This is a genomic window from Streptomyces maremycinicus, from assembly GCF_001184025.1.
Lineage (GTDB): Bacteria > Actinomycetota > Actinomycetes > Streptomycetales > Streptomycetaceae > Streptomyces > Streptomyces maremycinicus.
Map to the genome: position 1 here is coordinate 338,321 of NZ_BBYG01000015.1, position 56,046 is coordinate 394,366.

Sequence of the window (56,046 nt, forward strand, 5' to 3'; positions counted from 1 at the left end):
GAACCCCCGCACGGCCTCACCGGGATCGAGGACGGCGCCGGACGGATCGAAGCCTCGCAGGTTGACGTAGAGCTGCCCGTCGGGGAACCGGTCGGCGACCCGGTGGGCCCAGTGCACCGCGAGGGTGGTCTTGCCGACGCCCGCCATACCGCCGATGGCGCTGATCACCACGGCCCCCGGCCGCGACCCGTCCGCGCCGGACAGCGCGAACGCCTCGTCCAGCTCCGTGTCCCGACCGGTGAACGTCACGATGTCGTGCGGCAGTTGGGCAGGCACCGGCAGGGAGGGCGGAGCAGCCGACGACCGATCCGGTGCGGCTGCGCCCGCCCCGGCGGCCGGCGGCCGCACCTCGAAGGACACCCCCGGACGACCGCCCGAACCCGCTCCCTCGAGAACACCGCCCGAGCCCGCTCCCCCGGGGACACGGTCCGCGCCCGACTCCCCGGGCCCCCTGGCCGAGCCCACTCCCCCGAACACACCACCGGGGCCCGCGCCCCCTGTCACACCATGCGAGCCCGCACCCCCGCAGACACCGCCCGAGGCCGAGCCCTCCGACCCTCCGTCCGAGCCGGCACTCTCGGACACACCGCCCGAGCCCACTCCCCCGAACACACCACCGGGGCCCGCGCCCCCGCAGACACCGTCCGGCCCCGCGGACGCCTGCTCTCCCGCCGCCCTCAGCCCGTGCAGTACCGCGTCGTGTGCGGCGCGCAGTTCCGCGCCGGGGTCGATCCCCAGCTCCTCGGCGAGCCTCGTCCGTACGGCCTCGTAGGCGGCCAGGGCCTCCGCGCGGTGGCCGGATGCCGCCAGCCCGAGGAGCAGTCCCGCCTGGAGGGGTTCGTCCAGCGGGTGCCGTGCGGCAGCCTGCCGCAGCTCGGGCAGGACCGCGTCCGGCCGCCCGGCGCGCAGCGCGGCGTCCGCCGCCTGCCGCACGGCGGCCGTCCGCTCGCGGTCCACCGCGTCGAAGGCCGGGTGCGCCCGGGCCTGCGCGGGAATGCCGACGGCGAGCGGCCCGCGCCACAACGACAGTGCCTCGGTGAGGAGTTCCAGCGCCCGCGCGGGTGACCGGTCCGCGATCCGCCGCGCTTCCTCGCGCAGTGCGCGAAACGTCAGCAGGTCGGAGGAGTCACCGTCGGTCAGCAGTCGGTATCCACCGGCGTCCCGCACCAGCCAGCGCCCCTCGGCGCGGGCGGCGAGGCCCGGCTCCAGCAGCCGGCGCAGCGAACCCACATGGCGTCGGACGACATTGACCGCGCTGCGCGGCGGAGCCGCTCCCCACAGCGTGTCGACGATCTCGCCCATGGCGACCGGCCGCCCCGCTCCGACCAACAGCAGGGCCAGGAAGGCACGTTCCTGCGGCCCTCCGGGTTCGAGCTCCGTGTCCCCCCGGAACACCCGGACGGCACCCAGGACGGCGAACCGCACCGGGTCCAGCGGCACGCCATCCCCCTCTCGCCGATCTTCCTCCCCCGCTTCGACTGTACGACAGGAGCGAGGTTACCCAGAGTTACGCATGGCGCGTTCCGGCTGTCCGAGCGGCACCCCGAACAGAAACCTAGTTGAGCCAGGTGAAAACCTAGGCATACTAGGAAGTCGACGGAGGGCGCGAGGCCCCGCCCTACGGACGACGACCCGGACGACCCGGACGACCTACTGGAGCGAGCCTTGAACGCGATCCGGACCGGCACCCTGGCGGTGCCCGGCGCCACCCTCCACTACGAGACGCTCGGCAGCGGGCCGGTCCTGCTGCTCATCCCCGGCGGCGCCGGGGACGCCGGACTGTACGCGGGCCTGGCACCGGAGCTGGCGACCCGCCACACGGTGGTCTCCTACGACCCGCGCGGCCTGTCCCGCAGTCCCCTGGACGGCCCGCCGGACGCTCCCCGCGCCGACGAACGGGTGGCGGTCTGGAGCGACGACGCCCGTCGGCTGCTGGACCTGCTCTCCCCCGACGAGGAGGCGGACGTGCTCGGGTGCAGCTCGGGCGCCGTCGTCGCGGTGGAGCTGCTCGCCCGGCATCCGGAGCGGCTGCGCCGGGTGGTCGCGCACGAACCGCCGCTGCTGGAGCTTCTGGAGGATCCCGCCCCGCACCGGGCGCTGTTCGCCGGCGTCCGCGAGACCTTCCGCACCGAGGGCGTCGAAGCCGCCATGGCCCGGCTCGGCGAGGGGCTGGCCGACGGAGCGGTACGGCAGGCGCCCGCGCGGCCGACGGAACTGCCTCCCGGGATCCAGGAGATGGCCGGCCGGATGCACGCCAACCTGCCCGTCTTCCTGGGCCGGGTCCTCGGCCCGTTCTCCTCGGCCGTGCCCGACCTCGCCGCGCTCCGGCCCGTGGCCCACAAGCTGGTGCCGGCCGCCGGGCGGGACTCCCGCCGCCAACTCCCCTTGTACGGACCGGCCGCACGCCTCGCGGAGCTGCTGGGATCCCGTCTGGCCGAGTTCCCGGGCGGCCACCTCGGAGCCGTCGAGTCCCCGCAGGAGTTCGCCGCCCGCCTGCTCGCGGTCCTGGACCGGGCGGAGAACGGGCCCGGGGCCCGGGAAGAAGGCTCCCCGGAGCCCGCGGGCCGAGGAGTGAGCGGCGGGTGAGCGACCGCCCGCCGGCAGGTGCGGCCGGCGCGGTGGGCGCGATGGGCGCGCCCCGGACCTTGGCAGCGGAGCCCAGCCATGACGTGCGGGGACCGACCCACCGCGGGTCGTCGGCCGCCCGTGCCAACAGCCCAGGTCCGCCGAGGGCCCAGGCCGCCGAGAGCCCCTGGGCCCGCATCAGGATCGGGGGCGCCCTTCGGAGAGGGGCGGACGACGGGCCCCGTTCACCCGGCGAATCGTCTCACCCCTGCTCCGTCCGAGTGATCAACCGCGGCAGGGTGACCGGGCGGGGCGGAGTCCCCGGGATGGCGGGCCGTTTCACCCGGGTGAGCGCCTTGAGTGGTGGAGCGGGCCGCCCTGACTGACGGTGGATCACGTCAGGCCGGGTCGTGTCAGCTGACGATGTGTCGGCTGCCCGGTCGTGACGGAAGGACACCATCAGATGCGTTCTGCTCGCATGATCCTGGCCACCGCGGCGGCTTCGGCCGCCCTCGCCATCGGCGCCCCGGGCGCCTACGCCGCCGGTGACACGGACCACGACTCCTCCTGGAGCAAGGAGGACAGCTCCTCGTACAGCAAGGAGGACCACGACAAGGAGGACTCCTCGTACAGCAAGGAGGACAAGGAGGACTCCTCGTACGGCAAGGAGCACGGCAAGGAGGAGCACGGCAAGGAGGACCACGACTCCCCGCACGGTGGCATGCACACCGGCGGCGGCGCCCTCGCCATGCTGAACGACACCGACGGTGGCGCGGCCAAGGACCCGAAGTACGACCCCGAGACGTACAAGGACAAGGACGAGAACGGCGGTGAGCACGGCAAGGGCTCCTGGAACGGCGGCAAGGAGGAGGAGTCCGGCGGCTGGAGCAAGGAGCACGACAAGCCCAGCGGCGGCATGCACACCGGTGGCGGCGGACTCGCCACCCCCTCGGCCACCGCGGCCGGACTCGGCGTCCTCGCCGTCGCCGGCACCGGCCTCTACGCCCTGCGCCGCAAGAAGACGGTGGGGGGTGTGGCCTGACCCATGCCTGACGCGATAGCGAAGCCGCGGCCGCCACACATGCCCCCTGTGGCGGCCCGGCCTGCTGTCCGCCCACCCGTCCCGACCGAGCCCGGTCACTGCTCGCCGGCCCGCTCCGGCCGGGTCACTGCTCCTCCGGCCCGCCCCGGCCGGCCCGCCCCGGCCGAGCTGCGCGCGGCCGGGATCGTACGCAGGAACCACAACGCCCCTGTCGGCCCGTCCCCTTCGCCCGTAGACTGACAAATCGTAGACGTGCGGGCGCAGTTGACCGGGGGGAGCCGCCATGTCGGGGGACCAGTACGGCAGACACAACGACACCGACCACCAGACCTTCTACTACGTCCCGCCCATGCCCGCGGCCCCGCCGCCGGCGCCGGCGGACGGTGCTCGGGCGGTCGCGGTGGCCGTGCTCAACCTCAGCGGCCTGGGACTGGGCTACGCGCTGGTGCGCCGCTGGGCCCTGATGGTGCTGTGCTGGGTCGCCACGGCGGTCCTGCTGTTCGTGGCGCTGCCGGCCGACCCGGACGGTGTCCCGGGCTTCGCCCTCGTGCTGTACGTCCTGTTCCTCGTCGCGGTGGCGGCGGACGGCGCGCGCGTCGGTCTGCGCACACGGCTGTCCGGACTCCGGCAGGCGCCACTCGCGCTCGGGCTCGGACTGCTCCTGCTCGTCGTGCCGGCCGGGGGCGTCGTGCTGTACGACGACGCCCGGGACGAGGCGACCCAGCAGATGCTGCTGGACCGGCTCGACGAGGCCGACCGGCTGGTGCGGGCCGCCGCCGACAAGCCGTTCGGATCGGCCCGGGCCGACTACCGCGAGGCGCTGGACGTCTACGCGGACCTCAGGTCCGACCACGCCGGTTCACGGGCGGCCGAGCGCGTGCCCGCACGGATGAAGGCCTACTACACGACGGTCGGGGCCGCGTACGCGCAGGGCGACTACTGCGAGGCGGTGGAACCGCTCAAGTACCTGCGCACGGTCCCGAAGAGCCTGCCCGGGACGGACCTCGGGGCGCTGAGGACCTGGCCCGACGACCGGCTCGCCACCTCGCTGTACGAGTGCGCGTCGACCGCGCTCACGGCGGGCGAGGCCAACTGGCCCTCGCACTACGGGGAACTGCTGACCACGTTCCCCGACTCGGAGCAGGCCGCGAAGGTGGAACCCGCCGTGGCCGCCGCGGTCGTGCGCACCGAGAAGGACCTGCACGGGGCCGAACCCTGCTCCGCGGTCCAGCGGCTGCGGACGCTCGGCACCCAGATCGACACGCTGGAGTCCGACCAGGCGGACATCGGCGCCGCGCTCGACAAGGACAGCCGGCGGGCCACGGGCAGCGCCGACACCGGCACGTACACCTGCGGTGTGGACCAGTACCGGGACGGCGACTTCGAGTCGGCGCAGACGACCATGACCGAGTACGCCTCCGCCCACAAGACCGCCAAGAACGCCGGCCTGGCGAAGAAGATCGCCATAGCGGCGGAGATCGCCCAGACCGTGCCGGCCGCGGGCAAGAAGCTGCCGACGACCCGTACCGGCGGCAGCATCTCGGTCACCGTGCAGAACGACAGCCCCGACGCGGTCACGGTCCTCTTCACGGGTCCGGTCACCGGCAGCTTCACCCTCAAGGCCTGCGGCAGCTGCAAGGCGTACTCCTTCGGCAGCACCATCAACCCGTCGTTCGAGCCGTGCAACGACAGCGGCAAGAACTATCCGCAGCGCACCATCAGCCTGCCGGTCGGCACCACGTACTTCCTGCACAAGCCGAACGGCGACAGCACCGCCACGCCCGCCTCGGACACCGCCAAGCTCGAGTCGGGCTACATCTACACGGAGTGCGCCTACACGACGGAGAGCTTGGGGTCGGGCCTCTGAATTCCGGGTGAATACCCGGAGGATTTCCGCCCGCTGAAAGGCCGTCGACCACTCACTTCGGACCCGGTGAGTCATATGTGACGGGTGATAAGGTGCGCCGGAATTCTCTCGCGCAGCGCCCCCACACGAAAGCCTTGAGATACTCCATGAACGACATGCTGGCGGAATCAGGCGCGCATTCCCTTGTGCCGGGCGGTCGACGCCGGCATCGCAAGGCCCGGCAGAGCGGTACCGGCGTCCGGCGGGCGATCGTGCTCGCCCTGGCCCTGCCCGTCACCTCGGCCGCCCTGGCCGCCCCCTCGGCGTTCGCCGCCGAGAAGGGCATCGGCGCCACGGCCGAGGGGGTGACGGCGGGCCGGACGCCCGGCGCGGACGACCAGCGAATGATCGCCGACCTCGAGGCCCGTGTCCTCGACCCGCGGCTGGGCCCCCAGGTCAGCGGTGTGGTCCTCGACTCCGCGTCGGACACCACACTGTGGGACCACAACGGGGCGACCGCGCTGATGCCGGCGTCCAACACCAAGCTCGCCACCGCCACCGCCGCCCTGACCGTGCTCGGCGCGGACCACAGGTTCACCACGAAGGCCGTCTACGGCGACGGCACCCTGACCCTGGTCGGCGGCGGCGACCGCACGCTGACCGGCGCCGACCTCGCCGCACTGGCGAAGACCGCGGTCGCCGGGCTGGAGGCGGCCGGGGTGACCTCGGTGAAGGTCGCCGTCGACGACAGCCTCTTCGCCGAACCGGCCCTGGCCGACGGCTGGAACACCGGCTACTACCCCGACTCCGTGGCCCCGGTGCGCGCGCTGGTCGTCGACGGGCACGCGGTCCAGGACACCGCCATCGACGCCGGGCAGGCCTTCGGGCGGGAGCTCGCGGCGGCGGGCGTCACCGTCGCTGGCACCGTCACCCGCGCACAGGCGCGCCCCGGCGACGTCCCGGTGGCACGGCACCGGTCGGCACCGTTGTCGGAGATCGTCCACAAGATGATCAAGGTCAGCGACAACGACATCGCCGAGACCCTGCTGCGGATGACCGCGCTCGGCGCGGGCCGCCCGGCCACCTTCGAGGGCGGCACGGAAGTCGTCCGTCAGGTGCTCAGGTATCGGTACGGCGTCTCGCTCGACCACTTCGAGATCCACGACGGAAGCGGCCTTTCCCGGGCCAATCGCATTCCCGCCGCGACCCTCGCGGAAATCCTCGAACTGCTGACGGAATCCAGGTACTCCGCCACGCTGGGCTCCCTTCTCGACGGGCTGCCCGTCTCCGGTGAGGCCGGGAGCACGCTCGGCCCGGAATGGGGCCGCTTCGACGACGTGAACTCCTCGTGCGCGGTCGGCAAGGTGCGCGCGAAGACCGGCACCCTCACCGGAGCCATCGCCCTGAGCGGTCTGACGCAGGGCAAGGACGGCAGGTGGAAGGTCTTCTCCTTCGTGGAGAACAACTCCACGGCCGCCCCGAACGACATCAAGGACGCCATGGACGGCCTCGCGGCCACGGTGAACGGCTGCTGGGCGTAGCGGGAAGCCCTGCCCGACGGGAGGGCCGGCACCCCCGGGCCGGCCTTTCCGGCACGGCGGGGGCCGGCCTTTCCGGCACGGCGGGGGCCGGCCTTTCCGGCACGGCGGGGGCCGGCCTTTCCGGTACGGCGGGGGGGTCGTCCGTCCCGATGTCGGGCCCCGTCGGATGTGACCCACACCACGAGAAAACGCTACCGTTTCGATGAGATCGCGGGCTAGTCTGGCAAGCAAGTGAACGAAACAGTTTCGTTCATGAGGCGTATGCCCCCACTCGCCTGGAGAACACAGCCATGGCCTCCGTACTCGTCGTCAACGACCAGCCCCTCCAACGCGTCGGCCTGCGCATGCTGCTGACCGCCGAGCCCGATCTGACCGTCGTGGGCGACACGGCGAGCGGGGCCGAAGCCGTCCGGATGAGCGCGGCGCTCCGCCCCGACGTCGTCCTGCTCGGCGGCCACCGGCCCGAGACGGACGGCATCGAGACCATCCGCCGCATCGCCCACCCGCAGCACCTCACCGCGCTCCCCCGCCCCGCCGGAGCGGGCGGGCAGCCGCCGCGGATCCTGGTGCTGACCTCCACAGGTCACGAGGAACACGCCTACGCCGCCCTGCGCGCGGGCGCCGGCGGATTCCTGCTCAAGGACGCCACCGCGCACGAACTGACCGCGGCCGTCCGGGTCGTGGCGGCCGGCGACGCCGTCATCACCCCCGAACTGACCCGCGCGCTCATCGACACCGTCCGCCACGAGCGCGCCCCGCGCCCGGGCGGACGGACGGTGGGGCCCGACAGCTTCACCGAGCGCGAGCGCGACGTCCTCGTCGCCGTCGCCTCCGGCTGGTCCAACGCGGAGATCGCCGCCCGGCTGTCCATCGCCCCGACCACCGTGAAATCCCACGTCAGCCATATCCTCGCCAAGATCGGCGCCCGCGCCCGGGTCCAGGCGGTCGCCTTCGCCTACGAATACGGCCTGGTCCACCCGGCGGCCTGACGACCGCCCCGCCCCCCCCACCCGGCGGCCCCGTACTCGCCTTCCGGTACGGGACCGCCGGGTGTGCCCGCTCCTAGCCCCTGTCGCGCTGGTGCACGCGGGCCAGGAGCAGGTTGGGGTCGCTCCGGGTGAAGTACGCGGCGCTCGGTACGTAGACCGAGCGGCCGCGTACGGCCACCGAGGTGGGGTTGGACAGGCCGTCCTTCCGGGTCAGGACGATCCGGTGGGTGCCGTCCGGGCGGACCTGGGCGAGTTCACTGCCGCCGGTCAGGGCGGCGAGCACCGTGTCGCGGTGCCGGTCGACGAAGGCGAAGTCGTCGATCGCGAAGAGGCCCTTGGCCCGGGTCTCGATCGTGCCGGCGCAGCCGCTCTCGCGGACGGGGATGCGCAGCAGCGTCCCGGCGTTGGTGTTGGACACCCACACGGCGTCGCGGTGGATCTTGAGGCCGTTGACCCCGACGCGGGCCGCCGGCGGTGCGTTGAGGGGCTTGAGCAGGTCACCCCCGGCCCACGCCGTGGGCTTGCCGCCCGTGCGCGGGACGCGCCACACGGTGCCCAGCACGGAGTCCGCCACGTAGAGCACGCCGCGCCGCTCGTCGAGGGCGAGGCCGTTGGGGAAGCCGTTCGTCGGCAGCTGCGCGATCTGCCGGGGCTCGCCGCCGCCGGCCGGGATGCGCCAGACCCCGGTGGCGCGGGTGCCGGTGGCGTAGTTGACGTACAGGGTGCCGTCCTGTGCGCGGGCGATGCCGAGGACGACGGCCCTGCCGACGACGGGTGTCAGCGGCTTCGCCACGGCGGGCAGTGTCGCGAGGATCCGCGTCCGGCCCTGCCGGGTGACGTTCGCGACCTGCCGGGCGGTGGAGAACGTCAGGTCGGCGGAGCCGTCGGGTTCGAGGGCGATGTTCTCGGGTGAGCGGCCCTTGGCGACATCGAAGTGGGCGATGACGCGCGGGGCGGAGACGGCCGGTACGTCACCGGTCGCGGGAGCCGTGGCGAGCAGGCCCAGGGCGAGGGCGGCGGTGATCACGCCCGCCGAACGGGGGACTCGGGGCATGGGACCTTCCTAGGGGGGAAGTCGAGAGTGCCGCCGTGCGGCGGCCAGACGACCATGGCGGGGGCGGGGCGCCCGCCGTAGCCGTCGCGGCCGGGGAATCGCCCGCGTGGCCCAGGGCAAGGACCCTCCTGCCGCTCACCCGGGTGACAGGGCGATGCAGCAGACTGTGCGGTGCGGACACCGGTTCGGACAGCGTCCCGGCCACGGGCCGACCGGGCGGACACTCACCCAGAAGGAAGCACAGCGTGATCATCTTCGGCACCAAGGGATACCTCTACCAGCTGGCGATACTGACGCTCGTCTGCGGCCGCTGCGGCAATCCCGCCGCGCACACGCTGCGCAAGCGGGTCACCAAGTTCACCCTGTTCTTCGTGCCGCTGTTCCCGGTCTCGACGTCGTACGCGACGCAGTGCACCTTCTGCGGCGCGGAGCAGAGGCTGACCAAGGAGCAGGCGGAGCAGCTGACGGCGCAGGCCGCGGGCGGCGCAGGCCAGGCCTACGGGCAGCCGCACCAGCAGCCGTACCAGCACTGACGGCCGCCCGGCGGCTCACGGGGTGAGTCCCGCCCGGACGCAGGCGGCCCGCAGCTCACGGGTGCAGATCTGGTCCTCGGTGTACAGGCCGCCCTTGATCAGGATCCGTTCGATGCCGGCGGCCGTCACCGCGCGCGGCTGGAGCAGGACGGCCGGGACGCGTGGCGTGGTGGGGCTGTCCACGGTCGTGGTGGCGCTGTCCCGGGGGTCCTCGCCCCGCCCGACGGCGACGGCCATGGCGGCGACGGCGGCGGCCTCCTTGGCGAAGGGCTTGTACACCGTCATGTACTGCTCGCCCTTGACCACGCGACGCACGGCGTCCAGGTCGGCGTCCTGACCGGTGACGGGCGGCAGGTGGGCGACCCCGGCTCTCTTGAGCGCGGCGACGACGCCCGCGGCGATGTTGTCGTTGGCCGCGATCACCGCGTCGATCCGGTCGGGGCCGAGGGCCGCGATGGCGGCGGACATGTTGGCGTGGGCGTTCTGGGTGTTCCAGTCCGGGGTGTCGTAGGACCGGGCGATCCGCACCCGGCCGGTGAGGACGTCCAGCGCTCCCTTGCGGTACGCGTCCGCGTTCGGGCTGGTCCGGTCGCCGTTCATCATGACGATGTCGGAGTTCCGGGCCCGCTCCCCCAGGGCCTTCAGGAGCGCCTCGCCCTGGAGTCTGCCGACCTGGAGGCCGTCGAAGCCGACGTAGCCGGTGATCGGGCCCTCGGCGAGACGGTCGTAGGCGATCACCGGGACACCCGCCCGGTCCGCCTCCTCGATGGAGGAGCGCAGCGCCCGGGTGTCGGCGGCGTCGAGGATCAGGACCCTGGCCCCCTTGGTGACCATCGAGATCATCTGCTGGCGCTGGCGGGTGACGTCGCTCTCGGCGTTGGCGTACTCCGTGCGGCAGCCGGGGCAGAGCTTCTCGACCTGGGCCTGGATCAGCGGGCGGTCCGCGTGTTCCCAGCGCGGGACCGCGCGGCTCGGCAGCAGCAGGCCGACGGTGAAGCCCTCGCCCGCCGCCTTGTCGTCTCCACCGCAGGCGGCCAGGGGCGCTGTCAGGAGCGCCGCGGCGAGCACCGCGGCCAGGGCCCCGCGACGCGTCCTCACGGCGCTCCCCCCGGCACGGTGATCTCGCTCCACACCTGTTTGCCGCCGGCCACCGGGACCGAGCCGAAGGCGTCCGACATCGCCTCGACCAGCAGCAGACCCCGGCCGCCGGTGGCCTCCCAGTCGACGATCACCGGTTTGGCGGGCGCGCGCGGCGAGGAGTCGCTCACGCAGACGCGCACCCGGTCCCCACGCAGCACCAGGTCGAGGCGGACCGGCCCCTGGGTGTGCACCAGGGCGTTGGTGACGAGTTCGGAGACGACCAGGAGGACGGCGTCCGCGGCCTCCTGGACCTGCCAGCGGCGCAGGGTGCGCGCGGTGAAGCGGCGGGCGTGCATGACGGCGTCGGGCAGCCGCCACACCATCCAGCCGGCCCGGATCGGCCGGGTCTTCATGGCGTCGTAGCGCAGCAGCAGCAGCGCCACGTCGTCCTCCCGGCGGCCCGCGTCGCCGAGGAGCGCGTCGGCCATCTTCCCCGGGTCGGCGGGGTCGGCGGCGGCGAGCGCGACGCGGGTCCGGCGCATGCCCTCGTCCAGCGGCAGGTCGGCGGCCTCGACCAGACCGTCGGTGACCAGGGCGAGGACCGTGCCGGGGGCCAGTTCGACGGACGTCATGGGGAACTCCGCCTCCGCCAGGATGCCGAGCGGAGGGCCGCCCGCCACCTCGACCTCCTCGGTGGTGCCGTCGGGAAGGCGCAGCAGGGGGGCGAGGTGGCCGGCCCGGACGAAGAGGACGTTGCCCTCCTCCATGTCGAGTTCGGCGTAGCAGCAGGTGGCGAACAGGTCGGTCTCCATGCCGACGAGAAGCCGGTTGGCGTGCGAGACGACCACGTCGGGCGGGTGGCCCTCGGTGGCGTAGGCCCGGACGGCGGTGCGCATCTGGCCCATGATCGTCGCGGCTCCCGCGCTGTGTCCCTGGACGTCCCCGATGACCAGGGCCACCCGGTCCTGGGAGAGGGCGATGACGTCGTACCAGTCGCCGCCCACCTGAAGCCCGCGCCGCGCGGGCAGATAACGGGCGACGGCGATCCCGCCGGGCAGTTCGGGCAGGCGCCGGGGCAGCAGGCTGCGCTGGAGCATCGTGGCGAGTTCCTGCTCGGCGTCGTGCGCGTGGGCGCGCTTGAGGGCCTGGCCGACCAGCGAGGCGGTGGCGGTGAGCAGGGACCGCTCCTCGGGGACGAACTCGTGCGGCCGGTCCCAGCCGACCAGGCAGACCCCGGCGACCTGGCCCTTGGCGGGGAGCGGCAGGACGGCCAGCCCTCCGGCGCCGACGCCGGCCAGGCCGGCTTCGAGGGGGGTGCCGGAGGGCAGGAGGTCCATCCGGCCGTCCCGCAGGGCCGCCTGGACGGTGGGCAGGGCGCGCAGCGGCGCCTCGGGCCATTCCGTGCGCCACTCGGTGCGCCACACCTGCGGCCAGGCGCTGGGCTGGGGCGGGTCGAGGGCGGTGACCATGACCCGGTCGTCCTGGACGGCGGCGAGGGCCACGTGGTCGGCGGCCAGCGGCTCGCGCAGCGCGGCGACCACCACGCGGCCGACGTCGCGGACGGTCGCGGCGTCGTCGAGGGCCGCCGTCAGCCACTGGATCCGGGAGACGTCGTCGCCGCCGCGGCGCAGCACCGGGGTCGCCGTCACCACGCCCAGGACCTGGGGCGGCCCGTCGGCGGGGACCGGCTCGGCGCGGCAGCTCAGGCTCAGCCAGCGCATCTCCCCGGTGGGCCCGCGGACCCGGAACTCCAGGTCCCGCCGGCCGAACGCGTCGGTGGTCGGCTCCAGGACGGACATCAGGGCGTGCATGTCCTCCGGGAGGGCGTGCGCGAGGAGGGTGTCGACCTTGCCGTCGAAGTCGCCGGGGGTGATGCCGACCAGTTCGAGGAGGGTGTCGTCGGCCTCGATCAGCCCGGTGTCCGGGGAGAGGACGAAGGAACCCACGTGCAGGCTGCGCAGGGCGGGGGCCAGCAGCGGTGTCGGTGTGGGCGGGTCCGCGCCCGGCGGGAGGAGGGCGGCGACCGCGTCGGCGTAGCGCTCCAGGAAGCGGCGCTGCTCGGCCTCGAAGCCGTCCGCCGAGGCGCCCAGGACGAGCAGGCAGCCCAGCCGGCTGCCCCGGATGCCGAGGGGCAGCGCGCCGAGCGCCGTGTCGGCGGTCAGCCAGAGGGGGTGGTCGGTGCGGAAGGCGCGCACCGCGGGCGAGTCACCGGACAGCGGCAGGCGCTCCGGCGGGGCCGAGCCGGAAGAGTCGCTCCCGGACGTGTCCACCAGCCGCAGTTCGTGTGTGCCGGCCCCGGGCGCGTAGACCGCTGCCAGTGACGCTCCGGCGAAGCTCAGAGCCCGGTCGAGGCATGTCCGCAACGTACCTCCCATCCTGCCGCAGGTGCCGACAGGTTGAGATCGGGGCACCCACCCACCAGAATCGCATATGAGGATCAACCGAACATATCAACCGCCACCCACCCTATTGTCGTCGACGGCGGGTACCACTCATGAAGGCCTGCATCAGGGACTCGGCCGCCACGGTGACCGCGGTCTGCATCGCGGTCGTCCTCGTCCTCGCGGCCTGCGGGGCGAGCACCGAAGGAGAACCCGGTGCGACGGACGGGCCGCGCATCGGTCTGCTGCTGCCGGACGTCACCACGCCCCGCTGGGAGACCCAGGACAGGCCGCTGCTGGAGGAGGAGATCGAGGAGGCGTGCGCCGACTGCGCGGTCGAACACGCCAACGCCAAGGGCGATGTGGCTCTCCAGCAGGAACAGATGGACTCGATGATCACCAAGGGGGTCGACGCCATCGTGCTCGTGGCCGTGGACGCCCGCTCGCTCGGCCCGGCGGTCACGGAGGCCCGCGAGGCGGGCATCCCCGTCATCGCCTACGACCGGCTCTCCGACGGCCCCATCTCGGGTTACGTCTCCTTCGACGGTGAGGAGGTCGGCAGGCTCCAGGGCCGGGCGCTGCTGACGGCGATGGGCGACAAGGTGCCCGGCGCCGAGATCGTCATGATGAACGGCGATCCGAGCGATCCGAACACGAAGTCGTTCGAGGACGGCGCCCTCTCCGTGCTCGACGGGCAGGTGAAGATCGGCAAGGCCTACGACACCCTCCAGTGGCGCAGGGAGACCGCGCACATGAACATGTCCGGGGCCATCGCGGCCCTCGGCGTCGAGGCCATCGACGGGGTCTACGCGGCCAACGACGGACTCGCCGCCGGGAGCATCTCCGCCCTCAAGGCGAACAAGGTCGATCCGCTGCCCCCGGTCACCGGGCAGGACGCCGAACTCTCCGCCCTGCGGCGCATCGTCGCCGGCGAGCAGTACATGACCGTCTTCAAGCCGTTCGGACCCGAGGCCGCCGCGGGCGGCGCCATGGCCGTGGCCGCGGCCCGCGGGGAGAGCCTCGCCCGGGTGGCGAAGGACCGGGTGCCGACGCGGGGCGGGGACCCGGTCGCCGCCGTGCTGCTCACCCCGGTGTCGGTGACCGCCGACAACATCGAGGACACCGTCGTGAAGGACGGACTGCACACCGTCCGGCAGATCTGCACGCCCCGGCTCCGGGCCGACTGCGAACGGGCCGGGCTGACCTGACCCGCGCCGGACGGACACCGTGCCGATCTCGACACGCGCCGGACGGACGCCGCCGTACCTGACACCCCTCGGGAAGGAGATGGTTTCCGTGCCGGAGAGCCGCTCCGGGCCGGCCGTGCGGGAGGCGAGGTGGTGAGCCGACTGCGGGCCGCCGCCCGTGCCGTGCGGAGCGGGCCGGCGGTCGTCCGGCGCAGGCTGAGCGCCGGCGAGCTGGGTGCACTGCCCGTCGTGCTCGTCCTCGCCGTCGTCTGGATCACCTTCCAGTCCCTCAACGAGAACTTCCTCTCGCCCCGGAACCTGTCCAATCTCAGCGTGGACATCGTCGGAACCGGGATGATCGCGGTCGGCATCGTCTTCGTGCTGCTGCTCGGCGAGCTCGATCTGTCCGTCGGCTCGATCAGCGGGCTCGCGGCGGCCGTCTTCGCCGTGCTGAACGTGAACAACGGGGTGCCGGAGTGGCTCGCGCTGATCGTCGCGGTGCTCGCGGGCACCACGGCGGGAACCGTCCAGGGCTACTCCATCGCCAGGACCCGGGTGCCGGCCTTCGTGATCACCCTCGCCGGGCTGCTCACCTGGAACGGGCTGATGCTGTCCGTCCTCGGCGACAGCGGCACCGTCAACCTCGACGAGAACGGTCTGGTCGCCAAGCTGACCAGCTACTACTTCACCGACGACGCCGTCGCCTACGGCCTGGCGGCGGTCGCCGCGGGCGCGTTCTTCCTCGTCGCGGACCGCGACCGGCGCCGCCGCCGGGCCATCGGTATGCCGCACCGCTCGCTGCACGCCGTCGTGCGGCGCACCGCGGCGCTGGCCGTCATCGCGTTCGGCGTCGCCTACCTGCTCAACCGGTTCCAGGGGCTGCCGCTCGCCCTGCTGGTCTTCCTCGTGGTGGTGGCGGGTCTCGACGTCGTGCTGCGCCGCACCCGCTACGGACGGCAGGTGTACGCGCTCGGCGGCAGCCTCGAGGCGGCCCGCCGCGCCAGCCTCGGCGTGACGTGGGTACAGACCGCCGTGCTCGCGGCCTCGGGCACGATGGCCGCCGTCGGGGGGCTCTTCCTGGCCTCGCGCATCACCTCGGTGAGCCAGAGCTCGGGGTCGGGCGTGCTGCTGATCAACGCCATCGCGGCGGCCGTCATCGGCGGCACCAGCCTGTTCGGCGGGCGCGGTTCCACCTGGTCGGCGGTGCTCGGCATGCTGGTCATCCAGTCGATCGCCTCGGGAATGGCGATCACGGACACTCCCCCGGCCGTGCAGTTCGTCATCACGGGCGGGGTGCTCTTCGCCGCGGTGGTCATCGACTCGTTGTCGCGGCCCGCTCGGGCGGCCCGCCGAGGCGGGTGAGGCGCGAGGGCCGCCCCGGAGCCCGCCCCTGCGCCCGGAGCACCGGGCGACCCCGGTTCGTGGAACGGCCCCGGCGACCGTCCCACGAACCGGGGTCACGGGGTCTGGTCGTCCTCGACGAACGCGCTGATCAAGCCGTGGGGCGCGAGGTCGCCGAACATGAGCTCGTGCAGCCGGGTGCCGTCGGTGGCGGCCTCGGCGCTGCGGGGGAACATGGCCCGCTCGTACACGGCGAGCGCCGTCTCGGCGTCGTCGGGGTGCGCGGCCAGCGCCTTGCCGAGCTCGGCCCCGTCGTACATGGCCAGGTTGGCGCCCTCGCCGTTCGGGACCGAGAGGTGGGCGGCGTCGCCGAGCAGGGTCACCCCCGGCACCCGGTCCCACCGGTGCCCGACCGGCAGCGCGTGGAGGGGCCGCAGGACCGGCTCGGTGTCGGCCTCGGTGATCAGCGCGGTGAGTTCCGGCGCCCAGCCCTCGTACGCCCGGGCGATCCGCTCGGCGGCCCCGGCGGCGTCGGTGAGGTCGACGGCGGCGAACCAGTCCCGCGGCTCGGCGAGCATCGCGTAGACGTGCAGGGTGTCGCCCTTCTCCCGGTGCGCCACGATTCCCCGGCCCGGGGCGAGCGCGAGCAGGGACCCACCGCCGACCGTCTTCGCCCGGTCGGGGTGGCGGGTGTCGCCGTCGAGCAGGTACGTCTCGACGACCGACATGCCGGTGTAGTCGGGCGAGGCGGCACTGAGCAGCGGCCGGACCCGCGACCACGCGCCGTCCGCGCCGACGAGCAGGTCCGTGGCGACGGTGGCGCCGTCGGCGAAGGTCACCTCGTGCCGTCCCTCGCCGAGGGCACGGACCCCGCCGACCTTGCGGCCCCACCGGACGGTGCCGGCCGGGAGCGAGTCGAGCAGCATCCGCCGCAGCTCCCCGCGCTGGACCTCGGGGCGGCCGCCGGTGCCGTCGTCGAGGTCCTCGAACAGGACGGTCCCGTCCCGGTCGACGATCCGCGTCGCCTGGCGGCCCTCCAGCACGAGGCCGCGGAACTCGTCCAGCAGGCCCGCCGCCCGCAGCGCGGGCTGTCCGTCGTCCTCGTGGATGTCCAGCATCCCGCCCTGGGCGCGGGCCGTCGGTGAGGCCTCCGCCTCGTAGACCGTGGCGGTGATGCCGTGGACGTGGAGGACCCGGGCGAGCGTCAGTCCGCCGAGTCCGGCCCCGATGATCGTGACGTCAGTGGTCATGGTGATTCCCTTGCGTGTCGCGCGGCTGCCGGACGGGCACCCGGCAGGATCTTCCGCAAGGTTCCGGCCGCAGGCCGACAAGCCGCCGACATCGCACCGACAGCCCTGGCGGGACCCGACAGACGACCGACGCGGCGCCGCGCGGCCCGCGCCCACCCTTCGCTCACCGCCCGCCACCGGTCGCCTGTCGTCCGGTTCGACCCCCGTGCGCCTGTCGCCCGGTGCGACGACCCCCGTGCGCCTGTCGTCCGGTTCGCCCCCCCGTGGAAACCCGCGGCCGGCACGGCCCTCAGCACTGACGCGCGGGCGGCGGAAATCGGGTTGACCCGGCCGGGGGCCGACGCTGCACTGTGGCGTGGCATCACGCGTGGTGGTGCCGGTATCCCGAGAGGCAGGCTGCGGCAGCGATGGAGATCCGCCCCACGACCGACCAGGACCTCGGCGTCTTCGTCGACACGCTCCACGGCGCGTTCGGGCGCTTCCCGGAGACCCCGGCCGAGGGCGGCGGCGGGGTCTGGTGGGCGGCGCTGGAGATGGACCGCAACCTGCTCGCCGTGACGGCGGACGGACAGCCCGTCGGCACCGCGGGCGCGTACTCCTTCGAGCTCACGCTGCCCGGCGCGATCCCCGTCCCGGCCGCCGGGGTGACCGCCGTGGGCGTCCTGCCCTCGCACCGGCGCCGGGGCGTGCTCGGCGCGATGATGCGACATCAGCTCACCGAATTGCGGGCCCGCGGGGAGTTCCTCTCCGTACTGCTGGCCTCCGAGGCCCTGATCTACCGAAGGTTCGGCTACGGCCCGGCGACCTACACCCGGCGACTGACGGTGCCGCGCCACAGGGGAGACCTCGCCCTCCCCCGGGCGCGCGCCACGGCCGACGCTCCGGCGTCCGGCCCGGAGACCGGCACGGAGACCGGCACGGAGACCGGCACGGAGACCGGCACGATCGAGCTGCTGCGACGTGCCGAGTGCGGCGAGATCCTGGAAGAGGTCTACGACCGGTACCGCCGTGCGCAGCCCGGTGCGCTGTCCCGGCCGCACCGCTGGTGGGCCGTGCGCGCGGGGCAGCCCCCGATCGCTCCGGCGGCGCGCTACGTCGCCGTCCACCGGGACGCCGACGGGGCCGCGGACGGCTACGCCTGCTACTCCCTCGGCGAGCGTGACACCCTGACCGTCGACGAGACCATCGCCGTCGACGACGCCGTCTTCACGGCCCTGGCCCGGTTCGTGCTCGGACACGACCTGGTCGGCGAGGTCGTCTTCCGGCACTTCCCGCCCGAGCACCCGCTGCGCTGGCAGTTCGCGGACTTCCGGGCCGGTCAGGTGAGCGACGACACCGACTGGCTCTGGGTCCGGCTGCTGGACGTCCCGCGCGCGCTCACCGCGCGCGGCTGGTCCACGGACGGCGAGCTGGTCCTCGACGTCGACGACCCGTTCCTCGGCGAGCGCGGCCGCTACCTGCTGACCGTCGAGGACGGTGAGGCCGACTGCGTGCCGACGGACCGGGAGCCCGACCTCTCACTGGACGTGAGCGACCTGGGCTCGGTCTACCTCGGCGGCACCGCCCCGAGCACGCTCGTCCGGGCCGGACACATCCGCGCCCACCGCCCGGGCGCCGCCGTCCTCGCCGACGCCCTCTTCCGCGCCGAGCGTGCCCCGCACTGTCTGCACTGGTTCTGACCACGCCCGACCGCCCCGCACCGGTCTTGACCGGCCCCGATCGCCCGCCCCCGCCGGAGTGTGCGCGAGTGACGTCCCGACCGAAGGCGCACCACTGCGGCGGTCAGTCCCGCGGGGCGGTGTCCGAGGGAGCGTCCGGCCATCCGTCGGCGGCCAGTTGCCGGAGGCGGTCCATGACGGTCCGCGTCGCCGGGGTGATCCAGCGGCCACGGTGCCACATCATCTGGACGGGGACCGGAGGAAAGTTCTGGGCGGCGCACAGCCGGCCGGAGGCCAGATCGGCCCGGACGCCGACCTCGGGCAGCAGGGCCAGGCCGAGGCCGGCCTCGACACAGGCGCGAGCCGCTTCGATGCTGCCGAAGCGTGTCACGCGCGGGGACTCTCCTGGCAGCGCGAGCAGGTCCCGGGCGAACGCGTCGCTGTACGAGCAGCCCTCCTCGAGCAGGAAGACCGTGTGTCCTGCCAGCCCGCGCAGCGGCGTCCCGGTGTGGGCGAGCGGGTGCCCGGGGGCGGCGACCAGCACCAGGGGCTCGGCGCCGATGGCCTGCGACTCCAGCTGCGGCACCTCGATGCGCGGCTCGAGGAGCAGCGCGAAATCCGTACGCCCCGCAGCCAGTTGGTCCGCCGCCTCGGCGGGGGTCGCCACCGCGCGCATATGGATGTCGACGCCGGGCAGGCCGCGGTTCAGCCCGGCCACCGCGAGCGGGAGGCGGTAGGCGCACAGGGACTCGCTCGCGCCGATGGTGACGCTGCCCTCGACCGGGGCGGTGCCGTGCGCCTCGTGGCGCAGCCGGTCCTCGGCGTCCAGCACGTGTCGCGCCCGTTCGAGGAGGCGCGCACCCGTCTCGGTGAGGACGGTTCCCGAGGGCAGGCGGTCGAAGAGCCGCACGCGCAGCTCCCGCTCCAGGGCGCGGATCTGCACGGTGACGGTCGACTGGGCCAGGTGGAGCTCCGCGGCGGCGGCGGTGAAGCTGCCGGTGCGGGCCAGGGCGGCGAAGGTCCGCAGCACGCGTGTGTCCACAGCGGGTCGCCCTCCCTCCGATGCCATAGAAGAAATCGATGGCGTGCTTCAAGTCTAATCATTGGACGACATAGCCCACGTTCGAGGAGGCTTGAGGGCATGGACATCCTGCGGTACAGCGCCTTCACCGACCGGCCCGACGGAGGCAACCCGGCCGGCGTCGTCCTCGACGCCCGGGGACTCGACGACGCGGACATGCTCCGGGTGGCCGCGGAAGTGGGCTTCTCCGAGACGGCGTTCGTCCTCCCCGCGGAGGGCCCCGGCCACACCCACCGGGTCCGCTACTTCAGCCCCCGCGCGGAGGTCGACTTCTGCGGCCACGCGACGGTCGCCACCGCCGTCGCCCTCGCCGAGCGCTCCGCCCCCGGCACCCTGGTGTTCCGGACCAACGCCGGGCTGATCGACGTGGCGACGGCGGCGGAGGGAGCGACGCTGCGGGCGACCCTCACCAGTGTCCCCACGTCCTCACGGCCGGTCGCCCGCCCCCACCTGGAGTCCGCGCTGAAGGCGCTCCGCTGGTCCGAGGCCGACCTGGATCCCGCCTTCCCCGCCCATGTGGCCTTCGCCGGCAACCACCACCTCATGCTGGCGGCGGCGTCGCGGGAGCGCCTGGCCGACCTCGACTACGACTTCGAGGCGCTGCACGCACTCTCACGCGCCCAGGACTGGACCACCGTCCATCTCTTCCACCGGCACAGCGACACCGTCTTCCACGCACGCGACCCCTTCCCGCTCGGCGGCGTCGTCGAGGACCCGGCGACCGGCGCCGCGGCCGCCGCCTTCGGCGGCTATCTGCGTGCCCTCGGGCGGGCGACCCACCCCGCCCCGGTCACCGTGCTCCAGGGCGACGACATGGGCCGCCCGAGCCGGCTCACCGTCACCACCGCCGCGTCGGACCCCCGGGTGAGCGTGAGCGGCCAGGCCGTCCCGCTGCCCTGAGGGGCTCCCCGCGTACGGGCGTCCCGCCACCGAGCCCCCCGCCCGCCCCATCTCCCGGCCCGCCGAACCTCCCGTGCGTGCCGAACCACCAGACCCGCCGAACCTCCCGGGCGTGCCGAACCCCCCGGCCCGCACAGCGGATTGTCGGCCAATACCTCCCGGGGTCGCCGCGGGCGCGGAAGCCGGCGACGGGGCGCTCCGGGCCGGACCGGCGCCGTCCGGCGGCGGCGTCCGCCGCCGTCCGCGTTCGGCTGCGCAATCGTTGCCCGGGTCCCGGACGCGTGGGGTGCCGCGGCCCGCACGCGGCGCACACGGACCTGTGCCGGGTCATGAGCGCGAGCTCCGGGGCACCGCGGGAGGTCCGCTCCGCGCCGCCGTCGATATGCGGATGTGAAGCGGAACCTTTCGCGCCGCGGGGGCGCCGGACCGGCCGCCCCGTCCGCCACGGGTACACGTGCGCGTGTTCATGACCAGTCGGTGCTGAGCCATATATCCCCGCATCGGACGACGATTGCGCACTGAGCGGCACTTGTCGCTGACGTTCCGTCATGGCTAGGCTCCCGCCCACTTTCACAGTTCACACACTTTCGGCACATGGAGGCCGGCCGCCGGCGCGGCCTCCCGGTCGTACGGGGGGTGGGGAACGTCGGCACGTCACCGATCCGCCGGCCTTCCGGCCCGGCGCACGAGGAGAGACCCGTCACCGACGGGGAGCCGCGCCGCGCGAAGCGAACGGACCCGTCGGCCCCGGCGGACGGGGTGACCCGGACGGACCGCCCGGGCGCACACCACGCCCGGCCCGCCCGGGCATCGCGGGACCTCAGGATCCTGTGGTGGGTCAACGCGGCCGACGGGCTCGGCAGTCAGGCCTCCGGCCTGGTCCTCCCGCTCCTGCTCCTCGATCTCGGTCACAGCCCCGGTACCGCGGGATCGCTGGCCGGCGTCGCCGCGCTCACCGGGGTCGTCCTCGGGCCGCTCGTCGCGGTACCGGCGGACCGGGGACGGCGGCGCCGCCTCATGACGGGTTCGGCGGCCCTCGCGGCCCTGGCCACGGGGGTACTGGCGCTGACCTGTCTGGGCCGGCCCGCGTTATGGGTCGTGGTGTCGCTGGCCCTCGCGGAGCGGCTGTGCGCCGTGGCCTACGAGGCCGCGTCGCGCGGAGCCATCGTCCGTCTGGCGACCGTCGACGAGCTGCCCCGGGCGGCGGCCGGTATGCAGACGGGCGACCAGGCCGCACTCGTCCTGGGTCCGGTGCTCGGCGGGGCCCTGTTCCAACTCGCCCGGCCGCTGCCCTTCCTGGCCGACGCCCTCTCCTACGCGATCGCCGCGCTGGGTGTCCGGGCCGTGCGCACCCCCCTCGACACACCCGCGCCGACCCCTCCGTCCGGCACCGGCGCCCGCCTGCGAGGGACCTGGCCCGAGCGGTTCGCCGCCGCGCGAGCCGGCGTCGTCACGGTGGCCGGGTCCCCGGTGCTGCGCCTGGTGCTGGTCTGGACCTCGGCCGCCGGGGGCGCGCTGACCCTGCTCTTCTACGCGGCGCTGTTCCGGCTGGGCGCGGACGACCGGAGCACGGCGGCCGGTGTGGTCCTCGCCGCGGCCGGGGCGAGCGGCCTGCTGGGCTCGCTGGTCGCGGCCCCCGCCGTACGACGGCTCGGCGCCGCCCGCCTGCTGACGGTGGCCGCCTGGCTGCTGCCGCTGCCGTGCGGCGCGCTGATGTGGGTGGACGGCGCGACCGGCTGGGGAGTGGCGTTCGCCGGGCTGTCCCTGCTGGTGCCGCTGATCACCGTGGTGCTGGCCGGCGCCGCCGTCGCGTGCACACCGGTGGAGCTCCAGTCCCGCACCGCGAGTGTGCTCGGCTCGGTGTCCGCGCTGGCCGCGGCCGGAGCGCCGGCGCTCGCCGCCGCCCTCGTCACCGTCTGGAGCTCCCGCGCGCCCGCACTGCTGGTCACCGCGCTCTTCGCGGCACTGGCCGGGTACACCCAGCTGCGGGCCGCCGCCGTACTGCGCGCGGGTGCCGCGGCCGCCGCCGGGGTGGGGGACGGCCGTGGCTGACGACTTCCGGGTCTTCCTCGGTGCCCTGCCCCAGGTGTGTCCGCGTGACGCGCGGCGCATGGTGCTGACGGCCGACGCCGACGGCCGTTGCGAGGTGTTCACCTGGGACGCGGCCACCAGGAGCACGCGGCAGGTCACGGACCGGCCCCGGGGGACGGTGCACTGCGCCATCGACGCCGACGCGTACGTGTGGTGGTTCGACGAGGACGCAGAGGGCCGCGGGCACTGGTGGTTCCAGCCGTTCGACGGAGGCTGCCGGGTGCCCGGTCTGCCCGGTGCCCCGGCCGCGCTGCCGCGCGGTCTGGCGGTGACGGACGACGGGACGGTCGCCGCGGCACTCGCGTCCCGGCACGGCGGCACGAGGGTGTTCGTCGGACGGCGTGGCCGGGCGCCGCGCGAGATCCTCCGCATCGCCGGGGAGGGACGGCTGGGCGGTGTCACCCCGGAAGGCGATCTGGTGGCTCTGGCCACGGTGTCCGACGGTGACACGAGCGTCGTGGTCGTCACCCCGGCGGGCCGGGTCGTCGCCCGCCTGCCCGAGACCGGCGGCCCGGCCGGCAGGTTCTGGTGCCGGGGCTTCTCGCCGCGGCCCGGCCGGTCCGCACTGCTGCTGGTGCACGAGCTGACGGACGAATACCGGTTGGCCACATGGACACCGGCCGGCGGTCTGGTCACGCACTCCTGGTGCCGTTTCGACACCGAGATCACCGCCGGCTGGTACCCCGACACGGACGAGGTGCTGGTGCGTCAGGAGCGGCACGGGCGCTCGCTGCTGCACCGGGTCCGTCTGCGCGACCGTACCCGCCGGGTCCTGCCCACTCCCGCCGGGAGCCTGCTGGACGCCGCCCCGCGGCCGGGCGGGGGGCTGCACTACCTGTGGACGGACACCGCCCACCCGCCCGTCCCGCACGCCACCGACGGGGTCGCCCTGCCGGCGCCCGGTCCACCGCCCCCCGTGCCCGGGCGGCACACCGAGGTGTGGACCCGGACGCCCGGCGGCCCGGTCCACACGCTGCTCAGCCTGCCGCGCCCCGACGGCAGCCGGTCCGGCGGGGCGGGTGCCGACGGCGACGCGGCACCGCCACCGGCCGTGTTCCTGGTGCACGGCGGACCCGCCGACCACGACCGGGACGCCTACGACGCCACGGTGCACTCGCTGGTGGCCTCCGGCTATGCCGTGGCGCGCGTCAACTACCGCGGGTCGACCGGCTACGGTCCGCGCTGGCGGCGGGCCCTCGGGCCGGATGTCGGCCATCCCCAGGTGGACGACCTGGCCGCGGTGCGCGCGGATCTCGTCCGTCGCGGGCTGGTGGACGACCGGGCTACGGCTCTGTGGGGAGTGTCCTGGGGGGCCTATCTGGTACTGCTGGCGCTCGGTACGCGCCCGGGGCTGTGGCAGGCCGGTGTCGCGGTCAAGCCCGTCGCCGACTGGGTGACCGCCCACCGGCTGACCACGCCCGCGCTGCGCGCCCTGGACGTCCGCTGGTTCGGCGGCACCCCGGAGCAGGTGCCCCGGCGCTACGCCCACAGCTCGCCGCTCAGCTTCGCGGCGAAGGTGCGGGCACCGCTGCTCGTGGTCGGTGCCGACAACGACGTCAAGTGCCCGCCGGAACAGATCCGCAGCTACCTGGGCGCGCTGACCGCGGCGGGCGTGACGCATGAGCAGATGTGGCTCGACACCGGCCACGACGGCTACGACGGCGCGGCACACGTCGCGGTCCTGCGCCGCTCACTGACCTTCCTGCGCGCGCGGCTGCCCGCACCGGCGCCCCCCTCGCGTCCCCCGGCTCGCCCGGGAGGACCCCGGCCCCGCTGAGGACACAGCGGGACCGGGTCGTGCACAGCACCACCCGCCCGAAGAACACGTCATGAACCCGAGAAGGAGGACGACTGTGCAGAAGGACATCATCCACAACGACCCGCTGGCGGGCGACGAGGAGAACCGGAAGCCGGGCATCGGCATCACCATCACCATCCCGTTCCGCAACGCCGCCGAGAGCGACGACGAGGAGTGAGCGACGGCCCGGCCGGCCCGGCTCCGACCAGGGCCGGCCGGGCTCCCTCCCGCACTTCCCGCACTCCCCCGCCCCTCACCGCGCTTCCCGCACCTCTCGTCCCGTCGGCCGCCCGTGCGCAAGGAGCCCATCGTGCGCGTTCTTCTCGTCAACATGCCCTGGTCCCCGATAGACCTGCCCTCGCTGGCCCTCGGCATCCTCAAACGCAGCGTCGACGACCACGTCCAGGACGCCACCTGCGAGGTGCTGCACGCCAATCTGGAGTTCACCGACTGGATCACCGCCCGCTCCGAGTTCACGGCCGAGGACTACGAGTACTACGCCCTCTCCTCCTACTTCCTCGGCTGCGGTGACTGGGTGTTCTCCTCGGCGCTCTACGACGACCCGACGTGGCGGGACGCGGAGTTCGTCGATGCGATGTCGTCGAAGCTGCGCCGGTCCCGGATGCGTATGACCCGCGAACTGCACCGCCTCGTGCCGGAGTTCGTCGACGAGGTGGCCCGCCGTGTGGTGGCTCTCGAACCCGACGTGGTCGGGTTCACCTCCACCTTCCAGCAGAACACCGCCGCGCTGGCGGCGGCCCGGCACATCAAGCGGCTCGCCCCGCACGTCGTGACCGTGATGGGCGGGGCCAACTGCGACGCCGAACAGGGCGCGGCCGTCCACCGCAACTTCCCCTTCGTGGACTACGTGGTGCGCGGCGAGGGCGAGGACGCCTTCCCCCGGCTGCTGACCGCGCTGCGCGACGGCGACCCGTCCGCCGCGGAGGCGGTGCCGGGCCTGTGCCACCGCACCCCGCACTCCGGGCACACCGCCAACCCCATGCCGACCGGGCCGCTGCCGCCCAGCGCGATCCTGCCCCCCGACTACAGCGGCTACTTCGAACGTCTCGCCGCGTCCGTGGCACGCAACTGGGTGGAGCCGAAACTGGTCGTCGAGGGCGCGCGCGGCTGCTGGTGGGGAGAGAAGCACCACTGCACCTTCTGCGGCCTGAACGGCTCGTTCATGGAGTTCCGCAGCAAGAGCCCCGACGTCTTCTACCAGGAGATCATGGACCTGGCGGAGCGGCACCGGGTGCTCGACATGTACGTGGTCGACAACATCCTGGACATGCGCTACCTGTCGACCGTGCTGCCGCGCATCGTCGACAGCGGCTACGACCTGCGCATGCACATCGAGATCAAGGCCAACATGCGGCGCCCCCAGCTGAAGGTGCTGGCGGACGCCGGGCTCATCTACGTCCAGCCGGGCATCGAGAGCCTCAACAGCCGCGTCCTCGACCTGATGGACAAGGGCGTCAGCGGCTGCCAGAACGTCCGTATGCTGCGCGACGCGGCGGAGACCGGGCTGTCGGTGTCGTGGAACTACCTGCACGGCTTTCCCGGAGAGACCGCCGACGACTACGAACCCGTCATCCGCCAGCTCCCCGCCCTGGAACACCTCAACCCGCCGGTCGACCTGTCCGCCCGGATCGCCATCGAGCGTTTCAGCCCCTACTTCAAGCGGCCCGAGCTGGGCTTCACCGGGCTGCGGCCCGAGGAGCACTACCTGTTCACCTACGACCTGCCCGAGGCGGAACTGCACGACCTGGCCTACGTCTTCCAGGCGCCCGAACGCGGTATCACCGAGCCGACCGTCGGTCTCCTCAACGACGGCATCGCCGCGTGGAAGAAGCACCACGCCGACGCCCGTCTCACCCACACCGACCTGGGTGACCGGATCGTGCTGGTCAGCAGGCGGCCGTCCTTCGCCTGGCGGACCATGCAGCTCACCGATCCGTTCGAGACCGCGGTCTTCCGGCTCCTGGACCAGCCGCACACCGTGGTGGCGCTGCACCGCAAGCTGACGTCGGCCGCCGTCTCCGCCGGGGACGCGCCGCGCACGGCACGGGAGGTCGAGGCCCTCCTGGCCGAGTGGGTCGCGCACGGCGTGGTGTTCACCGACGCGGGCCAGTACGTGCACCTCGCCCCCGCCGCCGTGAACCAGGACCTGCTGCGTCTGGACTACATGCGTCACGCCCACACGCGCGGCGAGGCCACGGCGTCGGCCGCGACCGAGCCCGTGCCCGCGCCCGTGCCCTCCTGAGCCCCGGCCGCCGTACCTCCCCCACCGCCCCGCTCCACCGAACCGGAGGAAGGACCGCCCATGACAGCCACCGCACCGGACCTCGCGATACGTGCCTGGCGCGATCTCGACCCGCAGGCCCGTCACCTGCCGGGCATGTCGCTGGGTTCCCTCCCGGTGACCGCGCGGGACCGGGAGGCCGACCGCCTCTGGGACCTGGGCGTGCGCCACGCCGAGCTCGACGCGCCCGTGGACCTGTCCGCCGACGATCGGGCGGTCCATCGCCGGACCGTCGACCGGCTGTGTCTCGTCCGCGATCTCACCGCGCGCGCGGTCTCCGTCGACTGGGACCTGCGGCTCTCGCCCCGGGACTCCGCCCACCAGTGGAAGGTGCTGTCCCACCTCCAGCCGCCCCGCACCCTCACGGGTCTCGACGACGCCGAGGAGGCCCTGCACGCCTGGCGGACCCGTCACTACCTGTGCAAGCTGGTATGGCGTCAGGGGCCGGGTTTCGTCCAGATCCGGGACCGCCGCTGGGGGGACCTGCGCCGCTTCACCGCCGTCGAACCCCACTACCGGGAGGCCATCGCCCTGCTCGGTCCCGGCGTGCACCACACCGAGGTACCCGCCGACGTGCTGGAGGAGTTCGCGGCCGAGCATCTGCTCCTGCGCGTCGGCGAGCTGGCGTGGTGGCTGCCCTACCGGGTCTCCCGCTGGCTCCAGGAGGCCATGGCCGTGTGAGTCCGCGTGCCCGCTCGCCCGGCGTCCGGGGAGGACACGCCGCCGGATGGCCCATCCCGGCCTTTTCCGGCCTCCCGGTCATAACGTACACAATATGAAGAAATGCCATATCGCGTACCTGGCCTGTACGGCGGCGCTGATCGGGACGGGGATCGGCGCCGCTCCGCCGGTCGCCCACCACACGGTCCATGTCGTCCACCCCGGAGAATCGATCCAGAAGGCGGTGGACGCCGCCGAGCCGGGCGACACCGTGCTGCTGACCCGCGGCACCTATCACGAGAGCGTCGACGTGAGCACGCCCGGGCTCACCCTGCGCGGCGTGGGCCGCGGCACGGTGCTTGAGCCGGCGAAGGCCGCCGGCACCACCGCCCCGACCACCGGATCGGGCACCGCGAAGGACCCGAAGGGCTCGAAGGACTCCAAGGGCTCGAAGGGTTCCAAGGGAACGAAGGCCGCGACCGGTTGTGCCGCGAGCGGCAACGGCATCTGTGTCGTGGGCACGAAGGACCACCACGTCGACGACGTCACCGTCGCCTCCCTGACGGTGCGGGGCTTCGCCAAGACCGGCCTCTACGCCACCGAGGCCGACGGGCTGACCGTGCGGCACGTCACCGCCGACAGGAACGGCGTGTGGGGCATCGCCACCGAGCACTCGGTGCACGGCCTGTTCCGCCACAACACCGCCCGGGACAACGGTGACGCGGGCCTCTTCCTCGCCAACACGGTCAAGGAGGAACTCGGCGCCACGGACACCGAGGGAACCGTGGTCGAGCGCAACCGGCTGGAGGGCAACCGGATCGGCGTCACCGTCCGCCGGCTGCGCAACCTGACCGTCGCGGGCAACCAGATCACGGGCAACTGCGCGGGCGTGTTCGTCGTCGGCGACGAGAACAAGCCGAAGGCCGGCTTCGTGACGGTGCGCGACAACCGCATCGAGCGCAACAACAAGTCCTGCCCGAAGACCGCCCGGCTGGACGCCCTCCAGGGCACCGGCATCGTGCTCACCGGCGCCGAGGACAGCCTGGTCACCCACAACGTGATCAAGGACAACGTCGGCAAGTCCCCGCTGTCCGGCGGCATCGTCCTGTTCAAGAGTTTCGTGGGCACGACCAGCGAGCGGAACCGGATCAGCGACAACCTGCTGCGCGGCAACTCCCCCGACCTGGTCAACACGGACACCGGCAAGGGCAACACCTTCGAGGGCAACTCCTGCCGCTCGTCGAAGCCCGCCGGTCTGTGCTGAACCCGTAGGAACCCCACACTCCAAGAAGGAAGGAAGGCGGCACATGACGACCGCTCAGTCTGCCCCTCCGCCGTCGATGCGGCTGCGGGAACTCGCCTTCGGGGCGGCCTGTGCCGCCGCCCTCCGCGCGGCCGCCCGGCTCGGCGTCGCCGACGCCCTCGGCGACAGCCCCATGGCCGTGGAGGACCTCGCGGCCGCGGTGAAGACCGAACCCCGTCCGCTGCGACGGCTCCTGCGGGCCCTGTCCTGCTACGGCGTCTTCACCGAGGGCCCGGACGGCGCGTTCGCGCACACCGACGTCTCCCGGCTGCTGCGCGAGGACGACCCCAACAGCCTGCGCGCCATCACGCTGTGGTGCACCGAGCCGTGGACCTGGGACGCCTGGCCGATGCTCGACGAGGCGGTGCGCACCGGCCACAACGTGGTGGAGGACCTGTACGGCAAGGAGTTCTTCCCCTACCTCAACGAGGACGCCCCGGAGTCCGCCGACATCTTCAACCGCGCCATGACGACCTCCAGCGTGCAGTCGGCGCGGGACGTCGCGGAGTTCCTCGACCTGACGGGGAGTTCGTCGGTCGCCGACATCGGCGGCGGCCAGGGGCACGTGGTGGCGAGCCTGCTGGACAAGTACCCCGCGATGCACGGGACTCTGCTCGACCTCCCGCGGGTGGTGGAGAACGCCGTGCCGCGCCTGCTCTCCGGGGGCGACCTCGCGGGCCGTGCGCGCGTGGTGCCCGGCGACGTCCGTACGGCCGTTCCGGTCGAGGCGGACGTCTACGTCATCAAGAACATCCTGGAGTGGGACGACGAGAGCACGGCCCGGCTGCTGCGCAACGTCCGGGAGGCGGGCGGCCCCGGCGCCCGGGTCGTGGTCATTGAGAACCTCGTCGACGACACGCCCTCGATGCGCTTCAGCACCGCGATGGACCTGCTGCTGCTCCTCAACGTCGGCGGGGCGAAGCACACCACGCAGAGCATGGTGGACCGGCTGACCGAGGCGGGTCTCGTCATCGACGACATCAGCCCGGTCAACCCCTACCTGCACGCGTTCGACTGCCACGTCGGCTGAGACCACCGGTCGCCGGGCCCGCGACGCTGCGGGCCCGGCGACCGGTGATGGCCGGCTCGGGTCAGCCGGCCGGCTCGCGCTCCCAGAGGTAGAAGCGCTGCGCCATGGCGTCCTTCGGGGAACGCCAGGTGTCGGGGTCGTACGCGCTGACGTACGAGGCCAGCCGGTCGCTGACGTCCCGGAACTCGGGATGCCCGGTGATCTTGGCGATGGCGGGACCGGGGTCGCGCTCCGCCTCGATCAGATGCATGTACACGTCGCCGAACTGGAACAGGCTGCGCCGGTGCACACCGACGAGCCGCGGCAGCTCTCCCCGGTCCGACTCCTCGAACACCTTGGCGATGTCGGGCGCCGATCCCGGGGCCATCCGGGCGACGATCAGGGCTTGGTGCATGGTGCTGCTCTCCGTCCGGCTCAGTCGGTCAGACCGGGGGTGGCACCGCGCTCGGCGGCGGTCTTCTCGATGCGGTCCCGGATCAGGCCCAGCTGGACCTTGGAGTTCCGGTTGATGTTGTCGGTCATCCACTCGTCGTCGACCGGCGCCTCCGGCTTCATCGCGAAGTCCTGCGTCCAGACCATCCGCGTACCGGCCGGCACCTCTTCGTACCGCCAGTGGATGTCCATGTGGGCGAAGGGGCCCGTCTCGACCCGGCGGGCCTTGACGGTCAGCGTGTCGCGGTCCGGCTCGCGCTCGGAGACCCAGCTCCACACGGTGCCGTTCTCGTCCGGGTGCATGGTCAGCCGGAACGTCGTCTTGCGCCCCTCCCGGGAGAGGATCTCCACGGAGGCGTACTCGCTGAACAGCCGCGGCCAGTTCTCCAGGTCGTTGGTCACCTCCCAGACCAGGTCCAGGGGCGCCGCGATGGTGATCTCGTTCTGGGTGTGTCCGGTCATCTCAGGCTCCTGTCAGGAGGGCGCTGTTGACGAGGTCGAGGAACTGCCGGGGCGACTTGGAGCGTTCGGCGTCGGGAGGCATCGGCGTGCCGTACCGGTTCTCCAGTTCGCCCACGATCCCCAACAGGCCGAGCGAGTCGACGCCCAGGCGGTCGAAGCCGGCGTCGTCGCGGCGGAGTTCCTCCGGGGCGACGGTGACGCCGGCCGACTTCTTCATGAGTTCGGCCAGCTCTTCCACGGTGATGCGGTCAGTCATGCCATTCCCTTCCTCTGCTGCTCCGCGGCGCCTCGCTACGAGGCGTCGGTGGCGCCGTGCCGCAGCACCAGCGCCGAGTTCGATCCCATGAGTCCCCGGCTCAGCACCAGCGCCGTGCGCACCTCGGCGGGCCGGGCCCGGCCGGTCACCAGGTCGAGGTCGTGGCAGATGTCGAAGACGTTGGGGGTGGGTGGGATCACGCCGTGCTCCATGGCGAGCACCGCCGCCGCGGCGTCCATCAGGGGCGCCGCGCAGTAGCCCCGGCCGATCCCGGTCTTCGGCGCCGTGACGGGCACACGGGTGCCGTGCGCGCCGAGGGCGTCGGCGATCGCCAGCGCCTCGGCTCGGTCCGCCGCCGGTACGCCGAGGGCGTCGGCGAAGACCACGTCGATCTCCTCGGGGGCGCACTCGGCCTCCTCCAGGGCCTGCCGGACGGCCTGGGCGAGCCCTTCGCGGGACTCCTCCCAGCGGGAGGCCCCGGTGAAGGTCGCCGCGTGCCCGGCCAGGTAGGCCTGCACCCGCGCGCCCCGGGCCCGGGCGGTGGCGTCCGCCTCCACGACGAGCATGGCGCCGCCCTCGGCGGGCACGAACCCGCAGGCCGCGGAGGTGAACGGGCGGTAGGCGCGGCTCGGTTCGTCGACCGTGCTCAGTTCGTCGTAGCCGAGCTGGCAGACCACCGAGTACGGCGCGATCGGCGCCTCGGTCGCGCCGGCCACGATCACGTCGGTGCCGCGACGCACCGCCCGCGCCGCGTGGGCGAGGGCGTCCAGGCCGCCGGCCTCGTCCGCCGCGACCACCGAGCAGGGGCCCTTGAAGCCGCGGCGGATGGAGATCTGGCCGGTGCTGGCGGCGTAGAACCAGGCGATGGACTGGTACGGGCCGACGTAACGGCTGCCCTTGCCCCACAGCTGCTGGAGCTCGCGCTGTCCGAACTCACCGCCGCCGGAACCGGCCGCGGTGACCACGCCCACGGAGTAGGGCGCGGCGTCGGTGTCGGGCCGGCCGAGCTGGGCGTCGTCCAGCGCGAAGTCGGCGGCGGCCATCGCGAAGTGCGTGAACCGGTCGGTCTGGACCAGGAAGCGCTCCTCGATCGCGGCCGACGGGTCGAAGTCGCGGACCTGGCCCGCCACCCGCAGCGGGAGGTCCTCGCAGCCCTCGCGGTCGACCCGGTCCAGGACGCTGATGCCCTCCCTGGTGGCCTTCCAGAAGGTCTCGGTACTGGCTCCGTTGGGCGCGATCACGCCGATTCCGGTGACGGCCGCGCGCCGTGGAAGGGGTTCGCTCATCGTGTCTTCTCCCTCGGCCGGTTCATGACCACCGCGGACTGGAAGCCGCCGAACCCGCTGCCCACCGAGAGCACACTGGCCAGCTTGCGTTCACGGGCCACCTTCGGGACGTAGTCCAGGTCGCACTCGGGGTCGGGCGTCTCGTAGTTCGCGGTCGGCGGTACGACCTGGTGTGCCAGGGCCAGCACACAGGCGACGAGTTCGATCGCCCCGATCGCGCCCAGGGAGTGGCCCACCATCGACTTGATGGAGCTCATCGGCGTGTCGTAGGCGTGCGTGCCCAGGACCCGCTTCACCGCGGCGGTCTCGTGGCGGTCGTTCTGCTTGGTGCCCGACCCGTGCGCGTTGACGTAGTCGATCGCGGTGGGGTCGAGCCGGGCGTGGTCGAGCGCGTCCTCGATGGCCCGGGCCATCTCCAGGCCTTCGCTGGTCAGGCCGGTCATGTGGTACGCGTTGCCGAACGTGGCGTACCCGCCGAGCTCGCAGTAGATGTGCGCGCCCCGGGCCCGGGCGTGCTCCAGCTCCTCCAGGACGAGTACGGCGCCGCCCTCGCCCATGACGAACCCGTCACGGTCGGCGTCGAAGGGACGCGAGGCGTGGGCCGGGTCGTCGTTGTTCGAGGAGGTGGCCTTGATCGCGTCGAAGCACGCCATGGTGATCGGTGAGATCGGCGAGTCCGAGGCACCGGCTATGCAGATGTCGGCCCGGCCCTCCTCCACGGTGTGGAAGGCGTACCCGACCGCGTCGAGCCCGGAGGTGCAGCCGGTGGAGACCGTCTGTACCGGACCGCGTGCCCCGAACCGCTCCGCCACCGTGGAGGCGAGGGTGCTGGGCGTGAACGCGCGGTGCAGGTGCGGGGCCGCCTCGCGGTGGTCCACGTCCCAACGCTGTCCGCCGTGGCTGACCAGGACGTAGTCGTTCTCCAGCCGGGTGGTGCCGCCGACGGCGGTGCCCAGGGAGACACCGACCCGCCAGGGGTTCTCGGCGGCGAGGTCGAGACCCGCGTCGCGTACCGCCTCGTCCCCGGCGACCAGGGCGAACTGGATGTAGCGGTCGCACCGCTCGACGTCGGTCGTGTCCAGGCCGTGGGCCGCGGGATCGAAGTCGCACTCGGCGGCGATCCGCGAGCGCAGGCCGGCCGGGTCGAAGAAGGTGATGGCCCGCGTCGCCGTGCGCCCGTCCGCCAGGAGGTTCCAGAACGCCGGTACGCCGATGCCGCCCGGGGCGACGATGCCTATGCCGGTGACCGCCACTCGTCTCGTCATGAGCGCACCTGACGTCGCGCGGACGGCTCCGCCCCGACCACCGCGGGCTCGGCTTCGGTTTCCTCGGTGTCGACGTGACCGAGCGGCGGGCTCGGGGCCAGTGGGCCGAGGTGGAAGACCATACGGGCCTCCACCTTGCCGACGTTGCGGAAGCGGTGGCGCACGTTGAGGGGGATCAGGAGCCCCTGCTCGGGCTGGAGCGGGTGCGGCTCACCGTCCAGGTCCACCTCCAGCTGCCCGCACACGACGTACACGAACTCCTCGGAGTACGGGTGGTAGTGCTCACCGATGCGGTCGCCGGGCTGGATGAGGGCCAGGCCCATGAAACCGCTGGTGGCGCCCACCGTGGCCGGCGTGAGCATGGCGCGCAGGTCGCCGCCTCGCCGGGTGTTGGGCTCGACCTCGCTGAGATCCATGATTCTGTGACGAGAAGTGATCACGACGTTCCTCCGATGATGTACTGCACCGACGTGGCAGGGGCGGGCACCGCCCCCGCCACGTGATGACGAATCAGGCGTCGGGCGACCGGCGGTCGGTGACGAGGTCCATGCGCGCCAGTTCGAGGAAGCGCGCGAGGCGGCCGTCCGCCGAGGAGGACGCGTCGGCGGCACCGGCGTCCAGCGTGGTCAGCTCGGCCACCTGCTTCGGGTCGGACAGACCGAGGGCCTGGCCGGGGTCGGCGGCATCGAGCCCGCCGCGCACGTCGATCAGCCGTACGACGACGTCGTCGCGCTGGAAGATCGTGCTGCGCAGGACCGGGCTGCGCGGGTCGTCCGCGGCAGCCTCGTCCTGCCGGGCGAGGAGCTCGGCCAGCTTCATGCCGCGGTCGGCACGGGTCGGGTAGTACAGGGCGTACCGCTCGGCCCGCGCGTCCTGCTGCTCCGCCGTCACGTGGTGCACGGCCGGCAGCGCGGCCCGGGTGAAGAAGACCCGGGCGGACTCGGGGTCGTTGAGGTCCCGGTCCTGCTCCAGATGGGGGTTGATGGCCTCCTCGACCGCCCGCACCTCGGGCTGGCGGGAGACGTGGCGCAGCGCGGAGAGCAGGTCGCCGCGCACCTCGATGGCCCGCACCACCCGGTTGCCGTGCATGAACAGCGAGGTGCGGCACAGCCGGGTGGTGTCGTCGACCTGCGGTTCGGGCGAGGCGTAGTCGGCCAGGATCTTGGCGACGATCTCCTCGCTGCCCGGCTTCACGGTGAAGGTGAGCGCGTGCCGGATCACGCCGTCGCCGATCCTCGGCGAGGTCTGGAGCCGGCGGTTCGCCCGGTCGGCGGCCACCGCCGGGCCCCCCGTCTCGCGGACGACGTGGAAGCGCAGCGAGCGGGTGTCGCGCACACAGCTGTGCAGCGGCTCCACCATCGCCACGTGCTCCTCGCTGTTGACCCAGGCGAGGAACGGCGGGGCGCTCTCCCACTCGCTGGTGATGAGCCACTGCGAGGGGTTCTCGATGGACTGGCACAGCTGGTCGCTGACGTGACCGGGAACGGACGCGACCTGGTTGCAGAGCTGCTCGTACGCCTCGAGGAACTGCTGCTGGGCCCCGTCGTAGACGTCGACCAGAAGGACGACGCGGAGCCGGGAACCGTCGAACACGGACTGGGAGACACGTTGCGACGCCTGTCGCGCCCGCGAACCTGCAACTCGTTCGGACGTGGTGGTCATCCTGCGCACATCTCCTTCGCGGAGGGGGTAGGTGAACGTCGGCCGCGGTGATGCGACGTCAGCGTTCCTCGATCCTGTGCCCGTCCCCGCAAGCGCGCGACTCGGATGAACTACGTGGGTGACTGGGCGGCCGGCCGTCAGACGAGATGGGCGAAGACGACCAGGTTGTCGGTGTAGTCCTTGACCCGCCGGTCGTAGGCACCCGCACAGGTGATGAGCCGCGCCTGCGCGTCGGGGGTGTCGCCGTACACCCGCTCGCTGGGGAAGTCGGCCTTGTCGAAGGTCTCGACGCTGTCCACCAGGAAGGACGCCTTGCTGCCGTCGGCCCGCAGGACCTGGAAGCCGTCGCCCTTCGCGAGTTCGCTGAGCCTCGCGAAGACGGCCGGGGAGGTCTTGGTGTCGACGTGCCCGGCGATGATCGACGTGCCCGTCTCGCCGGGTGAGGCTCCCTTGGCGTGCCAGCCGACGAGGTTGACATCGTTCGCGGGCGGCGGCTCGAGCCGGCCGTCGGCGCCGATGGCGAGGTCGACGAAGGGGGCGTCGACCCCGATCTTGGGGATGAACAGCCGCACGGGCCGGGAGCGCGGCAGACCGGCCGCCGCGTCCCTGGTGTCCGCCGCTCCGGCGGGCGGGGTCTGCGCGGCCGGGGTGCGGGGCGCGGGGACCGATCCGGCGGCGGGCGGGGCGTGCGGCGGGCCGGCGATACCGGCCGAGGTGTCGTTGCCGCCGCCGAACAGGTTCAGCGCCAGGAGCACCGCGACCGCGGCGCAGACCACCATCAGGCCGGCGCGGGAGGTTCCCTCTTCGGTGGGCGCCGGCTCGTCGCCGGAGGGTGTGGCGGGGTCGGAGGGAGAAGGGGAGGACGAAGGGGGAACTGCCATCGGGGACCACCTCATTCGGGCGCGGCAGCGGGGCGGACAGGGCACGGGGAGCGAGCCGGGCCGCCACACGGGGGTACCGGTGGCGGCCGCGGCTTCGCTATCGCGTCCGGCATGGATCAGGCCACGCTCTTGGCGGTGTTCCTGCGGCGCAGGGCGTAGAGGCCGGTGCCGGCGACGGCGAGGACGCCGAGTCCGGCCGCGGTGGCCGAGGGGGTGGCGAGTCCGCCGCCACCGGTGTGCATGCCGCCGCTGGGCTTGTCGTGCTCCTTGCTCCAGCCGCCGGACTCCTCCTCCTTGCCGCCGTTCCAGGAGTCCTTGCCGTGCTCGGTGGAGCCGCCCTTCTCGGTGTCCTTGTCCTTGTACGTCTCGGGGTCGAACCGGGGGTCCACGGCCGGGCCGCTGCCGTCGCTCACCGAGGCGAGCGCGCCGCCGCCGGTGTGCACACCACCGTGCGGGGAGTCGTGCCCCTCCTTGCCGTGGTCCTCCTTGCCGTGGTCCTCCTTGCCGTGCTCTTCCTTGCCGTACGACGAGCTGTCCTCCTTGCTCCAGGAGGAGTCGTGGTCCGTGTCACCGGCGGCGTGGGCGCCCGGGGCGCCGACGGCGAGGGCGGCCGAAGCCGCCGCCGCGGCCAGGATCATGCGAGCAGAACGCATCTGATGGTCCTTCCGTCACGACCGGGCAGCCGACACATCGTCAGCTCGGGTGACCCGACCGGGACGTGATCCACCGTCAGCCGCTCCTCGCCGCGGCACCACTCGGGGCGTTCACACGGGTGAAGCCGGCCCGGGTCAGGTGAGCCCGAGACCGGTCTTCAGGACCCGCCGCAGCGTCGCCTCGGCGTTCGCGTCCGGCCCCGTCGACCGCCAGACGACGAATCCGTCGGGCCGCACGAGTACGGCGCCCCCGCGTCCCGTGCCGTGGCGCTCCGCCCAGTCGACGTCGCCCTCGGGCACCAGGTCCGCGTCGGCCGCGGCGCCCACCCGGTACGACCTCAGCGGGAGGACCAGCTCCTCGGCGAGACGGCCGGCGGCCCGGTGCCAGTCGTCCTGCTCACCGGCGTCGCTGAGCAGGACCAGCGACCGTTCGTACAGGTCGAGGGTCGACAGCCGTTCGCTCCCTCGGCGGACCCACAGGTGCGGCGCCCTGCTGCCCGGGCCGCCGGTCAGGTCGAGGTTCTCCGGCACGACCGGCACGGCGGGGTCGGCACCGACGACGGCGCCCTGCGGGTAGCGGTAGCCCAGGGCCACGTTGAGAATGCCCCGCTGGGGACCGCCGCCGGTGCCGGGCGGCGGGGCGAACCCGGGGTGGCTGTGCTCGGCCGACCGGGCGGCTGCCCGTGCGCTGGTGGCCTCGGCCACCGGGCGGCGCTCGGCGTCGTAGGTGTCCAGCAGCTCCTCCCCCGCCCAGCCGTCGATCACCGCGGCCAGCTTCCAGGCGAGGTTGTGCGCGTCCTGGATACCGGTGTTGGAACCGAAGGCCCCGGTGGGGGACATCTCGTGGGCCGAGTCGCCGGCCAGGAACACCCGCCCCGACCGGTAGCTGCGGGCGACCCGCTGGGCGGCGTGCCAGGGCGCCTTGCCGGTGATCTCCACGTCGAGGTCGGCGACCCCGACCGCGCGGCGGATGTGCTCGGCGCACCGCTCGTCGGTGAACTCCTCCAGGGTCTCGCCGTGTTCGGGGTGCCAGGGGGCGTGGAAGACCCAGTTCTCGCGGTTGTCCACCGGCAGCAGGGCGCCGTCGGCCTCCGGGGCGGTCAGGTAGCAGACGATGAAGTGGCGGTCGCCCACGACGTCGGCGAGGCGGCGGGAGCGGAAGGTGAGGCTGACGTTGTGGAACAGGTCGCCGGGCCCGCTCTGACCGATGCCGAGCTGCTCCCGGACGGGGCTGCGGGGACCGTCGGCGGCCACGAGGTAGTCCGCGCGGATGGTGGTGTGCTCACCCGTCTCACGGCTCTTGACCACCGCGGTGACGCCGGTGCGGTCGCTGTCGAACGACATCATCTCGGTGGAGAAGCGCAGGTCGCCGCCGTGCTGCCGGGCGTGGTCGAGCAGCACCGGCTCGAGGTCGTTCTGGCTGCACAGGCACCAGGAGCTGGGGCTGAACCGGGCCAGGCCGCCGCCCGGGTCGATGTCCCGGAACAGCCACTCGCCCGCGTCGCCGACCAGGGTGGGCGTCTGGAGGATGCCGTGGTTGTCGGCCAGGGTGGCGGCGGCCTCCTGGATCGCCCGCTCGACACCGGCCACCCGGAACAGCTCCATGGTGCGGACGTTGTTGCCGCGCCCGCGCGGATGGATGGAAGTGCCGGCGTGGCGCTCCACCAGTACGTGCGGCACTCCCAGCCGCCCCAGGAACAACGAGGTCGCCAGGCCGACCAGGGAGCCGCCGACGATGAGGACCGGGACCCTGAGGGTGCGGGGGCCGATCTCCTCGGCATGTTCTTTCGTCACTCTCGCCTCCAGCGCGTCGATTCCGCCGACCCGGCCGGATGCGGCGGAGATCCTCATGCATGCCCCGTGGAGGTGACGGTGGCTCAGGCTTCACCCGCCTGCGCCCCTGGACCGCCGGACCCCGCACACCCTCGGGTGCGTGGGGCGCGGTGCGGGCCGGACGGGGTCGCGGACGAACGCCCATCGGGCCCTCGCCGGGCTCCCGATGGGGTCGGGGCCGGCTCTCCGCGCGCTCTCGGCGTGCTCTCAGCGGCCGACGTAGAAGCGGACGGTCGTGCCCTCGTCCGAGGTGTGCTGGCGGACCAGGTCGGCCACGTAGTGGACCAGCATCAGACCGCGCCCGCCGATCTGACCGCGCGCCGGCGGTCTTCGGCCGGCCAGCGGATCCACCAGCCGGCCCGCGTCGCGCACCTCGCACACGACCTGTCCCGCCTGTGCCCAGACGGCGACCGTGCCCCGTCCGGCGCCGTGCACCACGCTGTTGGTGGTCAGCTCCGCCACCGCCAGCTCGGTGTCGTCCAGCCGCTGCCCGGCGAGGCCCAGCCGTTCGGCCTCGGCGGCCGCGAAGGCACGGGCCGCGTACAGCTCCTCGGCGCCGAACGAGAACACGGCCGCGTCCGGCGCGGGCACCAGCACCTCGTTGTAGCGGGCGACGACGGAACGCCAGTCGTAGGCGTCGCTGGCCTTCTCATCGTCGCGGGTGACGATCTTCGGGTGGGTGATCCGGGCGTCGGCCAGGACCTCCTCGTCCAGGCGTGCCTCGTCGTAGGGGCAGAGGATGGTCACCGCACGGCCCTCGAAGGCCGCGTTGATCAGCGCCTCGTGCTGTGCGCACGCCGGGTACTCGACCGCGCTGCGGCCCGCCCAGATCGGCTCGCCGATGATCCGTACCCGTCCCTGCCGGTGGGTGTCGGCGAACGCGCGCAGCACCCCGGGGATGATCCGGCCCGGATTGCGGCCCGCCACCGTCATGTCCAGCAGGCGGACCGCCTCGGCGTCCGGGCCCAGTCCGGCCCTGATCAGCTCGAGGTTGGGTCCAGGTACCGCCACCGCCACCGGCTCGCCGAGGTCCAGGCCCTCCTGCACGAAGGACACCGTCCGGTCCACGTACTCCTGTTCGGTGCGGTAGAACAGCGCGGGGTGCTCGAAGGCCTCGTGGGTCGCCACCGTGCTCATCGCGGCGCCACCTCGATCCTGCCGAGGCCCGGCCAGAACAGGCTCAGTACGCGGGGTACCTGCGGTGGCGGGTGCTCGACCACCATCCGGCCCCCGGGCAGGGCCAGTGCCGTGACGGCGAGTGCCGCGACCCCTGCCACATCGACGAACGCCACTTCGGACAACTCCACATACGACACGTCGGCGTGCTGCCGAACCAGGCCCGCGAGGGCCTCTTCCCAGGGCGACCGGGTGATCTCGCTGATCTCGCCCCGGGCACGGATGCCGGGACGACCGGGCAACGGGCCCACCTCCAGCACGGCCACGCCGCGCACCGGTCCGAGACCGCCCTCCCCCTGCGAGGCGTCCACCACCCGTGGCCTCCTTCGCCGTCCGCCGGTCCTCCGGGCCAGCCTAGCGCGGCCCCCCGGAAGGCCGGTGCCCCGCCCGGGCGGCCCGGCGGCCGCTGGATTCGCCGAGCGGGACGTAATCTGGCCCGCACCGCACGACGCGGCGGACGCGGACGACGGCCGAACCCATGGTGACGTGATGTGTTGGAGTGCGACGGCGGACCTGGTGGCGGGCGCCGGTGTGGCGGCCGTCGGGATGGCCTGTGTGACGAGTGTGCGCGACCGCCGGGATCTTCCGCTCGCCGCGCTGCCGCTGCTGCTCGGGGCCCATCAGATGGTGGAGGCGGTGGTCCGGCACTCGGGCGGGGGCAGCGGGCCCGCCACCGTCGTCTGGGCCGTGATCGCCCTGCCGCTGCTGGCGGTGTGGGTGCCTGCGGCGGTGCGCTGCGCCGCCCCGCCGGCCGCCCGGCGCAGGCTGACGTTCCTCCTCGCGCTCGGTGTCGCGACCGCGGCGGGGCTCGCGGCCGCTGTCGCCGCCGGTCCCGTGACGGCCGACATCCGCGGCCATACGGTCGGGTACGCGGTCCGTCTCTCGCACCCGGCCGTGCTCGTCGCGGGTTATCTCCTGGCCACCGTCGGCTCGCTGCTGCTCTCCGGGGACCGGGGTCTTTCGGCCCTGGGGGCGGTGGTCGGGGCGGGCGCGGTGGTCTGCTTCGCGCTGTGGCGTCTGGAGTTCGTCTCGACGTGGTGCGCGTTCGCGGCGGTCTGGTCGGTGCTGCTGCTCGGCTGGGTGCGCGGGCGGCGCGGACTCCGCCCGGCCGCCGCGGGCCGGCGCGACCGCGTGCCGTAGCCGAGGCGGACGTCACGGCGGCCCCGGACCGCGCCTGCCCCGCAGGTCGCGCCGGTTCCGCAGGTCGCGCCGGTCGGCCGGTGGGCGGTCCTCGCAGCTACCGCGCGCCTCCGGCTTCGCAGATGATCTCGTCGCGGGGGGTGTAGTGGGTGCGGAACGGCTCCCGCCGCACTTCCCTGCCGTCCTGGTGGAAGACCCGGTCGACGGTGACGTCGAAGCCCTCGAGCGGGGTCTGCGGCACGCACTTCTCGTCGGTGCTCACCTTCCGCTCCGGCTGCCGTACGTGGGTGCGGGGCCCGGTGACCGATGTGATCTCGTCGTACTTCCTGGTGCCGAGGAAGGTGACGGTCACCGAGGTGTCGGTGGCCTCGGCCTGGAGGTACAGGGCGTGGCCGGAGTCGTTGGCGAACTTCAGATCGAGGCTGCCCCAGGCGACCGTCGCCTCGCGGCCCTCCGGATAGCGCTCGATGTAGAAGGAGTGGGCGCCGTACTCCACGGGCTCGACGCCGGCGAAGAACATCGCGTTGAACACGGTCGTGGCCATGGTGGAGACACCGCCGCCGGGCGCCTTGGTGAACTCGCCGTCGAGGATCATGATGCCCTCGCCGAAGCCGTTGGCCTCGGTGCGCTGCCCCACGGTCCGGTTGAAGCTCCAGGTCTTGCCGGGCATGACGAGGGAGCCGTTGATCAGCTGGGCGGCCCGCCCGATGTTCTTCGTGCGGTAGGCGGCCGGTTCGAAGTGGACGGTGAAGGAGGACAGCTTCTCCTTCAGTCCCAGCCGGGCCGCGCTGTCGCGGGTCACCCGGGGCTGGGTCGTGCGCGCGTCCACCTTCCCGGTGCGGGCCGTCGCGCCGGAGCGGGTGAGCAGCGGCAGCACGGCCTTGCCCAGTGCCTTGTCGGTGATCTGGACGCCGGTCCGGGCGTCGTCGGCCACCACGACCCGGTCGCCGTCCAGCCGCAGTGCGGCGTTCGCGGGGGTGGTGGTGACGCCGGCCAGGGAACGGGCCACCGACGGGGCCTTGCGCAGCCCCTTGCCGTCCAGCTCCGGTATCAGCCGGCCGGAGGCGTCCGGCCGCATCGTCAGATGCTCGCCCAGCACGGTCGGGCCGATGGTGAACCGCTTGCCGCCCGTGGTGAGGGTGACGGGGGCCGACATGGCGGGCTGCGCGAACTCGCGCACCGCGCGCCGCACCTCGTCCGCCGTGACCTTCGGCCGGGTCTCGCGGGCGGGCAGGACCATGACCGCGCCCGCCCCGCCGCCGGGGAAGGAGGTCCGCAGGGTACGGACGGCGGCATCCAGGTCCAGCGCGTGGCCGGGGTGCGGCGCGACCTGCTCGACCCGGCCGCCCGCGAAGCCGACGGAGCCCTCGCGGACCTTCTGGTCGAGGGTCTTCGCGAGCTTGCCCAGAGCGGTGCGGGCCTTGTCCTCGTCGAGGCGTACCACCGGCTCCACCGGCTCCTGGTCGCCTCCCGAGCCGAAGAGCCCGGCGATCATGCCGATCGGGTCGGCGCCGACGCGGGCGGCACGGTCGACCGTGCCCTCGGTGTCGAAGGAGAGTCCGGCCTGTCGTGGGTCGATCGTCCCGTCGCGGTCCCCGACCCGCACGGCCAGCTCCCGCGAGCCGGCCGCCGTCAGGTGGCCGTCGAGCTTGCGGACGGCCTCGGTCCGGCTGAGCCCGCCGATGTCCACGCCCGCCACGGTGGTGCCCGGCTCGATGTCCCCGCCGGTGAGCAGCAGCCCGGCCAGGTAGAACGCGCCGACGCCGACGGTCAGCGCGCCGCCCGCCAGGGCGAGGGGCGGTACGGAGGCGGTTCGGGGGCGCATGGGTCTCCTGGACGGGCGATCGGCGGATGGTCCGCCCCGCTGCGGGCCGCCGTCCTCGGAACGGCGCCGGATACAGGGGGCAAGCATCCCAAGCTACCCAAAACACCCGATGAGCCCCTATGTCATAGGACACCTATGTCCCGGATCACGTCCGCGGCGGGGCCGCCGGGCCGGCAGAGGCCGGTGTGGGGCAGCGGTCGCGGCGGGGTTCTCGAGGCTGCCACGAGCACCTCCCGAGGGGTGCCTGGATAGCCTGCGGGTGGGCTCGCCGGAGTACAGCGACAGGGCTACCGGGAACACGTCCTGGAGCGACGTGCACGCCGGGATCCGCAGGGAACGACCGACTGCGTCGCCCGCCCCACCTGCGAGTCCACCGCGCGCTGACCACCCTCGGGCCGACCGCGTCCCCGTTCGAAAGGCAGTGCGCACATGTCAGACCGAACCGTCGCATCGACCCCGAGCGGTCCACCGCAGCGCCGGGCCCCGCTCCCCTCGCTCACCGGCCTCAGATTCGTGGCGGCCCTGCTCGTCTTCCTCTACCACACCTCGTACCTCGCCGGTCCGCTGCGGCCGACGCTACCGATCTCGTTCTTCGCCGACCCCGACATCGCGCAGCCGGTGGCCGACTTCTTCCTGCCCGCCGGGCGCATCGGGGTGTCCTTCTTCTTCGTGCTCAGCGGCTTCGTCCTCACGTGGTCGTCGACCCCCGGGGACCGGCCCTCGGCGTTCTGGCGGCGCCGGGCCCTCAAGATCTACCCCAACCACCTCGTGACCTTCGCCCTGGCCATATGGCTGTGGGCCTCCGCGACCCCGCTGCACGCGTGGCTGGCCAACCTCTCCCTGGTGCACGCCTTCAGCAACCGGCCCGACACCGCGATGAGCGTCAACTTCCCTTCGTGGTCGCTGTGTTCAGAGGTGCTCTTCTACGCGCTGTTCCCGCTGTTCATCGTCGTGGTACGGCGGATCCCGGAGCGCAGGCTGTGGCTGTGGGCCGCCGGCATGGTCGCGGGTGTGGCGGCCATGGCGGTCGTCACGAAGCAGTTCATGGCCGGTGGCGCCAAGAGCCCCTTCGGTGACCTGACGGCGAACCAGGAGTGGTTCGGCTACGCGTTCCCGCCGCCGCGCCTCTTCGAGTTCGTGCTGGGCATGCTCCTGGCCCGTATCGTCGCCTCGGGTCTGTGGCCGCGCATCGGCCTGCTGCCCTCGGCCGCCGCCTTCGCCGTGGGCTACTGGGCCGCGCTCAGCGTCCCGGACCCGTACAACTTCAGCCTCACCACGGTCGTGCCGATCGGCATGATCCTCTGCGCCGCGGCCACCTCGGACCTGCGGGGCGACGGCGGCTGGCTCACCAGCCGGCCCATGGTGCTGCTGGGCAACATCTCCTTCGCGTTCTACCTCCTCCAGGGTCTGGTGGTCTTCTACGGCCGGCCCGAGGTGCTGGGCAGCCGTACCTACGACACCGTCCCGGCGCTGGGGATGCTGCTCCTGCTCCTCGCGGTGAACGTGCTGGCCGCCTGGCTGCTGTACACGCTGGTGGAGAACCCGGTGATGAAGCGCTGGAGCCGCAGCAGGAAGCCGCGGGCCCCGCAGGCCGTGCCGCGCAGCACGCGGTCCGTGTCGGCCGGCGAGACGGTCTGAACCACACTGCCCGGCCGGCGCCCGTCCCTCGGGCGGTGGCCGGGCGGTGGTGCGCCCGGAGGAGGACAGGGCTGGTACTGCACATGTCACGCCCGGTGTCACTCCCCCGCTCGTTCAAGTCGCGGTCAAGAAGTTCTGTGGTGGTGTCCTGAAGAGTCGCCGACAGGGCCGAAGCGGACGCTCTCCGTCAGGGGAGGTCGTCCGACGGCCACGCACCGTCGACCAAGGAGCCGCATTCATGCTGACCCTCGAACTCTCCACCCGTACCGCGCTCGTCACCGGTTCCACCGCGGGGATAGGCAAGGCCACCGCGCAGCAGCTGGCGGAGGCCGGCGCCCGGGTCTATGTGAACGGCCGCACAGAAGAACGCGTGCAGGCCGCCATCGCGGAGATCCGCAAGGCCGTGCCCGACGCCGACCTGCGGCCCGCGCCCGGTGACGTGGCCACGGCCGAGGGCGTACAGGAGATCATCGACGCCCTGCCGGAGACTGACATCCTTGTCAACAACGCCGGTACCGCCGAACTCGGCTCCTTCACCGAGCTGTCCGACGAGAGCTGGCAGCGGCTGTGGGACCTCAACGTGATGAGCGGCGTGCGGCTGTCGCGCCACTACGTCACCGGCATGGCCGACCGCGGTTGGGGCCGCATCATCTTCGTGTCGAGCGAGTCCGCGCTCAACGTCCCGCCGGGGATGGTGCACTACGGCGCCACCAAGATCGCCCAGCTGGGCATGGCCCGCGGCCTGGCCGAGTCCTACCCGGCGTCCGGTGTCACGGTGAACTCCGTGCTGCCCGGGCCGACCCGCTCCGAGCTGACGGAGCGGTACTTCGCCATGCTCCAGGAGCAGCGGCCGGACGCGCGGCTGGAGGAGCTCGAGGGTGAGCACCTCCGGAACAACCACCCCAACCTGCTGCTCGGCCGCTTCGCCGAATCGGAGGAGGTGGCGAACCTCATCGCCTACCTGGCCTCGCCTCTCTCCACCGCGACCAACGGCGCCGCGCTGCGGGTGGACGGCGGCGACATCCGCAACGTCACCTGAGCCGCGCCCCCGCCCCGGCGACGGTCAGACGCCGAGGGGCCCGCCGTCCGGGTCGGTCGCCGGGGTGGCCACCTCGGCCGCGATCCGGCGGTAGGCGGCACGGGCCTGGACGATCCGGGCGAGCACGGTGCCGACCAGCGTCGCGGCGCACAGACAGGTGAGCCAGAAGGTGTCACGGTGGCCGGCCCAGGTGAGCGTCCCCATGGGCGGGACGGCGAAGCCGTTGAGGGTCAGCCAGCACAGGACGGCGGTGCCCGGGGCCGCGGTGAAACGGGCGCACAGACCCAGCAGGGCCGCCAGGAGGGACAGCGCGGCCAGCGCGAACCCTGGGCGGTCCGAGCCCACCAGCGTGTTGTGCACGGCCACCAGCACCAGCGCGCCGCCGAAGGCGGTGGCCCAGACCACCGGCGTGGCGACGGGCTGGGGCACGGGCCGGGCGCCGGCCCTGAGGAACACCCACTCGATCATGCTGCACGCATCCTTCCGGTCCCCCCGCCCCCGGAACGCCGGCCGCCACGGCAGCGTGGACCTCGGACCGTATTCTCCCACCCGGCCGCCGGACGCACCGCGGTCGTCCCGATCCCGCCGGTGCGGACCCGCCCGTCGGACGGGGGCGAGGCGGAGGACGATGTCGTCGCCGCGCGACGGTCGAGCGGCGGGCGTGCCGGACGAGGGCGTCGGCCGGGTCGTTCATGATGCCGGGTCCGGTCCGGGCGAGTTCGCGGGCGAGGCCGTCCACGACGTCGCCGATGTCGGTGCCCGCGGCCTCGGCCGGAACCGGCTCCGGCGACTCCGCACCGCGGCCCCCGCCCGCCCCGGCGGCGTCCGGCGCACTCTCGCCTTCCCCGCGGCGCGGGGGGCGCTCGACGACGCGCGGGCCCCGGGCGCCGAGGGCCCCACCCATGCGGCGGACCCTGCGCCGACCCCGCGGTCACGGCGTTCCGCCCGGCCCGCGGACGTCGCCGTGCGCCGGGGGTGAGCCGTCGTCCGCCGTCTTCGCGCCCCGCATCGCCGCTTGTCAGCGCCCCTGCACGCCTACTACTGTCACCACGCCTTGGTGAACGGGAAATCCGGTGTGATGCCGGTGCGGCCCTCGCCACTGTGATCGGGAAGTCCGGCTCCGGCCCTCGCGGGCAGCCACTGGGTCCTCGGGACCCGGGAAGGCGGAGCACGGGCGGTGGTACCCGTGAGCCAGGAGACCGGCCAAGGCACGTCAACCATCCACGAGGTGCTGGAGAGGGTCTGCTCAGCCATGCACATAGCCGAGGGTTTTCTGCCTCCGGCGCACGCGATCGCCTGGAGCGTCGCATCCGCGCCATTCGTCGTCCACGGAGTACGGTCACTCACCCGTGAGGTCAAGGAGCATCCCGAGAGCACCCTGCTCCTCGGCGCCTCCGGTGCCTTCACGTTCGTCCTGTCCGCGCTGAAACTGCCGTCGGTGACCGGGAGTTGTTCCCACCCCACCGGCACGGGGCTCGGAGCCGTCCTGTTCCGGCCGCCGGTCATGGCGGTGCTGGGCACCATCACCCTGCTGTTCCAGGCGCTGTTGCTCGCCCACGGCGGCCTGACCACGCTCGGCGCCAACGTCTTCTCCATGGCGGTCGTCGGGCCCTGGGCGGGTTACGCGGTCTACCGGCTGCTGCGGCGGTTCGACGTGCCGCTGATGGTCACGGTGTTCTTCGGCGCCTTCGTGGCCGACCTGTCCACCTACTGCGTCACCAGCGTGCAGCTGGCGCTCGCCTTCCCGGACCCGAGCAGCGGATTCCCGGGCGCGCTCGGCAAGTTCGCCTCCATCTTCGCCGTCACCCAGCTTCCGCTCGCGGTCAGCGAGGGGCTCCTCACGGTGTTCGTGATGCGCCTGCTGACCCAGTCCAGCAAGGGTGAACTGACCCGGCTGGGCGTCCTCGTGACCGGCGGCCGGACCAAGGGCGGTGCCGACGCCGTTGCGGACACCGGTACCGAGGCGGTGGCCCGGTGAGCCGTAACGCGAAGATCAACGCCCTGCTGCTGTTCGTGGTGGCCGCACTCGCCGTCCTGCCCCTGGCCCTCGGACTCGGCGACCACAAGGAGGAGCCGTTCACGGGCGCCGACGCGGAGGCCGAGACGGCGATCACCGAGATCCGGCCGGACTACGAGCCCTGGTTCTCCCCCCTGTACGAGCCGCCGTCCGGCGAGATCGAGTCAGCGCTGTTCGCCCTCCAGGCGGCCCTCGGCGCGGGGGTACTCGCCTACTACTTCGGTCTGCACCGGGGCCGGCGGCAGGGCGAACTCCGTGCCCTGGCCCGGCGGGACACGACCGCCCCGACGAACCCTCCGACCTCGAAGACCTCCACGGCAGTGCCGGTCTCGACGGCTTCGACGGCTTCGCGCACATCGACGACCGCATACACAGCGCGGACATCGCCCGCCGCACCGGCCTCGCCGAGCACCGAGGACACCGGGGACCGTGAGAACGCGGAGCACACCGAGAAGGCGGAGCACGCCGAGAGTGCCGCGAACGCGGTGAAGTCCGGGGCGCCCGCGCCACCTGAGGCACGCGAGGCACCCGCAGCACCCGACAGCGTCCGGGGCTCCGGAAGCGCCTCCGGGGCCTCCGCTCCCGAACGGATCTGAGTCCGCGTGCTGCCGATCGACGCGGCGGCGCACAGCAGCCGCTGGCGCCACCGCCATCCCGTGGACAAGGCCGTGCTGGGCCTCGGTCTGACCGTGCTCGCCATCTCGCTGCCGCCGTGGCCCGGCGCGGCCCTGGTCCTGGTGACGGCGCTCGTCGTCATGCTGGGGCCGGCGGGCGTGCCCGCCCGGCGGCTGTGGCGCGCCTACCGGGTCCCGCTGGGCTTCTGTGTGACCGGCGCGCTCCCCCTGCTCGTCCAGGTCGGTGCCCCGGACCACTTCGTCGCCCTGGCCGACGGCGGTCCGGTGCGCGCCGGGGAACTGCTGCTGCGCACCTCCGCGGCCTCCCTGGGTGTCCTGCTCCTGGCGTTCACCACCCCGATGTCCGACCTGCTGCCCCGCCTGGTCAGGGCCGGGGTGCCCGCGCCCGTCGTGGACGTCGCGCTCGTGACGTACCGCATGAGCTTCCTGCTGCTCGACTCCGTGCGCCGGATCCGGGAAGCCCAGGCGGCCCGGCTCGGGCACAGCACCCGGGCCGCGGAGTGGCGTTCGCTGGCCGGGCTCGGCGCCACCGCGTTCGTCCGTGCCTTCGACCGGGCGGCGCGGCTCCAGGACGGGCTCGCCGGACGCGGCTACGACGGCACCCTGCGCGTCCTGGTGCCCGAGGCCCGGGTCTCCGTCCGCTTCACGGCCGCCGGCGCCGCCCTCCTCGCGGCCCTGGCCGCCCTCACCTTCGTCCTGCGATCCGTACTGGAAAGGCCGCTGTGATGAGCGAGCCCGCACTGCTCGCCCTGCGGGGCGCCTCCTTCGCCTACGAGGACGGCCCGGCCGTGCTCAGCGGCCTGGACTTCGAGGTCCACGCGGGGCGCGCGCTCGCCCTGCTGGGCCGCAACGGCAGCGGCAAGACCACGCTGATGCGCCTGCTGAGCGGTGGACTGCGGCCGGACGAGGGCGAGTTGTGGGTCGAGGGACACCCGGTGCGGTACGACCGCAAGGGGCTGACCCGGCTGCGCACGACGGTGCAGCTGGTGGTCCAGGACCCGGACGACCAGCTGTTCGCCGCGTCCGTCGCCCAGGACGTGTCGTTCGGACCGCTGAACCTCGGTCTGACCGACACGGAGGTACGGGCCCGGACCGGGGAGGCGCTCGCCGCCCTGGACATCACCGCGCTGGCCGACCGCCCCACCCATCTGCTCTCCTACGGGCAGCGCAAGCGCACCGCGATCGCCGGCGCCGTCGCGATGCGGCCCCGGGTGCTGATCCTCGACGAGCCCACGGCCGGGCTCGACCCCGACGGCCAGGAACGGCTGCTCGCGATCCTCGGCCGGCTGCGCGCGTCCGGCACGACCGTGGTCATGGCCACGCACGACGTCGACCTCGCGCTGCGCTGGGCGGACGAGGCGACCCTGCTCACCCCGTCCGGCGCGCGCACCGGTCCCGTCGCCTCGACGCTCGCGCGCGCGGACCTCCTCCACCAGGCGGGCCTGCGGCTGCCCTGGGGGGTCGCCGCCGCCCGGCTGCTGCACGCCCAGGGGCTGTTGGGCGACCCCGCGAAAGGTCCGCGCACCGCGGCGGAACTCGCCGCGCTGACCGCCGCGCCCGACGGACCGGAGCCGGTCGGCGCGGGCGGCGAGAGCCCCTGAGCACCGGCACCCCCACCGGCACCGGCACCCCGGGGAGACGAAGCGGGTGCACGAGGTGGGAAACGAGGTGACGTGAGAGACAAGGTGACGGAGAGACGAGGTGACGGAGAGGGCGTCCGGCGGCGGTGCTTGGATGTTCGACTGTGACGACTCGACGGATCTACATAGACAAGCAGAGCCCCAAGGCCTACCACGCGTTGGTCCAGACATCCGAGGCCGTGCGGGCGACCGCCGCCGACGCCGGTCTGGACCGCACCGTCGTGGAACTGATCAATCTGCGCGTCTCGCAGCTCAACGGCTGCGCGTTCTGCCTCGACGTGCACACCAGGGCCGCGCTGCGCGCGGGTGAGGACACCCGGCGGCTGGGTGTCCTCGCGGCCTGGCGGGACACCGGCCTCTTCAGCCCCCTGGAGCGCGCCGCCCTGGCGCTGGCCGAGGCGACCACCGTGCCGTCCGACGCCGGGGCGCAGGAGGCCGCGTACGCCGAAGCGCTGGAGGTCCTCACGGACGATCAGACAGCGGCGGTGATCTGGGTGGCGGTCACCATCAACGCCTTCAACCGGGTGTCCATTCTGAGCAAGCACCCGGTCCACTAGCGACGACCGGCCGGCCCGGCACCCGGGCACCGACGGCACCGCCCCGCACCACCCCTGGAGGAAGCGCCCATGCCCCGACCCGTCGCCCCCGACGGCCCGGAGTCCGCCGACGCCGGCCACCCGGCCCCGCACCCGTCGCGGGTCGCCGCCCGCCCGCGCACCGGTCGGCCGCCCGTCGCGCACGCGGCGCTCGGCGTCGGCGCCATCCTGTACGGTCCCCGCGGACTGCTGCTGGGCCGTCATCGCCGGGGGACCTGGGAGCTGCCCGGAGGAACGGTGGAGCCCGGGGAGTCGCTCCAGGAGACGGTGGTGCGCGAGCTGCGCGAGGAGACGGGGCTGCGGGCCGACCCGGCGGACGTACGCCTGCTGGGCACCCTGCTCGACCAGGTCGGGGGTGTCGTGCGAATGACCGTCGGCGCCGTCGTCACCCACTGGACCGGCGAGCCGGCCGACCAGCCCGGCGAGAGCGTCGGCGACTGGCGCTGGTACTCCCTGGAGCGGCTGCCGCAGCCACTGTTCGAGTGCAGCGCCCAGTCCCTCACCGTCTGGCGCCCCGAACTGCCGATCGATCACGCCCCGGCCCACTTCACCCCGTTCGCCCGGTTCGCCGCGTACGACCGGCCGATGCGCGGGGACAGCGGCTGATCCCGCCGGATCCCCCCGGGCCCGTCCGCTCGGGCGCGCGACTAGCACAACGCGTCGGGCCACGCGGCCGAACGGCCGTGCAAGCCACCCGGAATCGTGCGTTTTCTCACCCGATCCCGTGGTCTTCCCGCCCACCCCCCTGGCGGGAGTTCCCGCAGGTCATGAGAAAGTTGCGGCCCAAACTACCCAGGGGGGTCCGTGACACGACATCAGAAGCGGTACGGGGTGCGCAGAAAGCCGGTGACGCTGCTCGTCGCGCTCGGCACCGTGGCCGGCGCGGCTCTCGCGGGGGCGGCCCCGGCCGAGGCGGCGACCTGGACCACCGTGGCGGCGGGCGTGGCGTACCGCCAGTACGACCTGTCGGCGGCCGCCGGGACGACGCATGTGCATGTGCTCAGCGTGGACCTCGGCAACACCCATGTGCGCCTCGGGCTGTTGTACCCGGGGGCGGTCGCGTCCCGCGCGGCAGTCTCCTCGCTTGCGAACAGCCAGAAGGCCGTCGCCGGCATCAACGGCGACTTCTTCAACATCAGTGAGACGCAGCACCCGGGCGTCGCGGCGACCGGGGCGAGCGTGGGGCCGGCGGTCGTGAACGGGAAGGCGCTCAAGGGCGCGGTCCCGAACGGGCAACGGTTCGGGCCCGCGCTGCCGCCGGGCACGAACACCAGGGCCGTGGTCGGTGTCGGCACCGACGGCAGGGCCCGGTTGGACAGCCTCTCCCTCAACGCGACGGTCAGCATCCGAGGGCGGCGGCTGCCGCTGGGCGGCGTCAACCAGTACGCGCTGGCGGAGAACTCCATCGGCGCGTACACCTCGGACTGGGGCAGCGTCTCGCGCAAGCGGGCCACCTGCGGCACGGACACCGAACGCGCCGCGGCGTGCAGCACCGGCACGTACGAGGTGACCGTGCGGAAGGGCCGGGTGGTGTCCACGTCGACCGCGCCCGGCAGCGGCACCATCGCGGCCGGCACCACGGTCCTCGTCGGGCGGGAGGCGGGGGCCGCGCGTCTGAGGAAGCTCGTCAAGGGCCAGGCGGTGGCGGTGCGCTACGGGCTGACGGCCGCGTCGAAGTCCGCGTACAGCTTCGCCGTGGGCGGCTACCCGATCCTGTCGGGCGCCCAGCCGCTGGCCGGTCTGGACAGGTCGGTCTCGGCGGTGCGTACGGCCGTGGGCATCGGCGACGGCGGGAAGCGGGTGTACCTGTTCGCACTGGACGGCGCCACCGCCTACCGCAGGGGCCTGACGATCGCCGAGGTCGCCGCCGCCCTGAAGAGCCTCGGCGCGACCGAGGGCTTCAGCCTGGACGGCGGCGGCTCGTCCACCCTGGTGGCCCGTCCCGCGGGCGCCACCAAGGTGACGGTGCGCAACCACCCGTCCGACGGGTACGAGCGCCCGGTGCCGAACGGCATCGGGGTCTTCACCCGCTAGGCGCCGGGTCAGACGCGTCCCCGCAGCGGCCTCACGGTCGAAGACTGCCGACGATGTCGGCCGTGGCCGTGAGGCCGCTGTGGATGGTGGGGGCCACGCCCGTGCCCGCCAGGAGGAACCCGAGCAGCAGGCAGACGAGACCGTGCGAGACCTTCAGTCCGCCGTTGCGCATGAAGATCACCGCCAGGACCAGCAGCAACAGCACCGCGGAAATCGAAATGGCCACCGTGAACCTCCTCCGACACGTCCGTTCTCACGGCGTTCGGCCGCAAGTGTGGCGTAAGGGAGGGTTCGTCCGGGCAGCTGACCTGTCCGCCGAACGAGTGGTGTCCGGCGGTGCCGCTACGCCGCCCGGTGCGCGTCGAGGAACGCCTCCAGACCCGCGAGGTCGTCCGTGTTGAGGTAGTCGACGTCGGCGGCGAGGAGTTCGGCCCACAGGGCGTCCCGGGCGGGGCCCGCGAGGTCGGGCGTGGCCCAGAACCGCACCCGCTGCCCGCGCGCGTGGGCCGTGCCGACGATGGTCCGCAGCTTCTGCCGCTCCGCCTCGGGGAAGGCCCCGACGCCGAGCCAGGTGAAGTTGAGCGTCCAGTTGTCGCTGATCAGCGAGGCGAACGAGGAGGTGGAGGTGCCGAGGTCGGCGAGTCGGCCGTCGTAGAAGGCCCGGCGGACGGTCTGCGCCTCCATCGGCGTACGGGCCGCGCGGTCGCCGGAGATGACCGCGGTCACCGGTCCGGGGTGGATGCGGCCATGCGCGTAGGTGGTGAACAGGCCGTTGTAGCGCTTGAGTTGACGGTCGAGTTCCCGATATGTCGAGGAACCCTCGGTCTTGATGTCGATGAGCAGCTGAAGGGGCCGCCGGTGCCCCCGGTACACCGAGCCGTGCCGAGCCCGCACGCGGGCGGCGAGCGGGGCGAGATAGAGCGACTCCAGGGTGCGGGTGGGGTCGAGCTGGTCCGCCGAGTGGGCGACGAGGAGCCGGCCGTCCACGAGGAAGATGTCCGCCTCCACGCTGCCGAAGCGGTGGTCGAGGGCGTCGAGGAGGGGCCGGGGGTGCTCGTAGTCGTTGTGGGCGTGGGCGCGCCACAGCGGGCGGGGGCCGTGCCGCTGTCCGTCGGCGAACGCGCTGCCGGCGGGCGGGGCGAGCACCGCGGCGACGGTGGCGCCGAGACCGGTGAGGACTCTGCGGCGGGTGACGAGGGACATGTCGTTCCTCCCTGTGGGGCGGGTCGGGACCACAGGGAGTATGAGGCCGCCGGAGCGGCAACGAACTTGTACATGGCAGGAGTTGGCCGGACCGCCGTCGCTTGTTCACTCCTTCCGGCCAGGCGCACGAAGAAGCCCGCCCCGGGTGGGGCGGGCTTCACCGGGATGCGGTCAGGGGGCCCGCAGATCGACGAGTTCGGCCAGGGCGGCCCGGTGGGCGCCCGCGCTGCCGTAGGCGATCGAGTCGGCCTTGGCCCGCTTGAGATACAGGTGCACCGGGTGCTCCCACGTCATGCCGATGCCGGCGTGCAACTGGAGCGCCTCCTCGGCGGCGTGCACGGCGACCCCGGCCGCGTAGGCCTGGGCGACGGCCACCGCGATGTCGGCGTCCTCACCCCGCGTCAGCGCGTCGGCCGCGCCCCGGGCGACGGCCCGCAGGTTGACGACCTCCAGCCAGAGCTGGGCCAGCCGGTGCTTGATCGCCTGGAAGCCGCCGACGGGCCGGTTGAACTGCTTGCGCTCCTTCAGATAGCGCACGGTCTCGTTCAACGCCCAGTCCGCGAGACCGAGTTGCTCCGAGGCGAGCAGTCCCGCACCGGCCCGCAGCGCGCGGCGCAGCGCGGGTTCCGCGTCACCGAGGCGGCGGCCGGGAGCGTCGGCGAAGGTGACCGTGGCGAGCGGACGGGTGAGGTCGAGGGACACCTGCGGGGTGACGGTCACGGCGGCCGTGTCCACCGCGTACAGCCCGCCGTCGTCCGCGGGCACGAGCAGCACGTCGGCGACGGCCGCGTCCGCGATGCCCGGCAACTCGCCCCGCAGCAGGCCCCCTTCGACGTGCACGGTGCGCACGGCGGCTCCCGGCGCGGTGTGCAGTCCGACCGCGGTCGCGCCGATCGTCCGCCCGGACGCCAGGCGGCCGAGCAGTTCCTCGTCCCCGACGGCCAGCAGCGCCTCGGTGGCGACGACGGCACTGGTCAGATAGGGCACCGGGGCGACGGCGCGCCCCAACTCCTCCAGCACCACGGCGGCTTCGCGGTGGCCGGCGCCCTGGCCGCCCAGTGCCTCGGGCACCAGCAGGCCCGCGAGTCCCATGCCGTCGGAGAGCGCCTTCCAGGCCGCGAGGTCGTGCGGCGCGTCGGACTCGGTGCGCGCGATGACCCGGGCCGCGTCGCCGTGGTCGGCGAGCAGGTCGCGGACGGCGGCGCGCAGCGCCTCTTCCTCCTCGGAGTAGAGAAGATCGGGCTGTGCGCTCATCGGGCCAGGTCCTTCCAGGCGACGTCCTTGTCGGTGCGCGGCTCGGACGGCAGGCCCAGGACGCGTTCGGCGACGATGTTCAGCAGGACCTCGCTGGTCCCGCCCTCGATGCTGTTGCCCTTGGAGCGGAGGTAGCGGTATCCGGCCTCGCGGCCGGTGAAGTCCACCAGCTCCGGGCGGCGCATGGTCCAGTCGTCGTACAACAGGCCCTCCGCGCCGAGGAGTTCGACCTCGAGGCCGCTGATCTCCTGGTTGAGGCGGGCGAACGCGAGCTTCATGCCGGAGCCCTCGTAGCCGGGTTGGCCGACGGCGAGCTGCTGGCGCAGGCGTTCGCCGGTGAGACGGGCGGCCTCGGCCTCGACCCAGAGCTTCAGGAGCCGCTGGTGGAGATCGTGGGTGCGCAGTTCGGGCCGCTCGCGCCAGGTCTTCGAGACCGGGCCGATCATGCCGCCCTCACGGGGCAGCCGCATGCCGCCGATGGCGACGCGTTCGTTGTTCAGCGTGGTCTGCGCGACCCGCCAGCCGTCACCGATGTCGCCGAGGCGGCGGGAGTCGGGGATGCGGACGTCGGTGAGGAACACCTCGTTGAACTCGGCCTCGCCGGTGATCTGGCGCAGCGGGCGGACCTCGACGCCGGGGTCCGTCATGTCGCAGAGGAAGTAGGTGATGCCCGCGTGCTTGGGCACGTCCGGGTCGGTGCGGGCGATGAGGATGGCCCAGCGGGCGACATGGGCGCTGGACGTCCACACCTTCTGCCCGTTGACGACCCAGTCTCCGTCGTCCTGACGGACGGCGCGGGTGCCGAGCGCGGCCAGGTCGGAGCCGGCGCCGGGCTCGCTGAACAGCTGGCACCAGACCTCCTCGCCCACCCACAGGGGGCGCAGGAACCGTTGCTTCTGCTCCTCGGTGCCGTAGCGCAGGATCGTCGGCGCGGCCATGCCGAGGCCGATGCCGATGCGTCGCGGGTCGTTGTCGGGGGCGCCCGCGGCCGCCAGTTCGGCGTCCACGACGGCCTGGAGGGAGCGGGGCGCGCCCAGCCCGCCGAGCCCCTCGGGGTAGTGCACCCAGGCGAGTCCCGCGTCGAAGCGGGCCTTGAGGAAGTCCGCCGGATCGGTGTCGGCGGGCGGCTCGGCGGCCAGCAACTCCGCCGTGCGGCGCCTCAGTTCGGCTGCGTCGGTCATGCGGTGGCTCCGTTCTGCGGTACGACGGCGACCCGGCCGGTGGTGACGCCGTCGCCGACCCGCTGGACGGCGGCCGCCGCCTCGCCGAGCGGTACGCGCTCACTGACCAGCGGCTTGATCGCGCCCCGGGCGGCCAGCTCGGTGAGCTGCTCGTGGCAGTGCTGGACCAGCTTCGGGTTCTTGGTGTTGTACAGGCCCCAGTGCAGGCCGAGGATCGAGTAGTTCTTGACGAGGGCGTGGTTGAGCGCCGGGTTCGGGATGGTCCCGCTCGCGAAGCCGACGATCACGATGCGGCCCTCGAAGGCG

The 56,046-nt window shown here is 73.3% G+C and carries 52 protein-coding genes, 1 pseudogene and 1 riboswitch (2 of these 54 only partly in view); of the genes and pseudogenes, 28 read left to right on the forward strand and 25 right to left on the reverse strand.

Going from position 1 to position 56,046, the window contains the following annotated elements; all coding sequences use genetic code 11:
- A protein-coding gene (locus AOQ37_RS22230) for an AfsR/SARP family transcriptional regulator (protein ID WP_062646355.1) crosses the window boundary here: on the reverse strand, positions 1-1,440 show its start. It extends 1,761 nt beyond the left edge of the window; only the first 1,440 of its 3,201 coding nucleotides appear in the window; its start codon is at positions 1,438-1,440; its stop codon lies beyond the left edge, outside the window.
- A gap of 225 nt (positions 1,441-1,665) precedes the next feature.
- Here AOQ37_RS22230 and AOQ37_RS22235 point away from each other — a divergent pair, with 225 nt between their 5' ends.
- The 5 genes from AOQ37_RS22235 to AOQ37_RS22255 all read left to right on the forward strand — a co-directional run bounded on the left by AOQ37_RS22235 (position 1,666) and on the right by AOQ37_RS22255 (position 7,983).
- Positions 1,666-2,586: an alpha/beta fold hydrolase gene (locus AOQ37_RS22235; RefSeq protein ID WP_062646356.1), complete on the forward strand. Its 921-nt coding sequence runs from the start codon at positions 1,666-1,668 to the stop codon at positions 2,584-2,586.
- 442 nt (positions 2,587-3,028) lie between these two features.
- The gene (locus tag AOQ37_RS22240; protein ID WP_062646357.1) at positions 3,029-3,607 is read left to right on the forward strand and encodes a hypothetical protein; all 579 of its coding nucleotides are present in this window, start codon (positions 3,029-3,031) and stop codon (positions 3,605-3,607) included.
- A 283-nt stretch (positions 3,608-3,890) separates the two neighbouring features.
- Entirely contained in the window at positions 3,891-5,474 is a 1,584-nt protein-coding gene (locus AOQ37_RS22245) for a hypothetical protein (RefSeq protein WP_062646358.1), read from the forward strand.
- Between the two features lie 146 nt (positions 5,475-5,620).
- The gene (gene dacB / locus AOQ37_RS22250) at positions 5,621-6,994 is read left to right on the forward strand and encodes a D-alanyl-D-alanine carboxypeptidase/D-alanyl-D-alanine endopeptidase (protein WP_062646359.1); all 1,374 of its coding nucleotides are present in this window, start codon (positions 5,621-5,623) and stop codon (positions 6,992-6,994) included.
- Between the two features lie 290 nt (positions 6,995-7,284).
- Positions 7,285-7,983, forward strand: a complete 699-nt coding sequence (locus AOQ37_RS22255) for a LuxR C-terminal-related transcriptional regulator (protein ID WP_062646360.1) — start codon at positions 7,285-7,287, stop codon at positions 7,981-7,983.
- Between the two features lie 73 nt (positions 7,984-8,056).
- Here AOQ37_RS22255 and AOQ37_RS22260 read toward each other — a convergent pair whose 3' ends face one another.
- Complete coding sequence (locus tag AOQ37_RS22260; RefSeq protein WP_062646361.1) at positions 8,057-9,037, reverse strand: SMP-30/gluconolactonase/LRE family protein; 981 nt, start codon at positions 9,035-9,037, stop codon at positions 8,057-8,059.
- Between the two features lie 245 nt (positions 9,038-9,282).
- On the opposite strand from AOQ37_RS22260, the gene AOQ37_RS22265 reads away from it, so the two are divergent.
- Entirely contained in the window at positions 9,283-9,570 is a 288-nt protein-coding gene (locus AOQ37_RS22265) for a zinc-ribbon domain-containing protein (RefSeq protein WP_062646362.1), read from the forward strand.
- 15 nt (positions 9,571-9,585) lie between these two features.
- Here AOQ37_RS22265 and AOQ37_RS22270 read toward each other — a convergent pair whose 3' ends face one another.
- Positions 9,586-10,668, reverse strand: a complete 1,083-nt coding sequence (locus AOQ37_RS22270) for a sugar ABC transporter substrate-binding protein (RefSeq protein ID WP_078890305.1) — start codon at positions 10,666-10,668, stop codon at positions 9,586-9,588.
- Positions 10,665-13,013, reverse strand: coding sequence for a SpoIIE family protein phosphatase (locus tag AOQ37_RS22275; RefSeq protein ID WP_078890306.1), 2,349 nt, complete (start codon positions 13,011-13,013; stop codon positions 10,665-10,667). Before AOQ37_RS22275 ends, AOQ37_RS22270 begins: the two co-directional genes overlap by 4 nt.
- Before the next feature lie 131 nt (positions 13,014-13,144).
- On the opposite strand from AOQ37_RS22275, the gene AOQ37_RS22280 reads away from it, so the two are divergent.
- Together AOQ37_RS22280 and AOQ37_RS22285 are read left to right on the forward strand one after the other, a co-directional pair.
- Complete coding sequence (locus tag AOQ37_RS22280; RefSeq protein ID WP_062646365.1) at positions 13,145-14,239, forward strand: sugar ABC transporter substrate-binding protein; 1,095 nt, start codon at positions 13,145-13,147, stop codon at positions 14,237-14,239.
- Positions 14,240-14,368: 129 nt separating this feature from the next.
- Positions 14,369-15,580, forward strand: coding sequence for a sugar ABC transporter permease (locus tag AOQ37_RS22285; RefSeq protein ID WP_062646366.1), 1,212 nt, complete (start codon positions 14,369-14,371; stop codon positions 15,578-15,580).
- A gap of 95 nt (positions 15,581-15,675) precedes the next feature.
- Here AOQ37_RS22285 and AOQ37_RS22290 read toward each other — a convergent pair whose 3' ends face one another.
- Entirely contained in the window at positions 15,676-16,809 is a 1,134-nt protein-coding gene (locus tag AOQ37_RS22290) for an FAD-dependent oxidoreductase (protein WP_062646367.1), read from the reverse strand.
- Between the two features lie 407 nt (positions 16,810-17,216).
- On the opposite strand from AOQ37_RS22290, the gene AOQ37_RS22295 reads away from it, so the two are divergent.
- Positions 17,217-18,488: a GNAT family N-acetyltransferase gene (locus AOQ37_RS22295; RefSeq protein WP_062646368.1), complete on the forward strand. Its 1,272-nt coding sequence runs from the start codon at positions 17,217-17,219 to the stop codon at positions 18,486-18,488.
- A gap of 103 nt (positions 18,489-18,591) precedes the next feature.
- Here AOQ37_RS22295 and AOQ37_RS22300 read toward each other — a convergent pair whose 3' ends face one another.
- Positions 18,592-19,509 (reverse strand): LysR family transcriptional regulator, encoded by a 918-nt coding sequence (locus AOQ37_RS22300; protein ID WP_062646369.1) that lies wholly within the window; start codon positions 19,507-19,509, stop codon positions 18,592-18,594.
- A gap of 99 nt (positions 19,510-19,608) precedes the next feature.
- Between AOQ37_RS22300 and AOQ37_RS22305 the strand changes: the two genes are divergently transcribed.
- From AOQ37_RS22305 to AOQ37_RS22335, 8 genes are all read left to right on the forward strand, one after another.
- The gene (locus AOQ37_RS22305; protein WP_062646370.1) at positions 19,609-20,448 is read left to right on the forward strand and encodes a PhzF family protein; all 840 of its coding nucleotides are present in this window, start codon (positions 19,609-19,611) and stop codon (positions 20,446-20,448) included.
- A 759-nt stretch (positions 20,449-21,207) separates the two neighbouring features.
- Positions 21,208-22,500, forward strand: coding sequence for an MFS transporter (locus AOQ37_RS22310; protein WP_063781177.1), 1,293 nt, complete (start codon positions 21,208-21,210; stop codon positions 22,498-22,500).
- Complete coding sequence (locus AOQ37_RS22315) at positions 22,493-24,316, forward strand: S9 family peptidase (protein WP_062646577.1); 1,824 nt, start codon at positions 22,493-22,495, stop codon at positions 24,314-24,316. The genes AOQ37_RS22310 and AOQ37_RS22315 overlap by 8 nt, the downstream gene beginning before the upstream one ends.
- Positions 24,317-24,392: 76 nt before the next feature.
- Positions 24,393-24,515 (forward strand): hypothetical protein, encoded by a 123-nt coding sequence (locus tag AOQ37_RS41865; RefSeq protein ID WP_266720057.1) that lies wholly within the window; start codon positions 24,393-24,395, stop codon positions 24,513-24,515.
- A gap of 132 nt (positions 24,516-24,647) precedes the next feature.
- Positions 24,648-26,600 carry a RiPP maturation radical SAM C-methyltransferase gene (locus AOQ37_RS22320; RefSeq protein WP_062646372.1) on the forward strand — a complete coding sequence of 651 codons (1,953 nt, stop codon included), beginning with the start codon at positions 24,648-24,650 and terminating at the stop codon, positions 26,598-26,600.
- A gap of 60 nt (positions 26,601-26,660) precedes the next feature.
- Positions 26,661-27,320: a DUF5825 family protein gene (locus AOQ37_RS22325; protein WP_062646373.1), complete on the forward strand. Its 660-nt coding sequence runs from the start codon at positions 26,661-26,663 to the stop codon at positions 27,318-27,320.
- Positions 27,321-27,414: 94 nt separating this feature from the next.
- Positions 27,415-28,563 carry a right-handed parallel beta-helix repeat-containing protein gene (locus AOQ37_RS22330; RefSeq protein WP_062646374.1) on the forward strand — a complete coding sequence of 383 codons (1,149 nt, stop codon included), beginning with the start codon at positions 27,415-27,417 and terminating at the stop codon, positions 28,561-28,563.
- A gap of 43 nt (positions 28,564-28,606) precedes the next feature.
- A complete protein-coding gene (locus AOQ37_RS22335; protein WP_062646375.1) occupies positions 28,607-29,632 on the forward strand; it encodes a methyltransferase in 1,026 nt (341 codons plus the stop codon).
- A 61-nt stretch (positions 29,633-29,693) separates the two neighbouring features.
- Here the strand turns inward: AOQ37_RS22335 and AOQ37_RS22340 are convergent, their stop codons facing one another.
- The 12 genes from AOQ37_RS22340 to AOQ37_RS22395 form a co-directional block, all read right to left on the reverse strand.
- Positions 29,694-30,026 carry a TcmI family type II polyketide cyclase gene (locus AOQ37_RS22340; protein ID WP_062646376.1) on the reverse strand — a complete coding sequence of 111 codons (333 nt, stop codon included), beginning with the start codon at positions 30,024-30,026 and terminating at the stop codon, positions 29,694-29,696.
- A 20-nt stretch (positions 30,027-30,046) separates the two neighbouring features.
- Positions 30,047-30,526, reverse strand: coding sequence for an SRPBCC family protein (locus tag AOQ37_RS22345; protein ID WP_062646377.1), 480 nt, complete (start codon positions 30,524-30,526; stop codon positions 30,047-30,049).
- A 1-nt stretch (position 30,527) separates the two neighbouring features.
- Complete coding sequence (locus tag AOQ37_RS22350; RefSeq protein ID WP_020125751.1) at positions 30,528-30,782, reverse strand: acyl carrier protein; 255 nt, start codon at positions 30,780-30,782, stop codon at positions 30,528-30,530.
- Positions 30,783-30,817: 35 nt separating this feature from the next.
- A complete protein-coding gene (locus AOQ37_RS22355) occupies positions 30,818-32,068 on the reverse strand; it encodes a beta-ketoacyl synthase N-terminal-like domain-containing protein (RefSeq protein WP_062646378.1) in 1,251 nt (416 codons plus the stop codon).
- Entirely contained in the window at positions 32,065-33,333 is a 1,269-nt protein-coding gene (locus tag AOQ37_RS22360; protein ID WP_062646379.1) for a beta-ketoacyl-[acyl-carrier-protein] synthase family protein, read from the reverse strand. Before AOQ37_RS22360 ends, AOQ37_RS22355 begins: the two co-directional genes overlap by 4 nt.
- Positions 33,330-33,749 carry a cupin domain-containing protein gene (locus AOQ37_RS22365; RefSeq protein WP_062646380.1) on the reverse strand — a complete coding sequence of 140 codons (420 nt, stop codon included), beginning with the start codon at positions 33,747-33,749 and terminating at the stop codon, positions 33,330-33,332. The genes AOQ37_RS22360 and AOQ37_RS22365 overlap by 4 nt, the downstream gene beginning before the upstream one ends.
- A gap of 94 nt (positions 33,750-33,843) precedes the next feature.
- Positions 33,844-34,995 carry a SchA/CurD-like domain-containing protein gene (locus AOQ37_RS22370; protein ID WP_062646381.1) on the reverse strand — a complete coding sequence of 384 codons (1,152 nt, stop codon included), beginning with the start codon at positions 34,993-34,995 and terminating at the stop codon, positions 33,844-33,846.
- Positions 34,996-35,132: 137 nt separating this feature from the next.
- The gene (locus tag AOQ37_RS22375) at positions 35,133-35,876 is read right to left on the reverse strand and encodes a class F sortase (protein WP_078890308.1); all 744 of its coding nucleotides are present in this window, start codon (positions 35,874-35,876) and stop codon (positions 35,133-35,135) included.
- A gap of 116 nt (positions 35,877-35,992) precedes the next feature.
- The gene (locus tag AOQ37_RS22380; RefSeq protein WP_063781173.1) at positions 35,993-36,529 is read right to left on the reverse strand and encodes a hypothetical protein; all 537 of its coding nucleotides are present in this window, start codon (positions 36,527-36,529) and stop codon (positions 35,993-35,995) included.
- A gap of 135 nt (positions 36,530-36,664) precedes the next feature.
- A complete protein-coding gene (locus tag AOQ37_RS22385) occupies positions 36,665-38,380 on the reverse strand; it encodes an FAD-dependent oxidoreductase (protein WP_234436982.1) in 1,716 nt (571 codons plus the stop codon).
- Positions 38,381-38,569: 189 nt separating this feature from the next.
- Positions 38,570-39,499, reverse strand: coding sequence for an anti-sigma factor RsbA family regulatory protein (locus AOQ37_RS22390; RefSeq protein WP_062646384.1), 930 nt, complete (start codon positions 39,497-39,499; stop codon positions 38,570-38,572).
- Entirely contained in the window at positions 39,496-39,852 is a 357-nt protein-coding gene (locus AOQ37_RS22395; protein WP_199825068.1) for an STAS domain-containing protein, read from the reverse strand. Before AOQ37_RS22395 ends, AOQ37_RS22390 begins: the two co-directional genes overlap by 4 nt.
- A 175-nt stretch (positions 39,853-40,027) precedes the next feature.
- Between AOQ37_RS22395 and AOQ37_RS22400 the strand changes: the two genes are divergently transcribed.
- A complete protein-coding gene (locus tag AOQ37_RS22400) occupies positions 40,028-40,678 on the forward strand; it encodes a DUF6629 family protein (protein ID WP_062646580.1) in 651 nt (216 codons plus the stop codon).
- A gap of 97 nt (positions 40,679-40,775) precedes the next feature.
- On the opposite strand, the gene AOQ37_RS22405 is transcribed toward AOQ37_RS22400, so the two are convergent.
- The gene (locus AOQ37_RS22405) at positions 40,776-42,503 is read right to left on the reverse strand and encodes a VanW family protein (protein WP_062646385.1); all 1,728 of its coding nucleotides are present in this window, start codon (positions 42,501-42,503) and stop codon (positions 40,776-40,778) included.
- A 429-nt stretch (positions 42,504-42,932) separates the two neighbouring features.
- On the opposite strand from AOQ37_RS22405, the gene AOQ37_RS22410 reads away from it, so the two are divergent.
- The gene (locus AOQ37_RS22410; RefSeq protein ID WP_078890309.1) at positions 42,933-44,141 is read left to right on the forward strand and encodes an acyltransferase family protein; all 1,209 of its coding nucleotides are present in this window, start codon (positions 42,933-42,935) and stop codon (positions 44,139-44,141) included.
- Between the two features lie 238 nt (positions 44,142-44,379).
- Positions 44,380-45,180, forward strand: coding sequence for an SDR family NAD(P)-dependent oxidoreductase (locus tag AOQ37_RS22415; RefSeq protein ID WP_199825069.1), 801 nt, complete (start codon positions 44,380-44,382; stop codon positions 45,178-45,180).
- A 24-nt stretch (positions 45,181-45,204) separates the two neighbouring features.
- Here AOQ37_RS22415 and AOQ37_RS22420 read toward each other — a convergent pair whose 3' ends face one another.
- A complete protein-coding gene (locus AOQ37_RS22420; protein ID WP_062646386.1) occupies positions 45,205-45,648 on the reverse strand; it encodes a hypothetical protein in 444 nt (147 codons plus the stop codon).
- 160 nt (positions 45,649-45,808) lie between these two features.
- Between AOQ37_RS22420 and AOQ37_RS22425 the strand changes: the two genes are divergently transcribed.
- The 8 genes and pseudogenes from AOQ37_RS22425 (at position 45,809) to AOQ37_RS22460 (ending at position 52,102) form a co-directional block, all read left to right on the forward strand.
- Positions 45,809-46,159: a hypothetical protein gene (locus AOQ37_RS22425; RefSeq protein WP_159401366.1), complete on the forward strand. Its 351-nt coding sequence runs from the start codon at positions 45,809-45,811 to the stop codon at positions 46,157-46,159.
- A 59-nt stretch (positions 46,160-46,218) separates the two neighbouring features.
- A riboswitch (cobalamin riboswitch) is annotated at positions 46,219-46,402 on the forward strand.
- 30 nt (positions 46,403-46,432) lie between these two features.
- Complete coding sequence (locus AOQ37_RS22430; protein ID WP_062646388.1) at positions 46,433-47,158, forward strand: energy-coupling factor ABC transporter permease; 726 nt, start codon at positions 46,433-46,435, stop codon at positions 47,156-47,158.
- On the forward strand, positions 47,155-47,793 hold the full coding sequence (locus AOQ37_RS42165; protein WP_234436983.1) for an energy-coupling factor ABC transporter substrate-binding protein: 639 nt from the start codon (positions 47,155-47,157) through the stop codon (positions 47,791-47,793). Before AOQ37_RS22430 ends, AOQ37_RS42165 begins: the two co-directional genes overlap by 4 nt.
- Before the next feature lie 6 nt (positions 47,794-47,799).
- On the forward strand, positions 47,800-48,558 hold the full coding sequence (gene cbiQ, locus AOQ37_RS22440; RefSeq protein ID WP_062646389.1) for a cobalt ECF transporter T component CbiQ: 759 nt from the start codon (positions 47,800-47,802) through the stop codon (positions 48,556-48,558).
- Positions 48,558-49,433, forward strand: coding sequence for an energy-coupling factor ABC transporter ATP-binding protein (locus tag AOQ37_RS22445; protein ID WP_062646390.1), 876 nt, complete (start codon positions 48,558-48,560; stop codon positions 49,431-49,433). The genes cbiQ and AOQ37_RS22445 overlap by 1 nt, the downstream gene beginning before the upstream one ends.
- Before the next feature lie 143 nt (positions 49,434-49,576).
- Positions 49,577-50,029: a carboxymuconolactone decarboxylase family protein gene (locus AOQ37_RS22450; RefSeq protein WP_234436984.1), complete on the forward strand. Its 453-nt coding sequence runs from the start codon at positions 49,577-49,579 to the stop codon at positions 50,027-50,029.
- 132 nt (positions 50,030-50,161) lie between these two features.
- A pseudogene (locus AOQ37_RS22455) lies at positions 50,162-50,674 on the forward strand (nucleotide triphosphate diphosphatase NUDT15); the annotation flags it as partial.
- A 198-nt stretch (positions 50,675-50,872) separates the two neighbouring features.
- Positions 50,873-52,102: a phosphodiester glycosidase family protein gene (locus tag AOQ37_RS22460; RefSeq protein ID WP_062646392.1), complete on the forward strand. Its 1,230-nt coding sequence runs from the start codon at positions 50,873-50,875 to the stop codon at positions 52,100-52,102.
- A 31-nt stretch (positions 52,103-52,133) separates the two neighbouring features.
- Here the strand turns inward: AOQ37_RS22460 and AOQ37_RS22465 are convergent, their stop codons facing one another.
- From AOQ37_RS22465 to AOQ37_RS22485, 5 genes are all read right to left on the reverse strand, one after another.
- A complete protein-coding gene (locus tag AOQ37_RS22465) occupies positions 52,134-52,328 on the reverse strand; it encodes a hypothetical protein (protein ID WP_028807141.1) in 195 nt (64 codons plus the stop codon).
- 116 nt (positions 52,329-52,444) lie between these two features.
- Positions 52,445-53,305, reverse strand: a complete 861-nt coding sequence (locus AOQ37_RS22470) for a phosphatidylinositol-specific phospholipase C/glycerophosphodiester phosphodiesterase family protein (RefSeq protein ID WP_062646393.1) — start codon at positions 53,303-53,305, stop codon at positions 52,445-52,447.
- Positions 53,306-53,476: 171 nt separating this feature from the next.
- Entirely contained in the window at positions 53,477-54,559 is a 1,083-nt protein-coding gene (locus AOQ37_RS22475) for an acyl-CoA dehydrogenase family protein (RefSeq protein ID WP_062646394.1), read from the reverse strand.
- Entirely contained in the window at positions 54,556-55,740 is a 1,185-nt protein-coding gene (locus AOQ37_RS22480) for an acyl-CoA dehydrogenase family protein (protein WP_062646395.1), read from the reverse strand. The genes AOQ37_RS22475 and AOQ37_RS22480 overlap by 4 nt, the downstream gene beginning before the upstream one ends.
- A protein-coding gene (locus tag AOQ37_RS22485) for an NADPH:quinone oxidoreductase family protein (protein ID WP_062646396.1) crosses the window boundary here: on the reverse strand, positions 55,737-56,046 show its final stretch. The gene runs 662 nt beyond the window's last position; only the last 310 of its 972 coding nucleotides appear in the window; the start codon falls outside the window, past its right edge; its stop codon occupies positions 55,737-55,739. The genes AOQ37_RS22480 and AOQ37_RS22485 overlap by 4 nt, the downstream gene beginning before the upstream one ends.

What these genes read in the sequence shown, in the direction of transcription:
- AOQ37_RS22365 (WP_062646380.1), bottom strand. Translation starts at nt 33,749, where the DNA reads ATGGATCTCAGCGAGGTCGAGCCCAACACCCGGCGAGGCGGCGACCTG.
- AOQ37_RS22385 (WP_234436982.1), bottom strand. Translation starts at nt 38,380, where the DNA reads ATGAGGATCTCCGCCGCATCCGGCCGGGTCGGCGGAATCGACGCGCTG.
- AOQ37_RS22350 (WP_020125751.1), bottom strand. Translation starts at nt 30,782, where the DNA reads ATGACTGACCGCATCACCGTGGAAGAGCTGGCCGAACTCATGAAGAAG.
- dacB (WP_062646359.1), top strand. Translation starts at nt 5,621, where the DNA reads ATGAACGACATGCTGGCGGAATCAGGCGCGCATTCCCTTGTGCCGGGC.
- AOQ37_RS22415 (WP_199825069.1), top strand. Translation starts at nt 44,380, where the DNA reads ATGCTGACCCTCGAACTCTCCACCCGTACCGCGCTCGTCACCGGTTCC.
- AOQ37_RS22420 (WP_062646386.1), bottom strand. Translation starts at nt 45,648, where the DNA reads ATGATCGAGTGGGTGTTCCTCAGGGCCGGCGCCCGGCCCGTGCCCCAG.
- AOQ37_RS22355 (WP_062646378.1), bottom strand. Translation starts at nt 32,068, where the DNA reads ATGAGCGAACCCCTTCCACGGCGCGCGGCCGTCACCGGAATCGGCGTG.
- AOQ37_RS22475 (WP_062646394.1), bottom strand. Translation starts at nt 54,559, where the DNA reads ATGAGCGCACAGCCCGATCTTCTCTACTCCGAGGAGGAAGAGGCGCTG.
- AOQ37_RS22370 (WP_062646381.1), bottom strand. Translation starts at nt 34,995, where the DNA reads ATGACCACCACGTCCGAACGAGTTGCAGGTTCGCGGGCGCGACAGGCG.
- AOQ37_RS22430 (WP_062646388.1), top strand. Translation starts at nt 46,433, where the DNA reads ATGCACATAGCCGAGGGTTTTCTGCCTCCGGCGCACGCGATCGCCTGG.
- AOQ37_RS22255 (WP_062646360.1), top strand. Translation starts at nt 7,285, where the DNA reads ATGGCCTCCGTACTCGTCGTCAACGACCAGCCCCTCCAACGCGTCGGC.
- AOQ37_RS22405 (WP_062646385.1), bottom strand. Translation starts at nt 42,503, where the DNA reads ATGCGCCCCCGAACCGCCTCCGTACCGCCCCTCGCCCTGGCGGGCGGC.
- AOQ37_RS22245 (WP_062646358.1), top strand. Translation starts at nt 3,891, where the DNA reads ATGTCGGGGGACCAGTACGGCAGACACAACGACACCGACCACCAGACC.
- AOQ37_RS22470 (WP_062646393.1), bottom strand. Translation starts at nt 53,305, where the DNA reads ATGTCCCTCGTCACCCGCCGCAGAGTCCTCACCGGTCTCGGCGCCACC.
- AOQ37_RS22295 (WP_062646368.1), top strand. Translation starts at nt 17,217, where the DNA reads ATGGAGATCCGCCCCACGACCGACCAGGACCTCGGCGTCTTCGTCGAC.
- AOQ37_RS22480 (WP_062646395.1), bottom strand. Translation starts at nt 55,740, where the DNA reads ATGACCGACGCAGCCGAACTGAGGCGCCGCACGGCGGAGTTGCTGGCC.
- AOQ37_RS22340 (WP_062646376.1), bottom strand. Translation starts at nt 30,026, where the DNA reads ATGCACCAAGCCCTGATCGTCGCCCGGATGGCCCCGGGATCGGCGCCC.
- AOQ37_RS22330 (WP_062646374.1), top strand. Translation starts at nt 27,415, where the DNA reads ATGAAGAAATGCCATATCGCGTACCTGGCCTGTACGGCGGCGCTGATC.
- AOQ37_RS22380 (WP_063781173.1), bottom strand. Translation starts at nt 36,529, where the DNA reads ATGCGTTCTGCTCGCATGATCCTGGCCGCGGCGGCGGCTTCGGCCGCC.
- AOQ37_RS22425 (WP_159401366.1), top strand. Translation starts at nt 45,809, where the DNA reads ATGTCGTCGCCGCGCGACGGTCGAGCGGCGGGCGTGCCGGACGAGGGC.
- AOQ37_RS22280 (WP_062646365.1), top strand. Translation starts at nt 13,145, where the DNA reads ATGAAGGCCTGCATCAGGGACTCGGCCGCCACGGTGACCGCGGTCTGC.
- AOQ37_RS22390 (WP_062646384.1), bottom strand. Translation starts at nt 39,499, where the DNA reads ATGAGCACGGTGGCGACCCACGAGGCCTTCGAGCACCCCGCGCTGTTC.
- AOQ37_RS22260 (WP_062646361.1), bottom strand. Translation starts at nt 9,037, where the DNA reads ATGCCCCGAGTCCCCCGTTCGGCGGGCGTGATCACCGCCGCCCTCGCC.
- AOQ37_RS22325 (WP_062646373.1), top strand. Translation starts at nt 26,661, where the DNA reads ATGACAGCCACCGCACCGGACCTCGCGATACGTGCCTGGCGCGATCTC.
- AOQ37_RS22410 (WP_078890309.1), top strand. Translation starts at nt 42,933, where the DNA reads ATGTCAGACCGAACCGTCGCATCGACCCCGAGCGGTCCACCGCAGCGC.
- AOQ37_RS22290 (WP_062646367.1), bottom strand. Translation starts at nt 16,809, where the DNA reads ATGACCACTGACGTCACGATCATCGGGGCCGGACTCGGCGGACTGACG.
- AOQ37_RS22345 (WP_062646377.1), bottom strand. Translation starts at nt 30,526, where the DNA reads ATGACCGGACACACCCAGAACGAGATCACCATCGCGGCGCCCCTGGAC.
- AOQ37_RS22445 (WP_062646390.1), top strand. Translation starts at nt 48,558, where the DNA reads ATGAGCGAGCCCGCACTGCTCGCCCTGCGGGGCGCCTCCTTCGCCTAC.
- AOQ37_RS22360 (WP_062646379.1), bottom strand. Translation starts at nt 33,333, where the DNA reads ATGACGAGACGAGTGGCGGTCACCGGCATAGGCATCGTCGCCCCGGGC.
- AOQ37_RS22335 (WP_062646375.1), top strand. Translation starts at nt 28,607, where the DNA reads ATGACGACCGCTCAGTCTGCCCCTCCGCCGTCGATGCGGCTGCGGGAA.
- AOQ37_RS22375 (WP_078890308.1), bottom strand. Translation starts at nt 35,876, where the DNA reads ATGGCAGTTCCCCCTTCGTCCTCCCCTTCTCCCTCCGACCCCGCCACA.
- AOQ37_RS22240 (WP_062646357.1), top strand. Translation starts at nt 3,029, where the DNA reads ATGCGTTCTGCTCGCATGATCCTGGCCACCGCGGCGGCTTCGGCCGCC.
- AOQ37_RS22400 (WP_062646580.1), top strand. Translation starts at nt 40,028, where the DNA reads ATGTGTTGGAGTGCGACGGCGGACCTGGTGGCGGGCGCCGGTGTGGCG.
- AOQ37_RS22305 (WP_062646370.1), top strand. Translation starts at nt 19,609, where the DNA reads ATGGACATCCTGCGGTACAGCGCCTTCACCGACCGGCCCGACGGAGGC.